The following is a 57,671-nucleotide window of genomic DNA, read 5'->3' on the forward strand; positions in this document are numbered from 1 at the left end:
CCAAACATACTGCTGCAAACTCAATCATTAAAGATCAACACGCCCTACTCAAATAAACAGCGAGGTGATTCTCGCTGTTTATTTTTATTGGGCGATTACTATTTATGGCTAAAAATTCGTGCTAATAAGTCTGTGTAAATGGCCTCAATTTTAAGTAAATCATCAACCGGAACATGCTCGTTTACCTGATGAATAGTACTATTTTTAACGCCGCACTCAATAACTTGGGTATGCTGGTTTGCAAAAAATCGGCCATCAGAAGTACCGCCACTGGTACTTAACATGGGGTAACTCCCTGTTTGCGCATAAATGGTGTGCTCTAACTGCTGCAATAAACTCCACCCGTTGGTTGGTGGCGTATAATAGGGCTCACACGCTCGCTCCCATTCAATCTCAAGGTGCTGAGCGTATTCACTCAGCGCCGCTGATATACAGTGCTTTATTGCATTGCTTGTATAACCATGGCTATATCGCACATTAAAGGTAATTTCGCATTCACTAGGCACTAAATTATCAACAACATTATTTATATTAATGCCGGTCACTTGCAAGGTGGTTTTAGAGCTTGGCTCATCGTCAGGCCATGTTAAATTACTTAAACAATTTACAATATTACCCGCAATATGCGCAGCGTTTATAGTGTTCTGTGGGTAGGCAACATGTCCGGCCTTGCCGTGAACTTTTATACGAGAAGAAATAGCGCCTCGGCGACCATTTTTAATTGTATCGCCTACGTGTGTAGAGCTTGTCGGCTCACCAACAATACAGCCATCAAGTTGTATATTATTTTTTGCTAAACGCGCGGCTATTACCTCTGAGCCAAATACGGCCTCTCCTTCCTCATCGGAGGTAATAAGCCAGTAAAAACGCCCTTTTTTACTTTTAGTATCTTTTAATAGTGCCTTAGTAGCACCAAGCATAGCCGCCACACCGCCTTTCATATCGGCAGCGCCGCGACCATACACGGCATTATTAATAATATTGCCGGCAAAAGGCGGGCTTAGCCAGTTGCCCGACTCGGCGGGCACAACATCAATATGCCCAGAAAACGCAACACATGGCCCTTCTTGCTCAAAACTAACGTAGGCAATTAAATTAGTAACGCCTTCACAAATAAACTGCTCACAGTTAAAACCAAGCGCAGTTAACTCATTGCTAAGCCAATCTATGGCACCGCCTTGATTAGGCGTTACAGACTCAAACCTAATAAGCGTTTGCGTATTTTTTACCACCGCGCTTAAAGGTTTACTTACACTGTTTTGCGATACTTTTGCAACAGACATAACAACACACTCAATAACCATAAGAAAGATTATTAAAGCGCGAGAATATGACCAAATAATGGCAAAGTTAATACAGTGCGATGACCGTTAAATACATAGCTGTGTCAATTAATTAAAATACTTTTTGCACTGACTTTAATCTAAATCAAGAAAAGGGTTCACATACTTCAAACATTTTTGAAACTTTGATCTAGAACAGGTTTTCAACGCTCGGAGATTGTAATAATAGCGTCAATCAAAAAGTAGTTATTGGAGCACAACATGAAAACCCAAATCAGCATTGCATTACTTACCTCTTTACTTGCTATTACCCCTGCGGCACACGCTAACCTTAGCGTTAATGTTGGCGCTATTAATGTAAATCCAGATAACAGCAGCTCGGCAATTAACGAAGCGCCAACCCTGGGTCTAAAAGGCGACTCTGACACGCAGCTAGGTATTACAATCGATTATGCATTTAACGATAAGTGGGTGGTAGAGCTTATTGCCGCTACGCCGTTTTCGCACGATGTAAATGGCGCGGGTGGGTTAGCTGGCAATAAAATTGCCGACATCAAACAGCTTCCGCCATCATTGGTTGCGCAATACCACTTTTTAGATACAAGTTACGCGCTACGCCCGTTTATTGGTGTAGGGTTAAATTACACCACCTTTTTTGACGAGCAGCCTTCTCAAGCGCTAAAAGCAACCCTAGGCACTGACGATGTTGAAGTAAAACTCGATGATTCGTTTGGCTTTATTGCACAAGTAGGCGCTAACTATAAAATCGATCAACATTGGGGGCTACATGCCATGGTGTCAATGATTGATATAGATACCGATGCCACAGTGTACGCAAACGGTGCAAAAGCCCTTACATCAACCGTTGAGCTTGACCCAGTCGTTGCCATGTTTGGTGTAAGGTACAGCTTTTAATTAAGTTTGCAGCGCCTATGTTCTATGTGTTTAAGGCCGAAAGGCCTTATTTTATGAAAATTATTTAGGAAGGTTATTCACCTTTTTTTGCTCAAGCATTTCTTTCCAGTGCATAATTTCGCTTGGCAAAATAGGCGCTACACCATCAAACTCGGCTACTTCAAGCATTTCTTCAATACTTACAATGCCTTTTTTGTTTTTAAACACACCGCGCACATACGCTATAGCGTGCAGGCCACGCGCAGAATGAAACTTTTGTTCAATGTAAAAATATTTATGATCCCACCCCACCAGCTTGGTACTAATGGTATAACGCTGCATAGGTTTAATATCGCGAATATAAGTAATGGCTGTAGCATTAACAATAGGAAACCAACGGCGCTTCATTACTTGTTTTAATAGACCAATTCGCTCAATCATCCAAGTGCGTGACAAGTCCATCATAGCCAAATAACGCGAGTTTGTTAGATGCAGGTTTATATCGCAGTCTGTTGGCAGCGCTTTGTAATCAATATCGACAGTATCAAGTAACTGTTGGTAGTCGCGGTTGCGCTTAATTTTAAAAAATAATAAAAGAAGTCTAATATATAAGTTCACGAGAAGGTCTTACCAGTATAAAGTTAACTCAGTGTAACATAGCCACTTGTTAAGGCGAATGTTCTGTTTTAATCTCAAATTATAAATATAAAAAAGTCATAGTATGAAATATAAATTAGCGACACTTTTCACAACCAGTTTATTATGCATTAGCACCAGCGCACTGGCCGATTTTACAATTAAAGGCCCAGGTACGGTAACTTACCCAACAGGTATAGAAAAAACCTTTAATTTTGGCTTTGCGTGGCAGCAGCAGCTTGGTAAATTTTCGATAGGTAGCAAAAGCTACGATATGTCGCAATTACCTAACTCATACTCGGTAGCAATCACTTTAGCTAAAGACGATAGCCAAGTGTGGGTACAAGAATTTAATAATGGCTTTATTGAAGCGTTTGATTGGCAAATAGGTAAACATACTGTCAGTTTAAAAAAGCAGCAATTTAAAGACCCCGTAAAAGGCAATTACGTGATTGAGCTGAATGGCCGCAGTTACTTTTTTACTCGTAATAACGCAAGCATAGTGATTAATTTTGATGAAAATGGCATAGAAACTATCGCCATTGATGGGGTTACTAAAAACATGGGCACTAAGAGCTAGTGCCCAGTAAAGCGGCTATTAAACTTTAACAGTTTTGCGATTAATACCGTAATCTCGTAGTTTATTTGCCACTGCAGTGTGGCTAAGCCCTAAACGCTTAGCTAATTGTCTTGAGCTTGGGTAAGCCGGATACAATTTGCGTAGCAAGGTTGCTTCAAAACGTTTTACAGCTTGATCTAACGACCCTTCAAAATCTGACTCTAAATAGCCTAAATCGTGGGTAAAGGTAGGCAATTGCAAATGCTCTACACGTAGCTCGCTATCATCAAGTAACGACACAGCCCGATAAATTGCATTTTCTAGCTGGCGCACATTACCTGGCCACGGGTACTCTTGTAGAAAGCGTAAGCACTCTTGTGATAAAAGCGGAATTGCGTGGCCGTTTTGCTGTGCGTACTTTTGAATAAAGTGCTCGGCTAATGGGCCCACATCAGCTTTACGGTCTCTCAGTGGTGCAATCTCTAATGTGAGTACATTAATTCGATAGTATAAGTCTTCTCTAAATACGCCCTCTTGCACCATCGCGGGTAAATCTTTTTGTGTGGCTGCAATAATACGCACGTTTACTTTTACTTCGTTTTCGTCGCCCACTTTTCTAAATGTGCCGTCTTGTAAAAAGCGCAGCAGCTTTGTTTGTAGCTGTGTAGACATTTCGCCAACTTCATCTAAAAACACAGTACCGCCATCGGCTTGCTCTAGTACTCCGCGTTTAGGTGCGGTGTTTTCTTCATATCCGGCGTAACCAAATAATTCAGATTCAGCCACATCATCTGGCAAAGATGCGCACGAAAGTGCAATAAACGGCTTAACCGAACGATTAGAGGCATAGTGGCACGCACGAGCAAGGAGCTCTTTACCTGTGCCAGTTTCTCCGGTTATTAAAATGGGTGCTTCTAGCTGCGACATTTTGCGTGCTTCGCGCACTACCCGGCGCATAGCAGTACTAAAGTTATGAATAGTTGCAAAGCTTTCTTGCCCGTAACGTCTAAAGGCACTGACCTGCTGACCAAGGCGGCTTTGCGATTTTATATTTATAACCGCACCAGCTAACACATCACCTTCACCACCTTGCGGGACGGCAATCGGTAAAATATCGGCAATAAAGTCTTCACCGGCAACATCTACCCGGGTTGTTTGTCCAAGTACTTCTTTGCCTTCTAACCAACGCGTAAAGTTAAACCCTTTTAGTAGGTTATTAATATTGGCCCCTACCACTTCTTTTTCGCTCAACTGTAGGTCTTTACAGGCAGCGTCGTTACACAAACGTACCCACCCTTTTGCGTCAATCGAGATAACGCCATCGGGAAGTGCACGCAGCAGTGTATTTAATTCGTTATGCTCTCGCTCAGAGGGTAAAAAGGCGGTTGTGCGAACATCATGTACGCCATCAATCAAACGAATAGAAGGCATAATTTTTTGAAATTGCTCAAATTCAATTTCAGGAAAGCTTACATACATACGGCAATTTACCGAATCAACCTCAATCCCTTTTAAGTCAACATCGTAGTTTACTAAAATATTTAGGATCTCTTGGGCAATACCTACACGGTCGGCACAATGAATATCTAGACGCATACATCCTCGAATAAGGAAAAACTATATTAGCCGAATAATACGCTAACTCCGTTATTCAATACAGTAAATTGTAAACAAATTTGGACAAACCACCGCCTTTATCGCTGTAAACTCACGCCTATAAACATCAAACTGTAATAACGTGCAGCTTAAAACTAAAAAACGCAGCGTGTAAGCTGCGTTTTAAAAGGGTCGTGCATATATGCTATTAATTTTGCGGGTATGGGGTCCAGTCTCCGCCATCTAATTGAATATAAGGGCGCTTATTAACATACATCATTATTGTATCGGCGTTTTCGGCTACTTTAGGTGCGCGAGGCAGCGTATCAACTAAGTCGGCAATATTGCCATTACCTGCAAAAAAGTTTGTGCTAAGCACGCCACTAATTAGCTCCGATAAACCAAAGTAACTTGTTGATTCGCTTACAAGCGTTTGTGAATAGCTTTGTACATTTTTACCAATAAACTTAATCGCCACCGGAACAGATACAATACTTGGGCTTGGTATCTCACGAAGCCCAGCAAACTGCACTTTATCGCCTTTTAATGCTGCGCCGTGTTCAGGTACTATAATCAGCATGACATTACGGCCACGTTTTTCTAGGTTTTTAATAAACCCGTTAATATCGTTAAATAAGTTTTTATGTCTAATTGGGTAACTTTCAAGGCTACTCATGCGGGCTTGATTCGCTAGTTGATTGCCATCATGCAAACTGGTGGTGTTGTAATACATAGCACATGGCGCGCAGTCTTCACCTTTATCATTTAACCATGAGTTTAGTACTGCCCCGTCTGAGTAAATAGGTTTGTTGTCAAACCCGTACTGTGCAACAGGTAAGTTAGTTATATCGTAAGGCTGCTCATCTATTTTACCAAACTTTTTCACCAAACCTTTAAACTCATCAAAGTGGCCGTCGTGGTTCATAACCACATTGCTTTTGTAACCTAAGTTTTCTAAATTTTTAAACAAATGACACTGCTCTGGCGCATTTTCAAATAAGGCAGTTTGGCTTGTTTGACCACAACTTGCTCGTAGAAGGCGAATTGCAGCAGGCCCAGAGTACGAAGTCGCCGAATTAAAATCAGAAAACACCACATCAAAATCGCTATATAAATCATCAAGGCTTACGCCAATAGCCTCTAGATCAGCCACGGCCATTGAGCAAATATTTAGTACTATGACATCAAATAACTCGCCATTATATTGCTGAGGGAATTGGCTTGCTAGCAAACTTTGCTGCTGATAAAACTCTTTTAATTGCTGATCGGGCGATTTTGCTTCTTGCGTTACCACTTGTGCTTGTGCACGGGGCGCCGCTGTTTGAACATTATTAGCCACCACTGGCTGTGAAATTAAATTATCCTCGTTGTTTGTCCCTTGCCAAGCTACAAACATAAGCCCAACAACTGTTACGGTGGAAAAGCGTATCCACTGTGAGCAATACCAAAAGCACACAGTAATAACAAACAGTGCCAATAACATATCAACATTAATAACACGCGCCATGAGCTCTAAAAAGTAGCCAAAGCTAAAGTCTTGCACGTTACCAGCTTGGCGTGTTAAACGGTCTATAGGAGGCAACCACGAATCTTTATAAAGTAAAACAATAGCCATTACCGCGCCTAACCAATGTTTGGCTTTATTTAGTAAAGAGTGCGTGTAAGAAATAGCAAAAAAAGCAGCCAGCGCTGCATTTGCTAATAAGCCAAAGTCGATTGCACCATAATAAAAAAGTGCAAACTTAACTAAAAAATAGAGGTTCCACACCCCTAAGCCTGATAATTTCACTATTTACCCTTCTTTATTCTATTTGGTTTGTAAGGTTCGAGTACTTCATGTTTAAACGTAAGCTGAGCATAATATTTTTTTATTTTTTTCAGTATCAACGACCCCGACATACATAAAAATACGCCAACTAGCATCGCTAAAATTGCTGTAATCAATAATTGATTAATACTCATACGTTACTCTTTATGGCCATTTTAAACGGCACAGCATCTGCGCGCTCGTTTTTAGTAAACTCTGGTGTTTCTAAATCAGCTGCAACACTTGCATCTATTTTTTGCGAAAATTTATAGCTTTCATTCTCTTTTAATTGGGCAGAGTAATCGGTTATATCTTGGCCCGCATAATAACGCCTAAGCTGTTTACATTCTTGCTGAATATAAAAATGATCGGAAATAATATTTTGCTGTGCAAAAAAATCGTTTGTTTCTAATTTAAACAAGTGCTTTATCGCATTGTTAACATCATTTTCGCGACACGCATGTAAATACAAATACACGGTGTTTTCTACCAAACTGAATACGTCACCTTCTCGCTTTATATGAAATAAATGCAAAGGGTGGATTGGGTCAATCCGAGGCAAAAGCTCTAATTTAACCAACACCCCGCTTACCCCTAAATTTACAGCTGAGTCGCTGTGAACTTCTACCTGTTTGGTAAATTCTATAAAAGGCAGGTAACCTTTAGAAAAGGTATTTTCGGTAAATTGAAGTACATGTTCAATAGAAGGCGGTAACGGTCTTGAAAATTGAAACCCTTGAATTGACTGCACCTGTGAGAGCAACCTAGAAGGCTCTGAAAAACTATACAAAATTAGATTAACACCTAAGGTCAAAAATAAGCATTCATCTTGATGGCGGATCACCCCATCAACGTTCTGAATCACTAATTTAAGCCAGCGACCACAGTTTTTTCTAAGCTCAAAACATTGCTTGGCAAGCAGGGCTAAATCGGTATAGCGAGATACTGCAAATACCAATGTTGCCGCCTCTAATTTAGGGCCTTTTGCAAAAAGCGCATTGTTGTCTTTTATTATTTTATATTTTGCAGGAAGCTTGGTCCCTTCAGGAATAGCTCCTTGTACAATCCACACGTCGTCTTCATCTGCAAATACACCCGATGTTGAGGTTTGTTTTTCCGTAATACTATTTTGCTGCACTTTAAAGCAGCCATTTTCAATCATTAATGGATACTGTACAGAGGCGATGATACCTGTACTGTGATGCCAATAATCGTACTCTAGTACGCGCACTGTTGAATCATTTTCAACATATACCAACCCGTCGAGGTCCGAATTTAACCGCCTTAATAAAAAGCGATAGTTAGTCACCTCAGGGCCAGAAACTAAAAATAAGACGGTCGCTCCTGATTGTGTACTAAATTTTTTATAGGTCTGAACACTTTGAATCAGTTGCTTTTGATCCAATGAGGCTAAATCAGTCGTACTAAAGTGAACAATGACTATTGCATTATTTAGCTGTTTATAAGCATTTAGCTCTTTTAGGGTGTTGTTAATTATTTGTTGCTTTGGCCAGTCGCGTGTATCTGCCGAAAACCTAAACGGATGCACTTTGTGTTGGTCAAATGCATGATTTAATGCATCGCTAAAAGGGCCTTCAAAAAATGTTTCTATTTGAGAAGAAACAATATAAATATCAGAGGCTGAGGGTTTATTAATTGCATGTAATGCCAGTTCAGTAGCAAAATTGTCTAAAGGGGCTAAAATTGCATATAACGATGCAGGTTTTAGCTCTGCAGCAGAGGGCTGCAAGCCTGAAATGTTAAAGTTTTGCACTGAATTTAGCCTATAAAAAATACTTTTTTACTAGTTTTACCCGCTATTCTATATATAATAGACAAATATTGTCCACTTTAAATAAAAATAATAAACTTCACCATAAAGGCAACAATGCGTAATTTAACGACAAAAAGCTCTGAAACCTTAACATCAAATGACATTGAGAACCTTGCACGACGTTTTGGCGGCAAAAGTGAAGATTACGTTGAAATTGTTAATAAACAAAAAAATAAACAAACAATAGAAAAATACGCATTACTGAACGAAATACACCGTGCAGTAAATGCGTAAGTAGTAATTGAAACGACAGGTAAACAACCCTTTGCAAAGAATTTTTCTAAAAGGCATTAAAGGCGGCACTGGCGCTACTTCTATGGTTGCCAACTTAGCCTGCGTATTAAAAAAATCAGGCTCTGACGTTATTGCTATAGATTTAGACTCTAAAAGCGATTTGGGCCTGCACTTTGGCCTGCCTTGGCAGTACAACCACGGCTGGAGTAACGAGCAGGACTTTGAACAAGCCCTTGAGCACTTTCATCAAGATAGTGATGGCATAGTGTTTTTACCTTTTGGCGATAAAAGTGTTAGTACCGCAGCGTTATTCGATTTTATAAACAATTGCAATAAACTGGATTATAACAATAATGCTTGGCTTCTTTTTGATTGCCCTGCACATATTGATATCACCCACTATCCGCTCGATAAGAACGACATAGTGATTGAAATAGTTAATTGTGATGCTATTTGCCACAGCTTAATTTATAAAAAACTACAAACGTTAAAACACACTGACAACCAGTGGAAACACTTCTTTTTAGTCAATCGTTATAACTCTGCATCAACACTTGAGTTTGACCTGTTTTCTTTGTGGCAATCTACCTTGCCGCTTATGGCGCCTTTTTTTATAAATAGTGATGAAGTAATTAAAGAGTCTACAGCCTATAGAAATGTAGCGCTTAATTGTGCGCCTTACAGTGTTGCTAACGATGACTTTGAAACACTTGCCGGCTGGCTTGTAAGTAAATCGGCCCTGTAGTTATGAGCTTTTCTTTATTTTATAAGCGCCCAATACACAGTACTTTGTATTTACTGTTAAGCATTATTTTTACTGAAAAACTTGTACGTTATATTTTATTTAAGTTTCATAGTTATTTTAACCAGCACAAAGTAAACGTAATAGAAGCCTTTTTAATGCCTTTTATTACGCTGATTAGTTCATTGTTTATCAATATAAAAGACCACAAAATTAACTTTGAACTTGTTTTGTATGATTACTACCCGCATCTTCGCTTGCCCTACCGCACGTTTATTTATTCAAATATTTTGCGCTTTATCATTCAAAGCGTTTATTTGTTATTTTTTAAATACAAACCTAAAAATAACTCTGTAAGGGAGCGGCTATCAAATCAGTTTTATAATGGGGTAAGTTATTCACTTAAACAGTTGCGTTGGTTTGACTTAAAGCTAGGTAGATTACTAAAGCGTTTGTTATCAAAAAACGTTAAGGGTTCTAAAGAAAGTGCTTTTAAAACCATGGCTGACGCTAAAATTTGGCAAAATAAACTAATAAAATATGTGGTTGTAGCCTTTATTTTGTTTTTACTGGCTATTTTTATAACCATTCCGTTTAGCCTAGAAGCGCAAGCCGTGTTTATTAGTTTTATTTTGATAGTGGCATACGGGCTCAAGCGCGTTAAAGGGCAAATGGCCACCATTGTAATGATCACCCTATCGGTAACCACTTCATCGCGTTATTTATGGTGGCGCTACACAGAAACCCTCAATTGGGATGACCCTGTTGCGCTTATATTAGGCGCAGGCTTGCTGCTGGCAGAAACCTATGCGTGGCTAGTGCTCATTTTAGGCTTTTTTCAAACTATAAACCCCCTTGAGCGTAAACCTGTTCCGTTGCCAGAAAACACTGACTTATGGCCAACAGTTGATGTATACATTCCTACTTATAATGAACCATTAAGTGTTGTACAACCTACCACGCTTGCGGCTATGAGCATTGATTGGCCTGCTGATAAGCTCAACGTGTATATTCTTGATGATGGCAAACGTCCTGAGTTTAAAGAATTTGCTCAAAAAGTGGGGGTGGGTTATTTAACACGACCCGATAATAACCACGCTAAAGCCGGTAATATGAATAGCGCCATGCGCTACACTAACGGCGACTACATTGCTATTTTTGACTGTGACCACGTACCTGCCCGCTCATTTTTACAAATGACCATGGGGCAATTTTTAAAAGACAGCAAAGTATGTTTAGTGCAAACACCGCATCACTTTTTCTCAGCAGATCCGTTTGAGCGTAATTTAAATAACCACAGCCAAATCCCTAATGAAAACATGCTTTTTTATGGGTTGATCCAAGATGGTAATGACATGTGGGATGCCACCTTCTTTTGTGGCTCATGCGCTGTTTTAAAACGTGAAGCACTTGATAATATTGGTGGCTTTGCATTTGAAACGGTAACCGAAGATGCCCACACTGCTCTGCGTATGCAACGTGCCGGTTATAAAACCGCTTATATAAATATCCCACAAGCTGCAGGCCTTGCCACCGACAGCCTCTCTGCACATATTGGCCAGCGTATTCGTTGGGCTCGGGGTATGGCGCAAATATTTAGGCTCGATAACCCAATTTTAGGTAAAGGGCTCGATATACCACAGCGCCTGTGTTACTTAAACGCCATGCTGCACTTTTTATCGGGCATTCCGCGTATTGTATTTTTAACCGCGCCACTGGCGCTCATATACTTTAATGCTTACATTATTTATGCGCCGTTTTTAGCTATTTTTATTTATGTAGTGCCTACACTCATACAAATAAAAGCGACCAACTCACGAATTCAGGGTAAATATCGCTACTCTTTTTGGGGGGAAGTGTATGAGTCTGTTCTTGCGTGGTACATATTAAAGCCTACAACCGTTGCGCTAATAAACCCTAATAAGGGTAAGTTTAACGTAACAGAAAAAGGCGGCTTAAATGATAAAGAGCATTACGATTGGGGTATATCTAAACCCTACTTGGTACTTTTACTCATAAACTTAGTTGGCATGCTTGTAGGTGTTTTACGCTTAGGCTTTGGCGATCCGAGCCAAGTGGGCGTTTTGTTAATCAGCATGGGCTGGGCAATTTATAATATTATTATTTTAGGCGCTGCGGTAGCCGTTGCTGCAGAAGCTAGGCAAGTAAGGCAGTCACACCGTATTAAGGCAAACTTTCCGGCTGGCGTGCGCTTAGCAAATGGGCATACGTTAAAAGTTAAAATAACCGATTACTCTGATAATGGGGTGGGCATTGAAACAGAGCACGCTCATTTATGCCGAGTAAACGACAAAATAGAGCTATTAATGAGCCGCGGAAATAAACAGTTTTCGTTTACAACGTATGTATGTAACACCCGAAACAAACAAATAGGCTTAACGTTAAAAGATCTCTCGCTCGAAAAGCAAAAAGCATTTATACAGTGCACCTTTTCAAGAGCGGATGCGTGGCTTGACTGGCAAAATAATTTTCGTCATGACCGCCCTTCATATAGCTTTAAAGAAGTACAAAAAACAAGTTTAAGAGGATTTAGTAATTTATTGTTTCATGCTCCTAAGCCATTACAACCCTTTGTAAAACTAATGACAAAAATTGTTGTATATATAAACTCTTTCACCCCTAAAAAACCAATAGTGCATTATAATTATGATTAAAAATTTGCTTAATACATTTCTAATACTGTTTTTAACATGCAGTGCTTACAAAGCATGTGCTATTGAGCCAATGCACGATAAATCTGTGTTTATAAATGGCTACCCAGAAAGCGCCAACGTGTCTAGTTTAAGATTAGACTTTGCTGCTTTAGGCTTTGATGGCTACAAGCTTGATGGCATAAACAACAACTCAAGAGTGGATTTTACCAACCGCATTGATAAATTAAGCACCGATTTACAGCTTAATTTTTCGTACACAAACTCGCCATCATTGATTGCGAACGTGTCGCATTTAAAAGTGTATTTTAATGAAAACTTAGTCACTGTACTGCCCATAAATGAGCAACTAAGTGTGGTTAAAAATACCGTTAACCATAGCCTAAAACTCAATGCTAAGTATGTACAAGACTACAACCAAGTACGGTTTGAGCTTGTTGGTTATTATGATTTACGTTGCCAAGATTACTTTAGCCGCTCTATTTGGACCGAAATTAATAAATCGAGCAATATCACGCTCAATCAAAAGCAACTGGCAATAGATAGCCGTTTAGAATATTTACCAGAGCCCTTTTTTGATGCCAAAGATTACAATAAGTTAAGCTTACCGTTTGTGTTTGCAAAAACACCTAACACCAAAACGATTGAAGCGGCTGCGACTCTTTCAAGCTGGTTTGGCGCGCAAGCTGACTGGCGTGGTGCTGATTTTCCGGTGGTGATTAATAAATCATTAGATACGCACAGCGTGGTTTTTATTACCAACGATTCAAAGCCTGACTTTTTAAAAGACTATCCCGATGTGGAAAAGCCAACCGTTGAGATTATTTCAAACCCACTACATAGATACAGCAAAATGTTGCTTATTTTAGGGCGTGATGAAGACGATTTAAAAACCGCCGTCACGGGATTGGCCTTTGGCCATAAAGTCATGACCGGCAGAACCGCTAGCATAGAAGCAATTAACCAACTTCCGCTTCGCAAGGCGTACGATGCCCCGCGCTGGTTACGCGCTGATAGAGCAGTACACTTTGACGAATTAATTGATTTTGACAATCAGCTACAAGCACAAGGGTTAAATAACGGACCCGTAAAATTAAACGTGCGCTTTGCTCCAGATTTATTTACTTGGCGCGAAAAAGGCATCCCCATTACATTGCAATATCGCAGCACACCCGAAAGCGAGTCTTTGGACTCTCGGTTAAATATGTTGATTAATCAAAAGTTTATTAGTGGATATTTGTTAGATAATGACGACTCTACACTTAATACTACAAAAACATTATTGCCACTTATTGCCAATACCGATACTACACAAAACGCAGAAAACTTTTCACTTAATGGCATAAACTTAGCCACTCGGAACGAGCTAAACTTTGATTTTAGATTTGGTGTGCTGAAAAAAGGTGAGTGTGCAATAGCACCACCTGGTGGTGAGTTTGGTGTTATTGATGGTAATTCTAATATTGATGTAAGTGGTTTTGATCATTACATTGCCCTGCCAGATTTGAATGTATTTGCGAACAGTGGCTTCCCGTACACCAAATATGCCGATTTACAGCAAACACTTGTACTAATTGACCCGCAGCCTTCTGCAAAAGCGTTAACTTTGCTGTTTAATCTTACCGGTCATTTTGGTGCAATAACGGGGTATCCAACCCACAGAATGACAGTGGCCCATTTAAATGAAAATGTTGATTTAGACGACAAAGATATTTTAGTTGTTGCAAAGCCTGGCAGCACAGCTCAGCAACTAGATGAAGATGCGCATACAAACGTACTTTTAACGAATAACCAACGTGAAATAAAGCAAGCTATTTACAACGGTGCATACGATGAGCAAGCCACAGATAAAATACAAGTAAGTGTAAAAAGTAGCGGAGATATGGCGGTAATTACAGCTTATCAATCTCCTTTTGATTCTGAGCGCTCTGTTGTATCACTTAATGCCACCACTGAAAAAGCATTTGGCTTAATTGATAAAACCCTTATGGACTCGCAAACATTAAGCCAATTAAAAGGCAGTGCTGCGGTTATAAACTCACAAGGCGTTAAAACAATAAAAACCGAAGAGCAATACTTTGTCGGTCATATTCCTGTACATACGCTGGTATGGTTCCATTTATCTGACCATCCATTTATTTTAGCTCTGCTTTCAATATTAACGCTGTTACTAATTTCATTCATTTTATGGCGATTACTACAAGCACTCACCCATAAGCGTTTAGCTGAAGGAGATGAATAATGACATTACTTAACCGAGCATTATTAGTAGCCGCTTTTTTAAGTTTTTCTGTGTCAGCGCAAACGCAGCAGTGCGAGCCTTGGCAGGGGTGGCAAGTATTTAAAAATCACTTTATTAGTGATGAAGGCCGCGTAATAGACCTAGGTTCAAAACAAAATATTACCACCTCAGAGGGGCAATCATACGCACTATTTTTTGCGCTAGTAGCAAACGATAAAGCCGCGTTTGATAGCATTTTAGATTGGACGCAAGACCATCTCTCTGAAGGCGATTTAAGTACACGTCTGCCTGCGTGGCAATGGGGTGAAACAGGCAATGATACCTATGGGATTATAGACTCAAACCCAGCATCAGATTCTGATTTATGGATAGCATATAGTTTATCGCAAGCAGCTATTTTATGGGATGACCGCCGCTATAGTATTTTAGCTGCTGTATTAGCGCAGCGTATTATGCGAGAAGAAACCGCCTATATTTCAGGGTTAGGGCTTACTTTATTACCCGCCCCTGCTGGGTTTGAATTTGAAAATAACACCTATAAACTCAACCCTAGTTATTCACCGTTATTTATTTATCAGCAATTTAGCAAATTATACCCGCACTCACCTTGGCAGCAATTACATGAAGCGTCTGCAAAGCTTATTTTGGATACCGCTAAAAACGGAGTGAGCCCTGACTGGGTGATGTATAGCCCAGCAAAAGGTTTTTATTACGATAAAAAAGCAACCGATTTAGGCAGCTTTAATGCCATTAGGGTTTACTTATGGGCCAGCATGATGGCGAACGATGCGCCATACAAAGCACAACTAAGCGAGCAGTTTACCCCTTTTGTAGAGGCTATAAACAGCCGTGGCTATGCCCCTTTAAATACCTATGCACGCTCTGGCAAAACCCAAAAGCGTGGCCCATTAGGCTTTAATGCTGCCCTACTGCCCATGCTAAAAGAAAATGGCGATGATTCTTTGGTTATGGCCATTCAACAAAAGTTAATGGTCGATAAGTCATTCACACAAACACGCTATTACGACAGTGTATTAAATCTGTTTGGTAGTAGTGCGCTTAATAAGCGCTTCTTAATAACAGCAGACGGGACGCTCAAGCCAAGGTGGAGCACTGAATGTCGTTAAAATGGGCTGTTGTTTGTACGTTAGCAGTCAGCGCAAGTGTGCATGCTAAAACAAATAATGACATTGATACACACTCTGTTGAGTGGCTTTTAAGCCAAATCAATATTGGTGAAGTGCAAGAAAATAAAGATTTAATTGCCGATAGCTTACAAAAGTTATTGGCTATTGCCCCTAATCGAATAGAAAGCCAGTGTGCGCTTGCTCGTTTTGAGTTTGCCAATGGTAAGGCTATACAAGCAAATCAAATTTTAAGAAAAATTGACGGTAACAACACACGTACCCACCCTTGTGTAGAACAGTTACGATTAATTGCTAGATTAGAAAACGAAGACAAAGCAGATATACAGCAAGCTAAATTACTTGCCCGTGCGGGACGTTACGAACAAGCGCGATTAATTTACAACAGGCTTTTTAAAAACACCTATCCAAGCTTAGCGTTTGAGCTCGAGCACTTAAGTTGGTATGCACAAGATCAAAGCCAATGGAAAAATGTAAAAAAAGGCTACGAAAGGCTACTACGCAGTTACGAGAACATCGGCGCGGTAGATATTGCATATGCGCGCCACTTAGTCAGAAATAACCCCACTGATAGCACCGCGCTAACTATTTTAAGTAAATATGGTGCCACCTCTCGCTACAGTAATGAAGTAGAAACAATCTGGTTAGGTGCTTTATCTAACATGCAATTAAATAGCGCTACAGAAAAACAATTTCAGCGCTACTTTAGCGTGTATCCGTTTAGCAGCAAAGGCGAATTACAGTATCAAGATTTCAAAAAAGATTTAAAAGCGCGACAAAAATTATTAGCTAACCCGGCCTACCAACTATGGCTTAAAGGTGAGGCGTTACTTGAAAAAAACAAGCTCGTTGCCGCAGAGCCGCTTTTACTAAAAGCGCTCAAAGAGCGCCCTAACGATGGCGCAATTATGCGCAGCCTTGGCACCCTTTATTTGCGTATGGGTAAAAATCAAACGTCTTATAATTATTTTACTAAGGCGTATTCGCATACCGCCGACTTTGCCGAGCGAGAAACGCTAAAAGACTTAGCCACCACGGCAAAGTTTTGGCTTTACATACGCCAAGCTAAAGAAGCCATTAATAATAGCCAGTTTAAAACGGCGTTGCTTAAATTAAATTTAGCCGACACACTTGAGCAAGACCCTGCTAGCGTTTTGTATAACCGCGGATTGTTACAATTTGCTCAAGGTAATTATTCACAAGCGGCCGCTATTTATCAAACCGTGTTAAAAAATGATCCGCTTAATAATGGCGCTCTAACAGGGTTATTAGAAATTGTTGAATTGGATAACAATGAGCAGTCGTTAATCAAGTTTTATAATGCTTTATCTCAGTCTCAAAAAGCTCAACTTAAACCTGTGTATGCGGCAACGTTAAGTAGCCAGCTTCGCGAAAAAGCACGCCAATATAGTGATGCAGGCGATACAGAGCTTGCTGAACAAACCTTAAAAGAGGCTATTGAACTGGCCCCTGAGCAGCCTTGGCTTTATTACGATTTAGCGTTTATTTATCAACAAAACGGGTTAACTCAAAAGGCAAAAACGTTATTTAATAATGTGCTTTGGCAGTTTCCGCTCAATCCACAGTTACGTTATAGCCATGCTTTATTTTTACGCTCAATTGATGATTATCAAGGCGCTTTAAACACCTTAGAGTATGTACCGGTTAATGATCGAAATGACGACATAATTTCTCTTGAGCAACAGCTTAGGCTCAACGAGTCTCTTCGACAAAGCGAGCGACACTTAAATACCAAAAATAGAACCACGGCTATTTTTCATTTAAGTAATTTAGAAGCGCAAAATTTAACTCCAGTAATGAAAGCCGAGCTATCGCGTAGCTGGTATCAAATAGATGAGAAAAAACACGCTCTAAAGTTAATTAATAATGCATTAAATACCGAGCCTACTTTATCACCTTATTGGCATATGCTTTACGCGCAGTGGCTATTAGAACAAAACGAGCGCCCTGCTGTAGAACAATGGTTTTCTCATTACAGCTTGCCTAATAATGCAAGTGCTGGCGAAGTAGAACAGTACGTCAATTTATACACCACGTATATTAATCAGTATTACGAAGGTGGCGAATTATTAGCAAAGCTTAACCAGCTTGATCAAAAGTACCAAAGTACACCCGCCATCACCACGGCATTAATAAATGCTAATTTAGCTCTGGGGCAGCAAGAATCAGCAATTATTGTTTATCAGCAAAAACTGAAAAACAATCAGCCAATTGAACCTCAAGCAATGCTTGCAATAGCAAAAGCTTACAGAGAATTAGGTAATGACTTTCAGGCAAAAGAAGTTACTGAGCGCGCAATAACGCAAACAGATGATCAGCAAGCCTACTTACAACGCCAAATAATGGCCTCGTTAAATGACTTTAATTACGCAGGTGATGCTTTAGTTTTAGCCAATCAATTAATTGCTAAATCACCCAATGATAAAGAGCTTAGTTATTTGGGCGCTGAAGTTGCTCGAAATTTTAATGAACAAGACCAAGCTAAGCAATGGTATTTAAAAACGCTATCAAGCGAGCAACGCCTAAACGATGAATCGTTTTACAAACAAATTGCTCGCATAGATGAAAATGATGCGTGGTATATTAATGGCGCTAAGCGCGAGCTTATTAATGAGCAAAACAAAAACCAAGCATACATTGCTATTGGGGTTAACTTTAGTGGCCAAACAAGCACCGAAAGCGAGGCGACTCTTGGCGCAGGCTTAGTACCTATTGAGGCCTACTTTCCACTTTGGCAAGGCCAAGGGTTTATTAAAATAGACCCAACCACTATTAGCGCACAAACAACTCGCTTTGATGAGCAATTTGCTGGTAGCCGCTACGGCCAAGGTGCACTTTGTATATTTACCTGTGCTATTGATGAAGTAAGCCCTGAGCAAGATGGGGTCGACATAGGTATTGGCTGGCAAAATGAAAATTGGCGTGTTGATGTAGGCACGACCCCACTTGGCTTTTTAATTGAAGACATAGTATGGGGTGTAAATTACGCCAACAGTATTGGCGACTTTGGTTATAGCCTAGAGCTCGAAAAACGCCCAGTAACAAGCTCCGTGCTCTCTTATGCTGGGCTTGAAGATGTAAATACCGGTGAAATTTGGGGCGGCGTGCGCTCAACAGGCCTTACCGCCAACCTATCTCATGACTTAGGTGGCGATTGGGGCTTTTGGTCAAGCGCCGACTTTACGCTCTATAAAGGGCAAAATGTTAAAGATAACCAACGCTATAGAGTAATGGGCGGGTCTTATTATCGCGTTATTAGTAATCAAGAACGCGAGTTTACCGTCGGCGCAAGTCTATTGCATTGGGCATATCAGTATAATTTAAGTGAAGAAACATGGGGCCACGGCGGTTACTATAGCCCACAAAACTACGTTGGGTTGTCGGTACCTTTAAGCTACGATGCGCGCTGGGGCGATGACTTTGTTTATCGCTTAAAAACAGGGATTTCATATTCGCAAACAAAAACCCAAGCCATTGATTTTTATCCTAACGACACTGACTTGCAGCTACAAGCCTACGATAGAGAAGCGATTACCGGGGTGGACCCTGTATTTGAGAGTGATGACAGCTCTGGCGTGTCATACAATCTTGAAGGAAGCTTTGAGTACCGTATAACGCCGCATTGGTTTTTTGGTGGTTATTTAGCCATCGATCGTGCTGACTTTTACGAACCAAACTTTGGCCAGCTCTATATTCGCTATTACTTCAACCCTGTGTACGGGACGTTAGAGTTTCCTGGCACCCCAATTATTCCCTATGCAGACTTTTAACGCAGTGCAAGGTGATATATCGCGAATGCTTCCCCTCGCACTAAGGTATATGTATACTTGAGCGCAATTGTAACTAGGATAAGGGTGTGTCTCTTACCTTGTGGTGTTACTACCATTTAGCAAATCATTATCTTAGCTACAAATAATATACAGATGGTCGAGCGTTTTAGTGCCCCATGGCACAAAACAGCTAAAGCAAAAAATTATAAGGCCATTACAACAATTCTTAAAGTTAGGAAGTAAATATGAGTTCAGCTCCAGATAGTGGTTGGTTTGGCCACCCTAAAGGACTTTCGACATTGTTCTTCACTGAGATGTGGGAACGAATGAGTTACTACGGCATGCGAGCGATGCTCGTATTGTTTATGACAGCAAGCCTACAAGAAGAAGGCCTTGCCTTTACGGTTGCATCAGCTGCTGCAATTTACGGTTTATACACAGGTGCCGTTTATTTCTTAGGCTTACCGGGTGGTTGGCTAGCGGATAGATTATTCGGTGGTCAAAAGGCCGTATGGTACGGCGGTATCATCATCATGTGTGGCCATATTATTTTGGCCGTGCCTCATGAGTATTCATTTTTTATTGGTTTGATCTTTGTTGCTACAGGTACTGGTTTGCTAAAACCAAATATCAGCGCAATGGTAGGCCAGTTATACAGCGATGCTGATGAGCGCCGTGATGGCGGTTACGCTATATACTACATGGGTATTAACTTAGGTTCTTTAATTGGTTACTACGTATGTGGTTACTTTATGGAAAACGTAGGTTGGCACTGGGCATTTGGTGCAGCTGCTGTGGGTATGGCTATTGGCTTAATTCAATATAAGCGCACGCTTAACAACCTACCAGAGCACAGTGCATTACCGGCTAACCCATTAAGCGCTAAAGGTACATCTCGTGCATGGTTTGGTATTGCTGCTTTTGTTGTTATTGCCGCTGGTGTGACCGCTGCAGCAATGACGGGCGCAATTATTATTAACCCAACTGTTGTAGCAGGCTACACAGCTGTTGTGTTTACTATTATATTCTTTATTTATTTCGGGGTTATTTACTTTACAGGTAAATTAACAGCGGGCGAAAAACAAAGAATGTGGGCACTATTTTTAGTGTGTGTTGCCTCTGCGTGTTTTTGGTCTGGCTTTGAGCAAGCGGGTTCATCACTTAACCTATTTGCCCGTGATTACACAGATCGCCTTATTGGCACTTTTGAAATTCCGACTACGTGGTTCCAATCTTTAAACTCACTATTTATTATTGCTTTATCGCCATTTTTTGCCGCGCTTTGGATTAACTTATCTAAAAAGATGGTATCGCCTACTTACAGCGTAAAATGTGCAATGGGCTTAATTATTATGGCTTCTGGCTTTTTAGTTATGTTTATGGCCGCTCACTACGCAGCTGAAGGCTTAAAAGTAGCGCCATACTGGCTAGTAACAACCTACTTTTTACATACAGTGGGTGAGCTTTGTTTAAGCCCTGTAGCATTAAGTGCGGTAAGTAAACTTTCGCCGCGTCGTTACACAGGCCAAATGATGGGTGTATTTGTATTAACTTATTCAATTGGTAACATTATTGCTGGCTTACTGGCTGGTAACTTTGATCCAAATAACGTTGAAGAAATCCCTAACTTATACTTACAAATTGCCTTATTTAGCATTGGCGTAGGTATTGTTTTAGTGCTTATGAGCTTTAAAGCGAAAGTATGGGAAAAACAAGGCCTAGAAGAAAAAGCTGCATAATATTGCACGTTTAATTACGCGTAATACTAATTATAATTTCCCCCATAGCCGCTATGGGGGAAATTTTCTCAAATTTCTATATCACCTCGCTGTAAACTGGTATCATCTGCTGATTAATTTTTAACTAGTCTCAGGGACGCAGTACATGCGCTTGTTAACTTTATCTCACACCCTATTTTTAACCTTAAGCATTGTTTTATTATCTGCCTGTGGTGGTTCAGACGATCAAGTTACAACTAACCCTAATGATCCCGTTGAGCCTGAGCCTAGCGAGTTAACCGTATCTACAACTACCGGTTTAGATATCAGCCTCGACGAAGGAAGCTTTTTACTGACTGTACCTGCCAATGCCGTCTCTCAAAACACTGAGCTTACACACGAAAAAACAGTATTAGATGATGCAAATGCACTACTAAATATTATCTCAGATATACACCTACTCACCCCAAGTACGCTTTCTTTTAGTGATCCAATTACTATCAGCATAAAAATACCTGATGATTACCAGTTAGGAGGCCAGCTATTTATTGCTAGACAATCTGGCGATAGCTGGGCAGTTATTGAGAACTCTTTTGTTGCAGATGGTTTTGTAAGTGCGCAAGTAACAACACTAGGAACCTTCGCTATTATGATGCAGCGCAATGAGGCCTTTGCAACTATAGGCCCAACGTGTGACGCCACAGCCACAGAGCAATCGGTTAGATTTGTTCATGTTGCCGACCTACACGCGCGATTCGGTTATGAGGAGCAATACTTTAGCCGCATAAAGGCCTACTACAATCAAGCACTTGCACAAACGCCGCATACCCTTTTTACCAACGGGGGGGATGACTACGAAAAAGGCACTGTTGCTGAGCAACTATCACAAGGTAGCGCTACAGAAGAAGCCATTAAGGCCATGCAGTTTGATTTACGTGTGGTAGGAAATCACGACTATGCATGGGGGCCAGAAAAATTATTAAGCTACTCGCAAGATGATAACGCCATAGTACTTGCCAGTAATACACGCTATGAAGGCGAACAATTACAAGATTTTGCCGCTGTAGGCTTTGCTAAAGTACAAGTAGGCTGTGTGACCTTAGGTGTATTTGGTATGACCTCAGTACCTTGGAACGAGCTAGACGAACCGATAGATGATGAGCCTATACCTGATTTTATCAAACAATTTAAAATGAGCTGGCAGTGGCAACAAATAGCACAAAGTATAGTAAACCAATACCAAGGCGATGTTGACTACATGGTAATGCTAAGCCATTTAGGTGAAGGCTTAGATATTGATATGGCAACCGATGTAAGCGGTATTGATTTAGTGTTAGGCGGTCATACTCATGGCGGTGAAAGTTATAATACGCTCGAGAACGGCGCTGTGGTTATTCAGCCAGATTTTTACGCCAAAGGCATCACCGATGTTACTCTTACGTTTAACTTGCAAGATAAAACATCGCCAACAATAGATTACAGCACCATTGAAACTGACAGCATCAGCGAACGTGATGAACCAACTAAACTGGCAATTGATGAAATTATGGGCCGCTATGCGCCTGATGCAAATACAGAAATTGCTATTTCTGAAAACTACCCAAGTAGTTTAGAACTTGCAGAAATAACGGCTTTAGCTGCAGCCCATGCAAGTGATATAACGGCGGCCCTGTTTAACCCAGAATTAGTACAAACGAGGTGGACACCAGGGACCTTAACGCAAGAAGACTTTCATAAAGCCTACTATGTTGAGCGCCAGCCCTCTAACACTCCGGGCTTTAATTCGTTATATAGCGTAACGGTTACAGGTAGCGATTTAAGCACCATGTTTGCCAGTCAGCCAGATTGGTTTTTACTCAAACCAGATGATATACAAGCTGCGAGCACTTATCAGGTTGCGTTGTTTAAAGGCGCAGCACTTAATCCTGAGCTATTTTTTAGCGGTGTTACCTTTTCAAACGTTGAAGCCATTGACGAAGCATGGTGGTTACTTGATCAATATGCGCGTTTTAGAACAAGCCAGTGCTTATACCTAGATACCGATAATCAACTCTTTTCATGTAATGAGCAAAGCAATGTCACAGTGTGGAATTTTGATGATGCAAATAGCCCTTTGGCAGCAGATTATGGCCCTTCAGTATTGAGCTATTTTGACCCAGAACAAACAAACTGGGGCCCTGAAGAAACGCAATATAATACAACTCAAGCACTTGGTATTGCTGATTTTGCTGATGGCAGCTCAGGTGTAATGGCGTTTTCACGCCACGCCCCTACCGAGGGGTTATTAATAACCTTAAATACACCTGCCAATGGTGATTATGCAAGTGAAGGAATGGTTTCTGATTACACCTTAGTAATGGACTTATATTGGCCAAAAGAAGGCAAAGATATTTATCGCGCTATCATGCAAGCAAACACACAAGATTACCTCACTGATGATGCCGATATGTTTATCGACCCAACCGGCGGTTATGGTAAATCAACCAGTGATAGTGGTTACTTTGGACAAACAGAGCCTGAAAACTGGCACCGAGTTGCATTTGTATTTTATACCGCCCCCAGTAATGGGGTATTTGAAGTGTACATAGACGGCGAGCTTGCTGGTGTTAAAGAAGACGGTGAAATAAATAACACCTGGGCATTAACGTCATCTGTTTTACTCTTTACAGATAACAACTTTGAAACAGTGCCCGGTTATTTAAACGCCCTTTTATATGCTGGGCGCGCCCTGACTCGAGATGAAATTAAAAGCATAGGCAGTGCACAATCAAAGCTGACATTTACCCCTACAACACGGGTATTAAACCAAGCTATTGAGCGCCATTACCAAGCAGCTCCAACCGTAAAACCTAACCTTTGGCTCGAGCAGCGCAACACGTTTTTTAACAATCGCACACAAAGTGTAAACAATTAAATACAAAAAACATTACGTAGCTACATTTTTAAAAGAGGTTTTATTTTTATAAAACTTCTTTTTTATTTATTTATATCAACACCTTAAACTTTAATAAACTAAAATAATCAAGCTAATACATGCTCGTTTACCCTAAAGCGTAAGGTATAAACCTATTGACTAAGTAAACGTCTTATTAAATTTACAGTTTGCTCAAATGCTAAATCTGCTCCCCCTCTTCCCCAAACTTAAAATCTAGTTGATTATCTAGCTCAACACGACAACAACACATAATCGCAGTAGCAATATTTATTGCAGGAGTAATAAAAATGAGTGAAGCAAATAATCCACTAGGTTTAGTTGGTATTGAGTTTACTGAATACGCAACACCTGATGCAGACTACATGGATAAAGTGTTTACTGATTTTGGTTTTTCAAAATTAAAAAAATTTAAAGGCAAGGATATTGTCTATTACAACCAAAACGACATTCACTTTTTACTAAATAACGAACGCGGTGGTTTTTCTGCTGAATTTGCAAAAAGTCATGGCCCAGCAATTTGCTCTATGGGTTGGCGTGTTGAGGATGCACAGCATGCATTTGAAACAGCTGTAGCACGTGGTGCAAAACCCGCAACCGACTCAACCCATAAAGACTTACCTTACCCCGCCATTTACGGTATTGGCGATAGCCTGATTTACTTTATTGAGCAATTTGGTGATAAAGGGTCTATTTATAAGTCTGACTTTGAAGATTTATCATCACCTAATGTAGTTGAAGATAAAGGCTTTATACGTATAGATCACTTAACTAATAACGTTTACAAAGGCACTATGGAAACATGGGCAAACTTTTACAAAGACGTGTTTGGTTTTACAGAAGTACGCTATTTCGATATTAAAGGTCAAAAAACAGCGCTGCTATCGTATGCATTAAAATCACCCTGTGGCACCTTCTCAATTCCTATTAATGAAGGTAAAGGCAATAACAACAACCAAATTGACGAGTATTTAGGCGAATATAATGGCCCTGGTGTACAACATCTCGCGTTTTTAACTGACGATTTAGTTAGCTCGCTTGATAAGCTTGATAAATCGACCATTGCTACTTTAGACATTATTCCTGAGTATTACGACACTATTTTTGACCGTGTACCGTGGGTTGCAGAAGATAAAGAAAAAATTCGCGAGCATCAAATATTAGTCGATAGCCAAAGTGAAAACTGCTACCTATTACAAATTTTCTCTAAAAACCTATTTGGACCTATTTTTATAGAAATGATCCAACGTGTAGATGATGGTGGTTTTGGTGAAGGTAATTTCCAAGCATTGTTTGAGTCAATTGAGCGAGACCAAGAGCGCCGCGGCGTTTTATAACTTTTTTGAGTAAATTAAAAGCAGCGATCTTCGCTGCTTTTTGTCGTTTTAATATTTAAAAAGTAGGGTGCAACATACAAGTATGCTTAAATAAATGCATGCACCCAACATCAAACCTAAAGGATAAGTAATGAGCCAAATTAACGAAACCCACGACATTAATTTAACTAGCTGGGTAGAGTCGGCCAATATTAAAGGCTGTGACTTCCCGATTCAAAATTTACCTTTTGCAGAATTTCGTACTAAAAACACAAATGAAAAATTTAGAGGCGGGGTTGCTATTGGCGATCAGGTTATTGATTTAGCAAAATTGAGCCACTTAAACATTTTTACCGGTGATGCTAAAACAGCCCTGGATGCAGCAAGCGAATCAACACTAAATACATTTATGGGTTTAGGGGAGCAATACTGGTCAGCACTGCGCTTAGCGCTTTCAAAAGCATTGCGTGAAGGCGCACAGCAACAAAAAGAAATGCAAAGTACCCTTATTGCTCAAGCTGATATAGAGTTTTCACTGCCGTGTCGTATTGGTGATTACACCGACTTTTATACCTCAATTTACCATGCAACAGCCGTTGGTAGCTTGTTTAGACCAGACAACCCGCTTTTACCAAACTATAAATGGGTGCCGATTGGCTATCATGGCCGCTCTTCATCTATTGATGTATCGGGGCAAACATTTCACCGCCCTAAAGGGCAAACTAAAGCGCCCGATGCAGATACCCCATCATTTGGCCCATGTAAACGCCTAGATTACGAGTTAGAGCTTGGTATTTACTTAGGCAAAGGCAATGCGCTGGGTGATGCTATCGCCATTGAAAACGCTGAAAACCATGTATTTGGTTTTTGTGTATTTAACGATTGGTCAGCACGAGATTTACAAGCATGGGAATACCAACCATTAGGCCCGTTTTTAGCTAAAAACTTTGCATCAACCGTATCGCCTTGGATTGTCACCACTGAAGCACTTGCACCTTTTAGAACTAGCTGGACACGTGATGAAAACGATCCACAACCAATGCCGTACCTAGAATCTGCCGCTAACCGCGAGCAAGGAGCATTTGATATTCAAATGGATGTTAAAATTCAGACTCAAAAAATGCGTGATGAAAACCACCAACCTACGCAGGTCTCAGCCTCAAGCTTTAAACATTCATATTGGACTGTGGCGCAAATGGTGACCCATCACACTGTAAATGGCTGTAACTTTATGCCAGGTGATATGCTCGGCTCTGGCACGCAGTCAGGCCCTACACATGAAGAAGCGGGTTCTTTATTAGAGCTTTCTCGTGGTGGTAAAGAAAAAATAACCCTGAGTAATGGTGAGCAGCGCAGCTTTTTAGAAGATGGCGATAACGTAATTATGCGCGGCTGGTGCGAAAAGCCAGGCTATGCCCGTATTGGCTTTGGTAGTGTAGAAAGCACAGTATTACCTGCTAAATAACTTATTGGTTATTGATATGTCCTAAATAAGCAAACACATTTGAGGACAACACATAGCAAATAAAAAAGCCACCTAGTTAAACTAGGTGGCTTTTTCGTATCTAAAGTACGGGTTTATTAAAGGTCTTTTTCAACCTCATCAAATAGCGCAGTAATATTTTGCGCTGGCTCTTTCGTCGCTAAGCTTACAACGACAATTGCAATACTTGCTAAAATAAAGCCTGGTACAATTTCGTACATGTAACTGCTTAAGCTTTGCCCATCAATCATAAATGGTGAGTAAATCCAAAACAGAACCGTACCAGCACCTACAACCATACCTGCTAGTGCGCCTTCAAAGTTCATGCGTTTCCAGTACAGGCTAAATAAAACCAGTGGGCCAAATGCCGCACCAAAACCTGCCCATGCATTACTTACTAAGCTTAATATTGAGCTATCTCTATCGTACGCTAAGTAAATAGCACATAGAGCAACTGCTGCTACACTAATACGTCCTACAGTAACAAGCTCTGTGTCGCTTGCTTCTTTGCGTAAAAACGTTTTGTAAAAATCTTCAGTTAACGAACTTGAGCTAACAAGTAACTGCGAAGAAATTGTACTCATGATTGCAGCTAAAATAGCCGCCAATAAGAAACCAGCAATTAATGGGTGGAATAATAACTCAGAAAGAATTAAGAAAATGGTTTCTGGGTCTTCAACAACAATGTTGTTTTCGTAAGTGTACGCGGCACCAAATAAACCAGTACCCACAGCACCAATGGCTGCAACTATCATCCATGTCATACCAATACGGCGAGCCGTTGGCATATCTTTTACGCTACGCACCGACATAAAACGTACAATAATATGAGGTTGACCAAAGTAGCCTAAGCCCCATGCCATTGCCGAAATAATCCCTAATGCAGAGCCTGCACCTATCCAATTAAGCATATCGGGGTTAACGCTATGAAGTGTTGACTCTAGCGGTTGATCTAATAAAGAGTAAGCAACGGTCGGTACCAGTATCAAGGCAATAAACATAATACAGCCTTGCACAAAGTCAGTTAAGCTAACGGCTAAGAAGCCACCAAATAAGGTATATAAAACAACAACACCAGTGGTGATGTATAAACCCATTTCGTAACTTAAGCCAAACGAGCTTTCAAACAATTTACCGCCTGCTACAACACCTGATGATGTATAAAGCGTAAAGAACACAATAATTACTACCGCAGAAACTACACGTAAAAGGTTTGATTTATCATTAAAACGATTAGAGAAGTAGTCTGGGATTGTGATTGAGTCGTTTGCTTTTTCAGTGTAAACACGCAAACGAGGCGCAACTAAAAAGTAGTTTAACCACGCACCAATAACCAAGCCTATTGCTATCCATGTGCTACTAAAGCCAGTAACGAACATAGCGCCAGGTAAGCCCATTAAAATCCAACCACTCATATCCGATGCGCCAGCAGATAATGCTGCAACACTTGGAGATAAGCTACGTCCACCTAGCATATAACCCGAAACATCACTTGTAGACTGTTTGTATGCATAAAGTCCAATGCCAAGCATGACTATAAAATACAATACCAGTGAAATAATCATTCCTGTTTCCAAATTCGCCTCCACAAAGTTGTATAAAACAGGCTTTTAATCCTAATAATGACTCTTAAAATATTATAATAAAGACACTATTGGGGTAAAAACCATCCGTCTTGACTATACCATGCTTAAAGGTGATAACTCCAACTTGTTACACTGAAGTGAACAAAAAACAGCCGTATTGACTATTTAACCCTCAAACACCCGATATACGGTAAATTTATTTACATATATAGCTAATATTTAATAACAATTCATTAAATCAATAATAATTACCTAATGCTATTTCGAACGTTTTGCCATATATTATAGCCATTGCTAATAATTATTATTTTGTACGGAACTATTTATGTATTTTTATGCTGCACGCCAACCTATTTTAGACCGCGAAAAGGAGCTTGTTGGATACGAGTTATTATTTCGTGATGGCGTTGATAATGTATTTCCAGACATAGACGGTGACGAAGCAACAACGAAGCTAATCGAAGGGAGTCAGTTTAATTTTGGCTTAGAAGATTTAACTGGCAACAAACCCGCCTATATTAACTTTACCCTAGAAACCTTACTTAAAGGTTACCCTACTATGTTAGGGAAAGAGACGGTCGTTGTAGAAATCCTTGAAACAGTGCAACCAGGTAAGCGCTTACTGGCTATTGTTAAAGATTTAAAAGAAAAAGGCTACACCCTAGCGCTTGATGATTACATTCACCAACCAGTATGGCGCCATTTTTACCCATTTATCGATATTATAAAAATAGACTTTTTAACCACTGATGAAAGTGCAATAAAAACCATAATTAACGATATTAAAGCCTATCCACACATCAAGCTTTTAGCTGAAAAAGTAGAAACCTATGAAGCTTATAATTTAGCTCTTGAGCTTGGGTTTGAATATTTTCAGGGGTTCTTTTTTTCAAAGCCTGAAATGGTACAAAGTAAAGCACTGCCGCCATCAGAAATGGCATTAGCAGAGCTGCTTTACGAAACCTCATCTGTTGAAATGGATCTTAAAAAGATAACCGATGTGTTTGAACGTGACGTAAATCTATCTTACAAGTTATTGCGTTATTCAAACTCAGCTGCGTTTGCGCGCAGAGCCGAAATAAACACAATCAAACAAGCACTCATCGTCCTTGGCGCTAACGAAATTAAAAAGCTGTTATCTTTGTTATTTGCAGCGCAAGTTTCTGCCGATAAACCTGTTGAGCTAATTAGGCTTTCGCTAACACGTGCACGATTTGGTGAACTACTTGCTATTTCACACGGGCAGTTTAAAGATACCGGTATGGCCTTTTTAACTGGCATGATGTCGCTTATGGACGCTATTTTAGATGAAACCATGGAAAGCGTTATGCAAAAGCTCCCGCTGTCTGCAGAGATAAAAGCTGCGCTATTGAATGACGAAGGCCTGCTTGCTCAGTATCTAAACTTGGTTAAGTTTTATGAGCACGCAGATTGGGAAGCCGCCAACGAGATTGCTAAACAATTAAATTTAGGCGAAGAAGTTGCCAATGCATACCATGACGCCTTAACGTGGGTTAATGAGCAAATGCAGCTGATGATTAAAGAATAATAAACATTAGGGCTTATTTATTTAAGCTCAAAATACGCATAAAAAATGCCAGCAATTGCTGGCATTTTTTATAGCTGTTATTTATAGGCTTTCTAAGAAGTCTTCATCAAAGTCTTCAGGCTCTTCTTTGATTGGAGGATTGCCGTCGTATAGCTCATAAAGCTGACGCTGAAAGTATATGTCTTTAACAAACAGATACGGGTCAAGAGAGTCATTAAGTAGGCCTTCTTGCGGGATAAGTGAAGCACGAGCTTCAACCGCTTTAAGCGCAAAAACTAAAATAGTTTGAGGCGTAGTCAGAGCGATTTCTGGTAACACAAAGTTATCAACTACATCGCCTGTTAAGTTACGTGCTGTAGTCGGCCCCATTGCTGGCAGCATAATATATGCGCCATCGCCAACGCCCCACACGCCCAATGTTTGGCCAAAGTCTTCATCTACCAGCTCAAGTCCAAGTGAACTTGCAACATCAAAAATACCAAATACACCTACCGTAGAGTTAACTAAAAAACGCGCTAAACTCACGCCTGCGTTGCCCGCTTTACCTTGTAGCCCTGCGTTTATCATATCAACAGGCGCACTAATATTATCGGTAAAGTTAACAATCCCATTGCGTACAGGCACAGGGGTCACTTCTACATACCCTACAGCCACAGGGCGTAAAATATAAGCATCAAGAATATCCATATTAAAGTCGTACAATGGACGGTTAATGCTTTGTAGCGGATCGCGCTCATCAACTTTGTTTTCTGGTACTTGTGCACATCCGGCTAGCACCAATAAACATAAAAAAGTAAAACTATGCTTTAACATCTAATGTCCTTAAGGTATTAATGTATCAATTTGAAGTTGGTAGTCACTTACGTTTTCACGTTGTAGTGTCTCAGAGTGACCCTCTAACTCACCACTACTTGGCATAACTGACTCATCGATTGAGATCCGCGCTGTGATCACAATATCTTTAGCACTTGATAAGTTTAACCCATCAACCATTGCATTAGCATCAGTGAGTTGCACCGTTAGCGGAAAGCTGTATTCATTTAGTTTAACAACCGCTAATGGCATAGGAGAGCCTTGAGCAGCCTTGGCAAAAATAAATAAAGTCCCCTGCTGTGGCTGCTTATCGAAAAGCTCATTCGCTAAGCTCACAGTAACACTAATAGCACTATTAGCAGAGACCGGCATTACAGAGCCCTCATTTTGCATTTGTTGCTCTATATCGGAAATACGCTGCGCTATCATTGAGTAGCGCGTATCGCTTTTATCCATGCTTGCCAGTAATACTTCAAACGCCGCTTTGGCTTGCGGCCAGTCCTTGCGCTCATAGGCAATAAGCGCTAATAAAGAAATAGCATCAAGGTTTGTTGGTTCAACCTTTAGCACTTTAGATAGCATACCCGCTGCACGCGTCATGTTCTCTTCACTGCCTTCAAGCAGTAAAACTTGGCTGTAGCTAATGAGTACTTGCATGTTGTCTGGGTTCATTCGAAGGGCTTTATCAAACGATTGCTGCGCCATATCAAATTCGTTTAACGACATAGCTACACGTCCAAGCAGCATCCACGCAACTTCGTCATCGCCTGATTCACTAAGCTTAGTGCGCAGCGCTAAAGCAAACGCTTGCAGCTCGTTTTGAGTAAGAGGCTCACCTTTTTGCATTACCGCACGCTCGCCATAATCTGCAAGGTTATCCATTGCATCATACCACGCTGCTATTTGCTGCTGGCTCCCTGTAAAGGTGTAAAAAACACCGGTGAGGGCTAATAAAAATGCTGCGCCTGTTAAAGCAAAAATACGGTTATTACCTTTGCTATTAAGCGATTTTTCTGGCGATAGCTCGTTCAATAAACGACGTTTTAGCTCAATAACCGATTCACTGTGGCTTTGTGCATCAATACGTTGATTGTCTAAGTCGTTTTGCAGCTCAACTAAACGCTGCTCGTAAATGCTGATCAATTCTGCATTAGCATTGTGAGTAATGGTTTGCACGCGCTCTTTTTTTAAAAAAGGCAACATAATAAAAGCCAGTGCAATTAGTGTGAGTAAAGTAAAACACGCCCACATTAAAATCATTAATTTTGCTCCTGACGTTTATTTTCTGCAATTAACTTAGCAAGTTTTGCTTCATCATCGCTGTTCCAGATTTGCTTAACTGACGCCTTACGCTGGCGAATTACAATAAAACCAAAACCCAAAATAACAATAAGTACAGGTAAAACCCAAAGTACTAATGTGGCTGGTGTTACAGGCGGATCGTAATGAACAAAATAACCGTATCTGTCTATCATGTAATCGATTACTTCGTCTTTTGTTTTACCTTCTTTTACCAGCGCGAGTACCTTGTCGCGTAAATCTTTTGCAACAATGGCATCTGAGTCTGCAATATTTTGGTTTTGACATTTAGGGCACCTGAGCTCTTTGGTTAACTCTTCAAAGCGCACAGCTTGTTGGTTATTGTCAAACTGGTAGCGATCTTGCTCGGCATACACTGCCATACTTATAAAAAAGCTCAGGGTTAATAAAAACACTCGCATTAATTTAGCTCCTGCATAACAGGGGCAAATTTAGCACGCCATACGCGCGGGTTTAGATCCCCTGTATGGTGTAATAAAATTTTACCCGTTTTATCCACTAAAAATGTTTCAGGGGCACCCGATACACCTAAATCAAGTGATAAGGTACGGTGCAAGTCTAAAATATTAAATTGGTATGGGTCGCCAGCACGGCTGAGCATATCGCTCACATCTGTGCGCAAAGCCTGCATATCAAATGGGCCATCAAAATCGGCATCATAGCCTTGTACATAGTACAAGCCAATAATTTTTACGCCTTGCTCGCGCAGCTTAGTTAAATACCCAAGTTCAACTAAACATGTAGGGCACCAAGTCCCCCATACATTAAGTAAATAAACTTCGCCTTTTAGGCTTTCATCTGTCCAGCGCTTATCATCTTGCATTAAATCAGGCAGGTTAAACGCAGGCATCGTTTGGCCTAGTCGTCCGGTTTGAATTTCACGCGGGTTGGCAAACAAACCTTGATACAAAAATACACATAAAAATATGAATATTAATAACGGTGCTAAAGCTAAAATTTTACGGTTCATTACGCATTCTCCAACGCTTTTTTGCGTGTACTTGCTGATGTACGGTAGCGTTTATCAAATAAAATCATAAACCCTGCAAGCGATATAAGTACACCGCCTATCCACATCCAACGCACGAACGGTTTGTGATAAATACGCAGTGACCATGCCCCTTTACTTAATTGCTCACCGAGCGCTAAATATAGGTCGCGAGTAAAGCCGGCATCAATTGCCGCTTCGGTCATAAATTGCATACCAATATCGTATTTGCGTTTTTCTGCATGTAACTCAGTCACTAGTTTATCGTTATTGAATACCGACACTACACCAGCATGCCCACTGTAGTTAGGGCCGCGTATTGATTTAACGCCATCAAATCGGTATTCGTATTGGTTAAGCGTGACAATATCGCCTTGCTTCATAGAAACATCACGCTCCACCGAGTACGCCGAAGTAAGTGTTACGCCAGCAATAACAAATGCTAAACCAACGTGACCTAGCACCATAGCCCAGTAGCTAATGCCTAAACGTTTAATGCCTTCTTTTAGCGTCCCGTGAACCGACGCCTTGGCGTATAAATCTATGGCAGTAGATACAGCAACCCATACACCTAATGTGGTTGCTAATAATGTAAGTGGTTTTACGACATCGTAGCTTGAGAACAACCACGCACAGGTAATAACAACACTTATTAACACACCTATTAATACTTTATTTTGTAGTACAGCCCACTTGTTTTGTTTCCAACGAAGAAAAGGCCCTATTCCCATTAATATGGCAAATGGTACTAATAAAATGGCAAACATTTTATTAAAGAACGGTTCGCCAATAGAAATACTGCCTAGGCCCATTTCTTTATGCACCATAGGTAACAAAGTACCTAAAAGAACAATTAATGTGGCTACCACTAAAAAGATGTTGTTAAGCCATAAGGCCACTTCGCGTGATACAAACTTGTAACGGCCTTCGCTTTTAACTTGTGATACGCGAAGCGCATACAACGATAAACCGCCGCCAACAACAATGCCTAAAAAGGCTAGAATGAATAAACCTCTATCGGGGTCAGTGGCAAATGCATGCACCGATACAATAATGCCTGAGCGAACAATAAATGTGCCTAATAAGCTTAGGGAGAATGCAGCGATGGCAAGCAGCACAGTCCACGATTTAAATACACCGCGCTTTTCTGTCACGCTCAAAGAGTGCAATAAAGCCGTAGCGACTAGCCAGGGCATAAGCGATGCGTTTTCTACCGGATCCCAAAACCACCAGCCACCCCAGCCAAGCTCAGAGTAAGCCCACCAGCTGCCTATGGTTATTCCTAAACTTAAAAAGCCCCAAGCAGTCATCGTCCATGGGCGAGACCATTTAGCCCAGGTGTTATCAAGTTTACCTGTTAAAAGTGCTGCAATAGCAAATGAAAACGCAACCGATAACCCTACATATCCCATATACAGTAATGGCGGATGAATGATCATACCGGGGTCTTGTAGTAGCGGATTTAAATCACGCCCTTCAACAGGGAAATACGGCAGTAAGCGTTCAAATGGGCTTGAAAGCAGTAGTGTGTACATCATAAAACCGACACCTAAAAAGCCAAGCACACCTAAAACACGTGCACGCAACACCCAAGGTAGCGATTTAGAACGTATAGCAACCACGGCGGTCCACCCTGCTTGCATTACAAGCCACAGTAAAATAGCGCCTTCGTGCCCACCCCACGTAGAGGTAATTTTATAATACCAAGGCAACGTACTACTTGAATGATACGCCACATAAGATACCGTAAAGTCATCTGTTAAGCTGGCATAGATAAGCGCAGCAAACGAGAGAAGTACAAAAGCAAACTGCCCAACGGCTAAAGACGGGGCCGCACGCATTAAACGAAGATTACCGGTATGCGCGCCCCATAGCGGAAAAATACACAGTAAAACGCTTAGCACCATGGCAAGCGTTAAAGAAAAATAACCAAGTTCTGGGATCATATTAGCTACCGCTATCTAGGTTGTATTTTGGTTTTTCGTGTTTAATTCCTTTTACGGCTTCTGCAACTTCTGCTGGCATGTATTCTTCATCATGCTTAGCCAGTACTTCAAAAGCTTCAATCACGTTTGGTTCTACAAGCACACCTTGCGCTACAATACCTTGGCCTTCGCGAAATAAGTCAGGCAAAATGCCTTGGTATTTAATTGTTACCAATGGCCCGGTATCAATCAATTTAAAGCTGACTTGTAAACTTTGTTCATTACGAATGACAGAACCCGGCACAACCATACCGCCAATACGCAACTTTTGCCCTATTTGCGGTTTTTCTTTATCTGGGCCTTTGCCGTCTATTAGCTCGCTTGGTGTATAAAATAAGTTTATGTTTTCTTGAAGTGCATAAAGCACTAGGCCTACAGAGGCACCAATACCAAACAGTACTGCAATAATTACCAATAGGCGTTTTTTACGTCTTGGGTTCATGAGATTTGTTCCTGCTTCGCTTTTTTAATTCGCGCTTCACGCGCAACTTGCTGCTCTACTGAGGCCATAATACGTTTTGTATCACGTAAAGAGCTAAATAAAATGCCCAACAAAATTAAGGCGCATGTACCAAATGAAAGCCACACGTAAAACCCGTAGCCTCCCATTGCAATAAAATCAGAAAAAGAGTCAAGCTGCATAATTTACCCCTTACTTAACAAGGCTCGAACCCAAGGTCGATGCTTTTCACGTTGTAATATTTCATTTTTAAGGCGAATTAACGTTACAGTGCCCACAAACGCTGCAAATGCTAAAATATTTACCATAAGCGGCCAAAACATACTTGGGTCAATGGCTTTTGTATCAAGCTTTGTGATTGTTGCGCCTTGGTGCAGAGTGTTCCACCACTCTACGGAGTAGTGAATAACAGGTAAATTAATTACCCCTACAATGGCTAAAATAGACGCTGCGCGCCCTGCTGATTTTTTATCTTCAAAGGCATGGTAAAGCGACAGCACGCCTAAATATAAAAACAATAAAATAAGTTCAGAGGTTAAACGTGCATCCCATACCCACCAAGCACCCCACATAGGTTTACCCCATGCAGCGCCGGTAATTAAGGCAATAGCTGTAACACATGCTCCCACCGGGGCAATAGCAATCACAGCAAGTTCAGCGTTACGTAATTGCCACACTAAAGCGACAATAGCTGCTATAGCCATAGAAGAGTATGCGCCCATAGACAAAATAGCCGATGGAACATGAATGAAAATAATACGGTAGCTGTCTTTTTGTTGATAATCAGCTGGTGCAAAACCTAAGCCCCAAATCCAACCAACAAGCATACTTATAACCGTAACAACGGCAAAATAAGGCAGTAACGTATTACATAATTGATATGCGCGCTCTGCTTTTGCGTAGGGATGTAACCACTTCCACATATTAACTTACACTCACTTTTAATGCTGACGATATGGCGATGGGTGCGCACATAATAGCAACTACTAACATGGCCCCAAGAATGGCAAGCTGCCCGCTATAATCCAGCGACATAGTACTGGTATCAATGGCTGACGTTGCAAAAATTAAAACAGGAATATACAAAGGCAACACTAATAGGCTCATTAAAATGCCGCCTTTTTGTAATCCCACAGTAAGGCCAGCCCCAATTGCACCAATAAAGCTTAATAATGGCGTGCCTAATAATAATGTTAATACGGTCGCTAACAGCGCAGAGCTCTCTAAATTAAGCAATAAAGCAAATAACGGTGTCATTAATACTAATGGTAAACCGGTAACAACCCAATGCGCTGCGACTTTAGCCAACACGGTGAGTGATAGCGGGTACGATGAAGCAATTAACTGCTCTAACGAGCCATCGTTATAGTCGTCTCTGAATAATTTATCGAGTCCAAGCATGGTAGAGAGCAAAGCTGCTACCCAAATAATACCTGGCGCCATTCTGTTTAATAGACCGGGCTCTGGGCCAATTGCTAACGGAAATAAAGAAATAACAATGAGAAAAAACAAGATAGGATTGATAATTTCAGCACGCTGACGAAACGCAAGCTTTACATCTTTACTAAATACCGCACTAAACAGCAGCCAATATGAATGTTGACGAGTCATCAGTAACGATACTCCAAGGTCACCGTTTGTAGGTTTTCAAACTGTGTTGTTAAATCTTGATGGGTTGTTAGTAAAATAGCGCCACCACTTTTTAAATGCTCAGAAAAACGTTGTTGTAAAAATGCAACGCCATTTTTATCAAGTGCAGTAAAGGGTTCATCAAGCACCCATAGTTTTGCATCGCTTAACCATAATCGCACTAAAGCGACACGACGCTGCTGCCCTGCAGAGAGCATTCTTACCGGCACATCTTCAAGGCCCACTAAGCCAAGCTTAGCTAAAATTGGATATAAGTCGGGCTCATTTGTATAGCCGTTAATGTGCAACCAATGGCGTACGTTTTCCAGTGCGCTGAGCTGCACATTGACACCGGTTTTATGGCCTATAAATAGCAGGTCTGTGGCGTACTCTTCATAATGCTTGGCAATAGCTTGCTGGTTATAAAAAATAGCGCCTTCATCAGGCACACTAAAGCCTGCGACAATACGCAATAATGATGTTTTGCCAGCCCCGTTAGGACCCGCTAATTGCATGATTTGACCGCTATTTAGGCTAAAATTAAGATCCGCAAACAAACAACGTTCTTGCTTGATGCAGGTGACGGACTTAATGTGTAACAAGATGACGTTTCTCTATGCCAAAAATTAGGCGTTAGTCTACCATAATGATAGGGTAATACGAATATTGCTTTAAAACCGATTCACGAAAATTAGCGAAAACTTGATTTAAAATAATGAATAATCCAACGCAAATCACATTATCTAATTCATTGGTTAATAACCAAAGCGCCCCGAGCACTTCGCACGAATTAGTACAATTACCCGAGCAGGTACTTGCGGCTAAAAATATTCAGTTTTCAAAAGGCTCAATTACACTCGATGTTTTGATTGATAAACACTGGCAAACACTGCGCTTAGGCATAACGCATGCCCCACAAAATACAGACAAAATAGCAAGTGCTAACATACAGCTCAGCGCTGATGGAAAGCAGCTAAGTATTACTCCCAACAATACCAATATTACACTTAGCAACGCATCACAACTGCAGCGTTTTTTAAATTATGTTAGTACCGGTAGTGAAATACAAAGTAAACCTTTGCCAGTCAATGTACAGCTTTCGCCGTCACCGCAGCTTTTGATACCTAGCCTTAATGCCAGTATTGCAATTAACAAAGAAACCGCACAGCTGTTAAATACCGAGCAGCCATTACAGGTACTTATTAATACAACCAATAAAGGCGCACAAATAAATGTTATTAACCGCTTTGCTGACACCGTTCATACTCAAACTCTCAGCCAACATAAAATTTCGCAGCTATTAACTAACTTACTGCCCAGCGCGCAACTACAAGCAACGCCTAATTTAGCTATTATTTCGCACCCTCAGCATAGCGGCTCGTTCACAACCCCGATAACCAATAAACAGCTTAGTGAATTGCCTAGCAAGCCCGTGGCAGTAAATATTACCAATCAAGCAGATAAGCTGCTCATTAAAACTAACTTACCTAAAATGCAGGTCGCACTTAATAACTCATTTAGTAAACCCTTTACCGACTTGGTTTTATCACAGCAGCAAAATGCAGCCAGACCCCCCGCTGATAAAACAAGCCCGCAGTTAAATGCACAAAGCCCTATAAAGTCATGGTTACAAAGCAGCTTTAGTGATTTAAAAACGCGAATTAACGATGCCGTTAAATACTTTGAAAACAAACCCTTTGCGAGTAAAACGTCACCTTTGCAGGCTCAACAAGCTAAGCTTGATGTAAATAAAACGCCGACACAAATAAACACGCTAACAAACCCTAATTTAAGCAAGTTAAATATAACCGCAGAAGTGGCTAATCATTCTTTTACCCCTAACAGCCCTTTAGCTAAACACTTTGCGCAGCTTCCTCCTTTAGTGCAAATAACCCAGCAATTAAAAGCGAGTGTGTCGTTATGGCAATCAGCAAACAATACAGCTCAGCCCCAAGCAGTGAGCGCCCAACCAACAAATGTAAGTACGCAAGGCAACGCTTCTGTGCCGCTGAGTTTAAAAACACTACATGCCACAACTTCACAGGTAAATACTCCCAATCAACCCAGTTTGTCTCACTCGCTTTTTAACACAGCTGTAAGTCAGCAGTTACAACCAACAGAAGCTAAACTTTTAACCTCGCTTTTAAATTTGCCAACAGAGAGTGAGCGCCCAAATAGTGCTTCCAACCCTAAGACATTGTTGAGTAGCCAAATTACTGACATAGCAAGTAAAGCTACACAAAATACACCTGATCTAACGCGTTTAGTAAATCAAGCTTTTAATAGAATGGTCTCCAGTACTAATGTGCACCCAGCCACCATACAGCGAGAGCTTTTAAGTACCTTACAGCCGCTTACTACGCCAAACGACACACTACAAAGTAGCTTTACAAAAGGGCTTGAGCAACTTGCGGTTACTATTTTAGCGGCGCCAATAATAAGCCAACCAAGTACTTCGCTAACGTTTAATAACCACACAGGCGTGGATGCCCTACTTAATGTGCTTTTACCTACTTTTAAAGTAGGTAATGGCGCGGATAAACTATTAGAGCAACTTCAACAAACACAAATACAAGAGCTTGCCCCAGAGCTGCTACAAGTTAAAAATACCCTTAGCCAAGTACAAGTAACTGCGCCAAACCAACAAAGCGACACAAACCCGCTAGCACAGTTTTTATTTCCGATGAAACTTCCGCCTGAAGCGGGACAAACAGAGATAACCTTAGGGCAATATAAAAAAGCCAGTGTAGATAAAACCGAAAAAAACGTGTGGTTTGTTAGATTAAATTTTGATTATGCACAGCAAGGGCAACTACAAATAGTGGCTGAGCTTATGGACAAAGCGCTCGATTGCCAGCTGCTTGCCTCTAGCCAAGAAGTAAGTGCAATTGCACACCCTCATTTAGATAGCCTAAGGGCTAAATTAGCTCAGCATGGCTTGCAAGTAGGCGAGCTAAACTTAAAACGCGCAGATGCTAGTCATCAAGCGTTTTATCAATCGCATGCCATTATAAATATTAAGGTTTAACATGACTGACACCTCTAATTTAGCAGCAAATAATAAATCCGCGATTGGCCTGTTGTATGAAGCAGGAAGCACCCCCGCGGTAAGTGTAAAAGGGTTTGGCGAGTTGGCCGATGAAATAATCGCAGCAGCGAAACAAAAAGGCATTATGATCCACCAAGATGAAGCACTTGCTAAAACACTCTCACACTTAGAATTGGGAGAGGAAATACCTAAAGAGCTTTATTATGTTATTGCTGAATTGATTGCTTTTTCGTACGTGCTTCGTGGGCAGTTCCCACCTGGCTGGCAAGACTTTCAAGGTAAGCTAAATGTAAAGGCATAACTAGGTGGATAAATTATATCTCCCCCTTTATTAAGTATTACTGCACATTGGTATTGTGTAGTTAAAAGCAAAAAAGACGCTAGGCGTCTTTTTGTTTATGTAACGAAAATAATAGTTCAGCCTCAGCCCTAGGAAGCTCGCACTCGCGTATCACCTCATCTAAATCTGCGCCAAGCTCAACCATTTTAACAGCACGAGAATATATTTTTGCGTCTGGGTCATCATATTTTTGGGCAGCTTGTTGTTGCATCAACTCTTGATTTTGTTGCTCAACTTCAAGTACGCGCTTACCAATACTTAAAAGCCCTGTTCTGAGCTCAGACACTTCACTGCGTAATATATGTGTTTGCTCTGAGGTATCTTTTAATTGCTGTGATACCGCATTAAGCTCCGCCGACTGTTTATTTTTTAATGCAACAATTAGCGCCAGCGATATTAAACCTATCCCTAGCGCTGCTATTGCGATACTGAGTAACAACATAATTTTAGTGGTAAAGCTTAAATATCGCTTAACTCATCCCATTCGTCATCGCTAAGTAATTTATTTAAATCGACTAAAATAAGTAATTCGTTATCGCGGTTACATACACCTTGGATAAACTTAGCGCTTTCTTCGGTACCAACATTTGGCGCGCTGTCTATTTCAGAGCTGCGTAAATACACAACTTCAGAAACACTATCAGCTAAAATACCAATTACTTGCTCTTCTGCTTCAATAATTAAAATGCGAGAGTTATCAGTTGCATCCGCAGCAGGCAAACCAAAGCGAGCACGAGTATCAATAACAGTGACTACGTTACCACGTAAATTTATAATGCCAATAACGTATGAAGGTGCTCCAGGTACTGGGGCAATTTCGGTATAACGTAAAATTTCTTGCACCTGCATTACGTTTACGCCATACGTTTCTTCTTCAAGCTTAAACGTTACCCACTGTAAAATTTCATCGTTGTTATCTGCGTTTTTATTCGCTGATAATAGTCTATCTTCGCTCATGCTGTTACCCCGTAATGGTCGTTACTACTGACGGCTATCTAAGCCTTTTTCTAATAGTGCATTTAAATTATCTACATCTATTAAAGCACACATTTTTTCTTTAATAACACCGGCAAGCCAAGGGCGTTTGCCACTGTTTTTTCGCCATTTTACATCTTCTTTACTCAATGTAATGTTATTTATTAACTTTTCGGCCAATAAACCCCAGTTGCTATCGCCTAGGGTTATTAAATACTGATAATTAAGAGAGGCCTCTAACTTTTCATCGTACTTTTCAGGCATTACCCAACGGGCAGTATCAACTACGTTTAGCTTTTCATCTCTATTAAGCATAACGCCTTTAAACCACTTTGGCTTACCAAATAAATGATTTACTTCACCTAATTGATGAATTCCTCCAAGCGCTTTCAAAGGAACAGCCAATGTTAAACCAGCCACTTCAAAAAACAGAGCCTGAAATTCACCTTCAAAGTAATCTTCTTGGCTATGTAATAAAGGAGCAGGTTCTGTACTTAACTGGGTTTGCACCTCAGGTGTCTCTACTGGCTCAGGCTCAATAGGTGCTGGTGGCGAAATAGTGGCATCAGCCTCGCTATTACTCTCTTTTACTTGCTCAGAATAAAGCTGCTCGGTTACTTTTAATTGCGCTTTAGGCTTTAAAAGTACTTCGTCGTTTTGTAAGGCACTAGGTACTTGCTCAAGTAGCTTTGCTACAGGCTCAAGGTTTTCCTCAGGTTCGTCTTCGCATAATAGCGCCCCTAAGTATTGAGTCATTACTTTTTCATTAGCAAATAATTGCTTACTCATTCATTAACCTTGTCCAATTAAATAATCTAATAACGCTTTATAAGCGTAAACCCCACGTGAACGTGGGCAAAACTCTATGGGCACCTTTTGTGCAAGGCTTGCATCTCTAAACTTTGTATCAACGGGGATCACCCCTGGCCATACTTTATCTTTATATGTATTTTGTAACGTTTTGTAGGCTTCAAGCGACGCTTTTGTGCGCTTATCATACATAGTAGGGATTATAGTATATTGGTACTGTTTCGCTTGAGAGCTTTGCATTAATTCCATAGTGCGCATCATTCTATCAAGCCCTTTGAGCGCCAAAAACTCAGTTTGCACAGGCACTAAAATACGTTCGCTGGCGGCTAATGCGTTCACCATTAAAACACCTAAAACGGGCGGGCAATCAAGCAGCGCATAATCGTAATGTTCACTAATTTTTGCAAGTGTTTTTTTTAAAATTAAGCCCATCCCCGTTTTATTACCCATACTTCTATCGAGGGTTGCTATAGCCATCGTCGCGGGCAATATATCTAGGTTTTCCATCGTAGAGGGGCACAATGCTTGAAGTATTTCTTCACTTTGCATTGAGGTGCCGCGAGCAAAAATATCGTACACACTGACTTCTAAATCTTCAGAATCAATACCAAAATAGTACGTTAGTGAGGCGTGAGGGTCGGTATCAATGAGTAATACGCGTTTACCTTGCAAGGCCAAAATACCAGCAAGACTGACAGCCGTTGTGGTTTTACCTACACCGCCCTTTTGATTTGCTACTGTCCAAATCTTCACATTAAGTCCTAATTACTGTTCATTGCGCGTGGTGATTCTGATGCCACCATGAGGTAAACGAATTATTTTAATAGAGTTATCGTCAGAGGGAAGTTCTACCTCTGGCTCAGGCGCAGCTTGTTGCACTTGCTCATCAGGCTCAGCTTCATTTTCGGTGGTTTGTTGTACTAAGCCATACTTAGAAAGCGCAATAACAACTTTACGATTCTCTGCTCGACCCGCTGCGGTGTCGTTATCAGCAAAAGGTGAGTATTGCCCATACCCTTCGATTGCCATTCTAGCTGGGTTAATTCCTAACGTTTCTAATTCAACTAAAATAGAGGTCGCCCGTGCAACTGACAACTCCCAGTTAGAGCGAAACATTTCATTGCGAATACTTTCGTTATCTGTGTAACCTCTTACCCTTATGTAGTTATCTACTGGGGCAATAATATCTTTTACAATTTTTACGACTTGTTTTGCTCGCGCGTGGGCCACAGAGCTACCACTTGAGAACAGCATTCCTGAACTTAGCTCAATAATAAGCCAATCTTGGTTGAGCTCTAAACTGGCTTCTCCATCACGAATTTCATCAATAAGTGCTGAATGTAATTTAGTTAACAAACTATCGAGTGGTTTACCTAAATGTTTTTGTTTTATATTGCTGGTATCACTATGTCCATCTAGCAGCTCTGGGCCAGACTCCTGTTTTTGAATGCTCTCACCGTACAATAACTCTTGCTCTGGGGTAACACGGTCAGTAAGTAGCCCTTCACCAGTAACGCCCTCACCTTGTTGCGATTGCTGCCTTGCTGATTTGTCAAAAACCTGTTCTAGGGAGTCTGAGAGGATTTGAAAACTTTCTTCTTTATTTATGGCAATGGCATACATAACCACAAAAAAGGCAAACATAATGGTCATGTAATCAGCATAAGAGACTAACCAACGTTCTGTATGTTGATTTTTTTCAGCTGATTGACGTAAGCGCCTGCGTAACATAAAAGTTACTCTACCACGACATTAGGGCGCTCTGTGCGATAAGCTTCAAGCTTTAATTCTATGTTTATAGGACTTTCGCCAAGGCTTATAGCAATCACCCCTTCGGCCATCATTTCATGGTAAAGCATTTTTTGATCTACTCGCTGCTTAAGCTTATTGGCCATAGGTAAAAATAATAAGTTAGCTAAACCCACCCCATATATTGTTGCAATAAATGCGGTGGCGACCCCTGCACCTAGCTTTTGAGGGTCGGTAATAAATGACATTGCTTGAATAAGGCCAAGTACAGCCCCTAAAATACCTATAGTTGGGCTATATCCGCCCATGGCTTCGTACACTTTACTTGCTTCAAGTAAGCGGTCTCGTTCAAGCATTAAATCTATTTCTAAGGTGTCGCGTAACTTTTGCTCCGAACACCCATCTACGAGTAAACTAAGCCCTTTTGCTGCATAAGGATCTGGGTGACTAAGTGCCTCTTTTTCAAGCGCTAAGTACCCTTCCTGGCGAGCTTTATGCGACCACGTTTTAATTTGCTCTATGGCTTGCTCAATATTGTACTGGGGTGAAAAAAATACCCAATGGCTCATGCTTAGCGTTTTTTTAAAGGTGCTTGTCGCCGTTTGCAACATAACAGCCCCTAAGGTGCCGCCAAGTACAATAATAAGTGCAGGGCCATTAAATAACGCCGTGACAACGCCACCCTCTAAAGAGTAACCAATCGCTATAGCGCACAGCGCAATGATTAACCCTAAAACAGAGAGCTTATCCACAACCAGTCTCTCTTTTTATTCTTGCTGCTACGTCGTTTAACGCTAAATGCTCAGAGGCAAGCCCAGCGTTGGCAATAGCTTGAGGCATACCGTATACCACACAGCTTTTTTCATCTTGCGCCCAAATGGTTGCGCCAGATTGCTTAAGTATTCGCGCGCCATCACGTCCATCAGCGCCCATGCCGGTTAAAACAATAGCAAGTACATCTCCTTGGTAACTTTTGGCAACACTTGCAAAAGTCACATCAACGCTTGGTTTGTAGCTTATACGTTCACTATTATCTTCAAATACACGCAGCGTTTTGTTACCACTTCGCCCCTCTACCATCATTTGCTGTCCACCAGGTGCTAAGTAGGCTGTGCCGGCTTCTAGCCTGTCACCTTGTTGCGCTTCTTTAACGCGTATTTTGCAAAGGCTATTTAAACGTGCCGCAAACGCTGGCGTAAATGCTGCCGGCATGTGCTGAATTAACAAAATAGGGTGAGCAAAGTGAGCAGGTAAATGGGTTAATATAGTTTGTAAAGCAACTGGCCCGCCAGTTGAAGTGCCAATAGCCACTATTTGATAGTGTTTACCGCTGGCACGCGTGGGCATACTGGGTGTAGTTGTTGTCTGCACTGGGGCAGCACGTTGAAAGCTTCTATCAGGTTGTTTAAGCGATGAGCTTGTTGTGGCAAGTTTGCTTGCAGGTGGAGCAGTAGTCTTACTTGATGTTAATGGCCTAACAGGGCGCGGTGCACGCCTGCGACCAATTTCCTTCACTTTGGCTTGCAATAACTTGATTGCATCTTCGTTATTTCGTGCAATGTCTTCAAACTTTTTCGGTAAAAAGTCCATAGCTCCGGCATCAAGTGCATCTAAAGTTGCGGTTGCACCGTCGCGGGTTAATGAAGAAAACATAAGTATTGGCGTTGGGTTACTCGCCATAATTTCTTTTACTGCGCTAATACCATCAAGCACAGGCATTTCTACATCCATGGTGATCATATCTGGACGTAACTGCGCTGTTTTTTCTACGGCTTCTCTACCGTTAACAGCAAAACCTATTACTTCAATACCGCTGTCTTGTTCAAGAATTTCGCTTACTCGACGGCGAAAAAAACTGGAATCGTCAACAACTAAAACTTTTACGGCCATTGCGCTCTCTTATTAAATTTATGTGTAGGCATACACAGGTATGCCTACATTTTATCCTGCGTAATGCTTAAGCATATTAGGTACATCCAGAATCAGCGCAATGCCACCGTCAGATGTAATTGTTGCACCAGCCATTCCAGGCGTACCTTGTAATAACGCATCAAGAGGCTTAATAACAACTTCTTCTTGGCCAATTAATGAATCAACCACAAAGCCAACTTGCTGAGTACCTATTTGTACAATTACCACATGACCTTGCGCTTTTCGCTGAGAACAATCAGCACCTTTGACTAGCCAATGCTCTAAGTAAAATAGCGGTATCGCTTTTTTACGAACAATAATTGTAAGCTGACCATCTACCACATTGGTTTTGGTTAAATCTAAGTGGAATATTTCACTCACACCAGCAAGTGGTAACGCAAACGTTTGCTCACCAACAATAACCATCAGCGTAGGTAAAATAGCCAGTGTTAATGGTACTTTTATCTCTAAAATAGTCCCTACGCCCAACTCTGACTGTATACTCACAGAGCCATTAAGCTGCGTAATTTTAGTTTTTACTACATCCATGCCTACGCCACGGCCAGAAATATCAGATATCTCTTCTTTGGTCGAAAAGCCTGGTGCAAATATTAAGTTATACGCTTCTGTATCTGATAAGCGACTTGCCTGATCATGGTCAATAACGCCTTTACTGATCGCTATTTTTTTCAGTTTTTCCGCATCCATACCTGCACCATCATCTTTAATGGTTAACAAAATATGGTCGCCTTCTTGCGAAGCCGATAATGTAACGTTACCGGTTCTAGGCTTACCCGCAGCTTCACGCGCTGCTGGCATTTCAATACCGTGGTCAACTGAGTTTCGTACTAAATGCACCAACGGATCGGCCAGTGCCTCAACTAAGTTTTTATCTAAATCGGTTTCTTCACCTACAAGCTGTAAATCAATTTCTTTATTTAAGCTACGGGCTAAGTCACGTACTACGCGAGGGAATCGGCCAAACACTTTTTTGATAGGCTGCATTCGCGTTTGCATTACTGCACCTTGAATATCAGCAGTAACCACATCAAGATTTGATATCGCCTTACCCATCGCTTCACTGTCTGTATTGGTCGCTAAACTGACCAACCTATTTCGTACTAATACCAACTCGCCAACCATATTCATTATTTGATCTAAACGCTTTGTATCAACACGTACTGTGGTTTCAGCAGGTGGAGGCGTAGCTTTTTTAGGTGCAGCGCTACTCGCTGGTTTTTCAGCCACTTTAGGTGTAGGCGCAGCGGCTTTAGCCGCCGGAGCTTGTTTTGCTGCAGGTGCTGGCGTAGGCTTTTCTGGCGTAGGTTTTGCTGGCGTTTGTGCTACAGGTGCAGCCTTAGGTGGCTGCGGTGCAGGTGTGTCAGCTTCTTTTGATTCTGGTGCGGCGCCTTTACCATGCAGTTCATCAAGCAGTGCTTCAAATTCATCATCGCTGATTTCATCATCACCGCTATCATTTGTAACAGCCGCTGGTGGTACTGTGTGTTTTACTTCTGGCTCACTACTTGAAGTATCTCCTGCAACCGGACCAAAACTACCTACACCGTGTAATTCATCTAATAAACTGTCAAATTCATCATCGGTAATATCTGAACTTGAATCTGGCTCTGCACTTGCACTTGGTTGCGACACCGGGCTTTGGCCTTTGCCGTGTAGCTCATCGAGTAAGCTTTCAAATTCATCTTCTGTAATTTCATCAATTTGCGTGCTATCTGCTGAAGGGCTTGAACCTGCCGCATCAAATAGTTCATCAAATGCAAATGGGTCTTCATCATCTGTTGCGCTAACGGGAGCTGCGGGTTCTTGTTCAACAACTTCGGGGGCTGTTTCAGTAAGCTCGTCATCCGTAGGCGGTTGGCCAAGTTTATGAAGGGTTTCTAGTAATTGAGGGTCTGCTGGGTCTGGCTGTTCGCGGTTTTGAATAGTGGCAAACATTTCATTAATGGTATCTAGTGCTTGTAAAATCACATCCATTAATTCTGAATTAACGGTTCTAACCCCTTGGCGTAAGAGATCAAATACGTTTTCAGCACCATGACAGGCATCAACAAGCTCAGTCATAGCTAAAAAGCCTGCTCCCCCTTTTACGGTATGAAAGCCCCTAAAAATAGCATTTAGTAACTCAGTATCTTCTGGGTTATTTTCTAGCTCAACTAACTGTTCAGATAAAAGCTCTAGGATTTCTCCGGCCTCTACAAGAAAGTCTTGTAAAATATCTTCATCGACTTCAAAGCTCATGCAGTTACTCTCCTCTTAGAAGCCCAAACTTGATAATAGGTCATCGACCTCGTCTTGGTCAGATACAACATCATTTCGCGACTCTTTATCAATAATAGGGCCTTCAGGACCTGCTAATGTTTGTGCGGCAACCAGTTCTTCTGTTTCTTGTTGTTCTTTACTTTCAGCTATGCTGTCATCTTGTGCAGCAAATGCTGTTAAAAGGTGGATTAAACTTTCTTCTACTTCTCTGACTAATTCAATTACACGGCGGATAACCTGGCCGGTTAAATCTTGAAAATCCTGCGCCATTAGTACATTGGTCATTAAAGTTTGCAACTCATCGGTTTTATGATGAGAGCTGTTCATAAACTTGTCGATGCTGTGGCATAAGGTTTTAAACTCGCCCAGCTCTATTTCGCGGTTCATAAGCCTATCCCAAGTAGGCTTAATATGTGCAATTTCATCTGCTAGCTGCTGCGCAATAGGGAGGCTTGCTTCGACCGCATCCATTGTCTTATTAGCTGCATTTTCTGTCATTTCCATGACATAGTTTAAGCGCTTTTTCGCATCCGGAATTGCATCAGTGGTTAAATCGGTTAAACGCGTATCAAGTTCAAAGCTTTTAAGGGCTTCGTGTAATTGGCGTGTTAACTTACCTACTTCAGCAAAAAGCTGCGATTGCTCTTGAGAGGCAGTATCTAAAATTAATTGATCAGCTTTATCTTGCTCACCATTTTCTAAAAAAACGACGAGCTGACGAGCTTGTTCTAAAGTAATTTGAGGCGCAGCTGGTGCTGACATAAGCCTCTCCTCTCATTAACCTAAGCGTTCAAACACTTTTTCTAATTTAGTTTTCAAAGTACCAGCAGTAAATGGCTTAACAATATAGCCATTAACACCTGCTTGCGCTGCCGCTATTATTTGTTCTTTTTTAGCTTCTGCCGTCACCATTAAAACCGGAATATGTTTTAATTTTTCGTCAGCTCTAATGGCTCTTAGCAAGTCAATACCCTGCATGCCTGGCATGTTCCAATCGGTTACAACAAAGTCAAAAACCTGATTTTGCAACATAGGTAATGCTGTAGAACCATCGTCAGCTTCTTGAACATTCGTGAACCCTAGGTCACGCAACAGATTTTTTATAATACGTCTCATTGTAGAGAAATCATCAACAACAAGAATTTTCATGTTTTTATCCAAAACATCCTCCGGTGAGGTCTTAACCTATAATTTACTTACTACTAGTTTATCCAGTCATTGATTTTTGCTTTGAGCTTAATCATCGCCTGACCATGTATCTGACTTACACGCGATTCACTTACATCGAGTATATGCCCAATTTCTTTTAAATTCATTTCATCGTTGTAATACAAAGAAAGCACCATTGCATCTCGCTCTGGTAAAGACTTTATTGCCTCTAACAATGAATTATTAAACCGTTCATTTTTAACATTATTAAATGGTTTGTCTAGCGCTAAATCTTGACCTGCAGGGCTAATAACATCTTCATCTACCCCTAGGTCTTCTATACCAAGCACTTTACTGGAATTAACATCATTTAAAATATGATGGTATTCTTCTAGCGAAATATCAAGTTTTTCAGCTACTTCAGTATCTTTTGGTTCTCTATTTAAGCTATTTTCTAATTCTGTGATGGTTTCGGCTACTAATCGGCTTTTGCGGTGCACCGAACGTGGAGCCCAATCCCCTCTGCGCATTTCATCAAGCATAGCGCCGCGAATACGAATACCAGCAAACGTTTCAAAGCTTGCCCCTTTACTGGCGTCAAAGTTTTTTGAGGCCTCGATAAGGCCAATCATTCCCGATTGAATTAAGTCATCAAGCTGAACACTAGGAGGAAGACGAGCTATTAAATGGCACGCCACTTTTTTGACAAGCGACGCGTGCTTTTCAACAATCACATTTAAATTTTGTGTTGATTGATATCCCATAGCTCTTTTCACCGATGTTGTCATAATCAGCCGTTTACTAGCTTCTCAATGAAAAACTCTAAATGTCCTGAAGGTTGATTAGGTATAGGCCATTTTACTGCTTTTGTCGCTAATGTTTTAAACGCAACTGCTGCTGGTGAATTAGGGAAAAGATCGACAATTACTTTTTGTTTACGCGTAGATTTACGCATATTTTCATCATATGGAATAGTCGCAACAAGCTCCATAGACACATCTAAAAAGCGGTCTGTTACTTTAGAGAGCTTTGCAAAAAGCTCTTGGCCCTCGCGCATACTGCGCACCATGTTTGCAACAATTTTAAATTTATAAACGCCATGCTCGCGGCTAAGTACTTTAATAAGCGCGTAGGCATCAGTAATAGAGGTCGGCTCGTCACACACCACCACCATGACATCTTGCGCTGCACGAGAAAAACTCAGCACCATGTCAGAAATACCAGCGGCGGTATCTACAATTAAAATATCAAATTCGGTATTAAGCTCACTAAAGGCACGAATTAACCCAGCATGCTCAGATGGGGTTAGCTCCACCATACTTTGCGAGCCTGATGTAGCAGGCACGATTTTAATACCGCCTGGGCCTTCAACTAAAATCTCGTCAAGTTCGCACTCGCCTGAAAGGACATGAGATAAGTTTTTTTCAACACGTAGTCCTAGCATTACATCACAATTAGCTAGGCCTAAATCGGCATCTAATACTAATACACGATTACCCTGCTGCCCTAAAGCAATAGCAGTATTTAAAGAGACGTTGGTTTTACCCACCCCTCCTTTACCGCCGGTGACAGCGATAACTTTTACGCCGTTGTTGTTGTTTTGACTCATTTTGCGCAGGCCGCTTGCTTGATCTAATACTGTGTTAATCATACATCCCTACTGTGCTTGGCGCCACTGCTTGGTGCCTTGAATGTTGTGCTTTTGCTCTTTTTAAATACAATTGCTCAGCTTTTTTTACTAGTTTTTCAGCATTTGCAACGCGAATATCTTCTGGTACACGCTGACCATTAGTAAGATACCCTATTGGAAGGCGATTTTGAATCGCTATACTAATAATCTCACCTAAACTTAATGATTCATCTAACTTAGTGAAAATACAACCGCTTAGCTGAACCTTTTTAAAATGTCTTACGGTTTCTTGCAGTACATTTATTTGTGCTGTGGCACTTAATACTAAATAACTACGTATATCTACTCGCTGGTTGCGCATTAACGTATTTAATTGCTCTGTAAGGCGTAAATCACGTTGGCTCATACCCGCTGTATCAATTAATACTAGACGCTTATTGCGTAAATGATATAAAACTTCAGCTAATTCATTAGCATCTTTTACTTGTCTAACACCACAACCAATAATACGACCATATGTTGCAAGCTGCTCATAAGCACCAATTCTGTATGTATCAGTGGTGATTAGGGCAACTTTGTCGGCGCCATACTTTTGTGCGCCTAATGCGGCAAGTTTAGCTACTGTGGTTGTTTTACCTACACCAGTAGGCCCAACAAGGGCGTACACACCTCCTTGGCGAAGAATTTCGTTATTGGTGGTTTGCATTTGATCTTCAACCATTTGCAATAATGCTTTCCAACCTTGCTGACGCGATACGTCATCTGGGATAAAACACGCCATTTGCTCTGCAACGTCTTTATCTATTCCCATGCCAACTAAACGGTCAATCATGCATGCACGTGTAGGGTCGCGACGTGCCATATCTTGCTGCATTAAACCCGATACTTGGTGTTCTAGTAACTGGCGAATTGCGTTCATTTCATCACGCATCGCGCTCATTTGGGCACTTTCGTTGTTATTAGTTTGGCTACGTGGTGCAACCGGCGCATCTAACTCGTCAAAGTCTTGATCTAAGTCATCAAAGCCTAGGCTGTCTGCTTGGGTTTGCATGCGTTTTGGCGCTTCATTTTCGCGAGCAAACATATTTGTCGTACGTGGCTGTGCTGGCTCTTGGTAATGCTCAGACGTATCAATACCTGATTGCGAAAACATAGAGGCTAGCTCAGGAGAGCGAGGGCGTGGCGACTGACGCTCTAATAAAGCTTGTAAGCTATCAGCTACTTTTGCTTGTGGCTCAGGTTGCGCACGCTTAGGCTCTGGCTTTACAAAGTTATGAGTAGGCTGTTGCACGGCTCTTTGCGGAGCAGGCGCTGCCTGTGGTTGTGCTGCGGCTTTAGGGGCTGCTTTGTCGTAATCTACTGCGGCAACAATTTCTACACCATTAGCGAGTTTTTTGTTCGACATAATAACGGCATCAACACCTAGCTCATCTTTAACTTCTTTCAGTGCGGTGCGCATATCTTTGGCAAAAAAACGTTTAATCTTCATGGTTCAACCCCTGTTAAAATCTTTATTGTTGGCCTACTGAGCTGACAATCTTGATCTGTCTTTCATCTGGTACCTCTTGATAAGACATCACCCTTAAACCCGGTATGGTGTACTTAACAAAACGAGATAACACAGTGCGTAACATTCCTGACGTTAGCAATATTGAAGGTTCTCCGGCCATTTCTTGATTCTGATGCGCTTCGTTTAATGATGTTTGAAGTCGCTCAGCAAGGCTTGGTTCTATTCCGGCACCTTCGTCGCCTGCATTTTGTAATGACTGATGCAACATCTGTTCCAACTCAGGCGCCAAGGTTATGACAGGGATTTCTGATGACATTCCCACAGCGTCTTGAACTATTAAACGGCGCAGCGAAATACGCACTGCAGCTGTTAAAACATCGGCATCTTGGCTACGTGGGCCGTACTCTACAAGGGTTTGAACAATAGAGCGCATATCACGAATAGCCACACCTTCGTTTAATAAATTTTGCAGTACTTTTACAACGGTTGTCAGTGGTAGTACTTCTGGCACTAACCCTTCGACTAAACGTGGATGGCTTTTAGCTAACATATCAAGCAGGTTTTGAACCTCCTCATGCCCTAGTAATAATGCGGCACTGTTAGTTAATAACTGGCTAATGTGGGTGGCTACCACAGTGGCTGAGTCAACCACGGTGTAACCTAGTGACTGTGCTTCGTCTTTTTGATCAGGCTTTATCCACACCGCATCTAGGCCAAATGCTGGGTCTTTGGTTTCAACCCCTTTAATAGGGCCAAATACTTGCCCTGGGTTGATGGCCAGTTCATCGCCATGTTTGAGCTCGCCTTCACCACTTGAAACACCCATCATGGTAATACGGTACGCATTAGGGTCTAACTCTAAGTTATCGCGAATATGTACAGGCGGTACTAAAAAGCCAAGCTCCTGAGATAACTTTTTACGCACCCCTTTAATTCGGTTGAGCAGCTCACCACCTTGAGATTGGTCAACAAGCGGAATAAGCCTGTAGCCAACTTCTAAGCCAATAACGTCAATTTGTTGTACATCGTCCCATCCTAGCTCTTTTTGCTCTTGCTTGTTTGCAACGCCAGTACCGGCAACGGTACCACTTTCAGCCTCTTGGGCTGCTAGAGCAGCGGCTTTTAATTTTTGCTGCTGAGTAAAGTAAGCTAAGTAGCCAAGTAGTGCGCCTAAACTTAAAAAAGCAATATGAGGCATACCCGGAACTAACCCCATAATGATTAAAATACCTGAGGCGATAAATAATGATTTTTCGTTCCCTAATTGGGCTTTAAATTGCTCACCCATGTTATGTGATTCGTTTTGGCGAGTAACAACAATAGCAGTACCAATAGAGAGTAATAATGAAGGAAGCTGCGCCACAAGGCCGTCACCAATGGTAAGTAAAGTATATACTTCCATTGCGCGGCTAAAGCTCAAGTCGTGTTGGATCATGCCCACAAATAAGCCGCCAACAATATTAATAATTAATATCACGATACCGGCAATGGCATCGCCTTTTACAAACTTACTCGCCCCATCCATAGAGCCGTAAAAGTCAGCTTCGCGGGTTACTTCACTGCGGCGCTCACGTGCTTGCTCTGCACTAATAAAGCCAGCGTTTAAGTCGGCATCTATCGCCATTTGCTTACCCGGCATAGCATCTAACGTGAAACGAGCCGATACTTCAGAAATACGCCCAGCACCTTTGGTTATTACTACAAAGTTTATGATGATCAAAATTAAAAAAACCACTAAACCTACCGCGTAGTTTCCGCCAATAACCACTGAGCCAAACGCTTCAATTACCTTACCAGCCGCATCGCCCCCGTTGTGACCCTCAAGGAGAACCACGCGTGTACTGGCAACATTGAGGGCTAAACGCATAATTGTAGCGATTAACAGTACCGCCGGAAACATGCCAAATTCGAGAGGTTTCATGGTGTAAACAGTCACAAGTAAAACAACTAAGGCAAGGGCAATATTAAATGAAAATAATATATCAAGAAGAAATGGCGGCAGCGGTAAAATAACCATACCCAGCGCTGCAAGTACTAATAGCGGTGTGCCAACACCTTTGGCATACTCTTTTTTATCTTTGTTAAGTTGTTGTAATACCGCTTTAAAATCCATAACTCTACAATTCAATAAATTGACACTAGCCTGAAACTGCAATAACTATTCCAAGTATAGAGTCAGCAATAGATTCATTGAGTATTGATGCAAAATTTAAAGCTGGTTAGAGACAAGAGCGTATGGGCTTTATGGTTTGAATTTGCAGCCCCGTATTGGTATTTAGGCAAGGCGCCCCTGTAAAGTGTGGTTAGCTCAGCTTACCCTAATCGTATTTAAAATCATCCGGAATAGGAAGTTTAGACTTAAGAGGGATGGGGCGCTTTCCGCGGCCTTTTTTAAACCGTTTAAGCTGAAATACATAAGCTAAAACTTGTGCGACAGCGGTAAATAGCTGATCTGGGATCTGTTGGCCTATTTCGGCGGTATGATAAAGCGCGCGCGTAAGCATAGGAGATTCTACAATCGGCACTTCGTTACCTTTGGCTATTTTACGAATTTGCATAGCCATTTCATCTATCCCTTTGGCAAGTACAATCGGTGCACCTGCTCGCTCAGTATCGTATTTTAGCGCCACAGAATAGTGAGTAGGATTGGTTACAATTACGTCGGCATCGGGGACATCTTGCATCATTCTTCGCTGCGACATTTGTCTTTGTGTTTGCCTAATGCGCGCTTTAATTTGCGGATCACCCTCTGAGTTTTTGTACTCGTCTTTGATCTCCTGCATAGTCATTTTAAGTTGTTTGTTGTGGTTATAACTTTGATAAGGCGCATCTATTGCGGCAATAATCACCAAAGTGCACGACAACCCTAAAAACATCCACGAGAGTATTTCAAGGGCATGAATTATATTACTAGGTGCGCTTTCAATACTTAAATGCAAAATTTCATCAAAAAAAGTTTGAATCAAAAACACCGCAAAAATAGCCACCAGCGCAAACTTCAATATAGATTTTACAAGCTCTATCGCTGCTTGTGGGCCAAACATGCGTTTAAAACCCTTCATTGGCGACATTTTACTGGGTTTAGGTGCCGCGGCTTCCCAACTAAAGTTAAAGCCGCCGAGTAAGGTATTTCCTATAAATGCTGCAATAACAATAATTAAAACAAACATCGCCATAGGAAACAGCAACGCACTGGCCACCTCACTCCACACCGCAAACATTTTAGTGGTGTCGTAGGTTTCGCTGCGATTTAAAGACAGCATCCTGCCCATAATATTGTATAAGCCTTTGCCTATTTCGGGCCCATATAACAGCAACGAAATTGCAGAAAAAATAAGTACAAACATAGTACCTAATTCTTTTGAGCGTGCTATTTGGCCTTTCTTTTTAGCATCTTCGAGCTTTTTGGAGGTGGGTTCTTCTGTTTTTTCTTGTCCTGAATCTTCAGCCATTGCCCCTCCTACACCGTACAGCCAACAAGGCTACACATTAGCTCAATCATTTTTAACCACTGAAATTCAAATTGGGTTACAAAATTACCCAAGGTGGCCCAAATAATCATTAAACCGGCAACTAATGTAAACGGAAAACCTATTGAGAAAATGTTTAATTGCGGTGCTGCGCGGGTCATAATACCAAATGAAATATTAATAATGAGCATGGCCGTTAGGGGGGCTAAAGCCAATACCAATGCAGTGGTAAACATCCAGCTGCCCCACGTTACTATGTCCCAGTAATGATCAACAGCCCACCACTGGCCGTTTATAGGCAACACCGAAAAACTATGCACCACCATTTGAATCATCATTAAATGGCCATTAAAAACAAAAAATAACAAGGTCGCTAAAATTAAGTAAAACTGGCCAACTGCAGGCACACTTGCACCATTTGAAGGGTCTATAACAGAGGCAAAGCCCAAACCGGTTTGCATTGCCAGTATTTGCCCAGCAAGCACAAAGGTATTTAGCATTAGCGTAGAGGCAAAACCTATCGCAACACCTATCAACATTTGCTGTATAACCACCAGCACCATTTCAAAAGAAAATAAATTAGTAAATGTTGCAGGAGGCAGCGCTGGCACCACTAAAAACGTTACCACTACCGCCAATCCCATTTTAATGCGTGTAGGTACGTTTTTTGCGCCTAAGCCCGCCATAATCATGATCATAGAGCTGATGCGAACTAAAGGCAGTAAAAAATCACTTAACCATTGAATAACAACAGAAAAAGGAAATTCCACAATTAGCCTGCAATTTCAGGAATGAGTAACACTAGGCGGGTAAAAAAATCCATTAGCTCTTGAGTAAGCCAATGCCCACCTACAATAAGTGCTCCAATGGTAATTAATAAGCGCGGTAAAAAACTTAGGGTTTGTTCATTAATTGAGGTTGCCGCTTGGAACACCGCCACCACTAAACCAACAAGTAAACCAGGTACCACAATAGCTGATACCAGCTTAATAACTAAAAACAGTGCATCGCTAAGAATATCAACAAAAATTTCTGGTTCCATGTTGTACTCCTAATGTTTAAAAGTGCGAATGTAAAACATGGTTTATGTCCCTAAGCCAAAGCTTTTGGCTAACGTGCCCATTACTAGGCTCCAGCCATCGACCAGTACAAATAACATTATTTTAAAAGGCAAGGACACTATCATGGGCGAGAGCATCATCATACCCATGGCCATTAATACCGAGGCAACCACTAAATCCACAATTAAAAACGGTATAAAAAACATAAAACCAATGATAAACGCGGTTTGTAGTTCACTGGTCACAAATGCAGGTATTAACACAATAAGCGGTGTGGCCTCTGGCGAGTCAAGCTGGTCATAACCTGCTATTTTGGCAAACGTTTCTAAATCTTTTAATCGTACCTGCGAGAGCATAAAGGCCTTCATGGGCTCCTTTGCAAGCTCTAATGCTTGTACCGATGTAACTTGTTCATTTAAATAGGGTTCTATCGCGCGCTCGTTAACTTGCTGATAAATAGGCGCCATAATAAAAATACTTAAAAAAAGCGACATCCCTAATAAAACTTGGTTTGAAGGTGTTG

General features: G+C 41.2%; 49 protein-coding genes (1 of these 49 running past the window's edge). 15 read left to right on the forward strand and 34 right to left on the reverse strand.

Annotation, left to right across the window (positions count from 1 at the left end; all coding sequences use genetic code 11):
* Positions 1-98 precede the first annotated feature (98 nt).
* Positions 99-1,283 carry a succinyl-diaminopimelate desuccinylase gene (gene dapE / locus PAT01_RS08520; protein WP_154945333.1) on the reverse strand — a complete coding sequence of 395 codons (1,185 nt, stop codon included), beginning with the start codon at positions 1,281-1,283 and terminating at the stop codon, positions 99-101.
* 261 nt (positions 1,284-1,544) lie between these two features.
* On the opposite strand from dapE, the gene PAT01_RS08525 reads away from it, so the two are divergent.
* Positions 1,545-2,198 (forward strand): OmpW/AlkL family protein, encoded by a 654-nt coding sequence (locus PAT01_RS08525; RefSeq protein ID WP_004588347.1) that lies wholly within the window; start codon positions 1,545-1,547, stop codon positions 2,196-2,198.
* 60 nt (positions 2,199-2,258) lie between these two features.
* On the opposite strand, the gene PAT01_RS08530 is transcribed toward PAT01_RS08525, so the two are convergent.
* Positions 2,259-2,795: a thioesterase family protein gene (locus PAT01_RS08530; RefSeq protein ID WP_004588346.1), complete on the reverse strand. Its 537-nt coding sequence runs from the start codon at positions 2,793-2,795 to the stop codon at positions 2,259-2,261.
* A 103-nt stretch (positions 2,796-2,898) separates the two neighbouring features.
* Here PAT01_RS08530 and PAT01_RS08535 point away from each other — a divergent pair, with 103 nt between their 5' ends.
* The gene (locus tag PAT01_RS08535; protein WP_024032286.1) at positions 2,899-3,393 is read left to right on the forward strand and encodes a hypothetical protein; all 495 of its coding nucleotides are present in this window, start codon (positions 2,899-2,901) and stop codon (positions 3,391-3,393) included.
* Between the two features lie 18 nt (positions 3,394-3,411).
* Here PAT01_RS08535 and tyrR read toward each other — a convergent pair whose 3' ends face one another.
* From tyrR to bcsE, 3 genes are all read right to left on the reverse strand, one after another.
* Positions 3,412-4,968, reverse strand: a complete 1,557-nt coding sequence (tyrR, locus tag PAT01_RS08540) for a transcriptional regulator TyrR (RefSeq protein WP_004588344.1) — start codon at positions 4,966-4,968, stop codon at positions 3,412-3,414.
* Positions 4,969-5,176: 208 nt separating this feature from the next.
* On the reverse strand, positions 5,177-6,757 hold the full coding sequence (bcsG, locus tag PAT01_RS08545; protein WP_154945334.1) for a cellulose biosynthesis protein BcsG: 1,581 nt from the start codon (positions 6,755-6,757) through the stop codon (positions 5,177-5,179).
* Between the two features lie 169 nt (positions 6,758-6,926).
* Positions 6,927-8,549, reverse strand: coding sequence for a cellulose biosynthesis protein BcsE (bcsE, locus tag PAT01_RS08550; RefSeq protein ID WP_154945335.1), 1,623 nt, complete (start codon positions 8,547-8,549; stop codon positions 6,927-6,929).
* 114 nt (positions 8,550-8,663) lie between these two features.
* Here bcsE and bcsR point away from each other — a divergent pair, with 114 nt between their 5' ends.
* The 10 genes from bcsR (at position 8,664) to fahA (ending at position 26,866) form a co-directional block, all read left to right on the forward strand.
* Entirely contained in the window at positions 8,664-8,843 is a 180-nt protein-coding gene (gene bcsR / locus PAT01_RS08555; RefSeq protein ID WP_004588341.1) for a BcsR/BcsP family cellulose biosynthesis protein, read from the forward strand.
* Between the two features lie 31 nt (positions 8,844-8,874).
* A complete protein-coding gene (gene bcsQ / locus PAT01_RS08560) occupies positions 8,875-9,588 on the forward strand; it encodes a cellulose biosynthesis protein BcsQ (protein WP_004588340.1) in 714 nt (237 codons plus the stop codon).
* A 2-nt stretch (positions 9,589-9,590) separates the two neighbouring features.
* Positions 9,591-12,260: a UDP-forming cellulose synthase catalytic subunit gene (gene bcsA, locus PAT01_RS08565; protein WP_154945336.1), complete on the forward strand. Its 2,670-nt coding sequence runs from the start codon at positions 9,591-9,593 to the stop codon at positions 12,258-12,260.
* A complete protein-coding gene (gene bcsB / locus PAT01_RS08570) occupies positions 12,253-14,499 on the forward strand; it encodes a cellulose biosynthesis cyclic di-GMP-binding regulatory protein BcsB (protein WP_154945337.1) in 2,247 nt (748 codons plus the stop codon). The genes bcsA and bcsB overlap by 8 nt, the downstream gene beginning before the upstream one ends.
* Positions 14,499-15,626, forward strand: coding sequence for a cellulose synthase complex periplasmic endoglucanase BcsZ (gene bcsZ / locus PAT01_RS08575; RefSeq protein WP_154945338.1), 1,128 nt, complete (start codon positions 14,499-14,501; stop codon positions 15,624-15,626). Before bcsB ends, bcsZ begins: the two co-directional genes overlap by 1 nt.
* Positions 15,617-19,435, forward strand: a complete 3,819-nt coding sequence (locus PAT01_RS08580) for a cellulose synthase subunit BcsC-related outer membrane protein (protein WP_154945339.1) — start codon at positions 15,617-15,619, stop codon at positions 19,433-19,435. The genes bcsZ and PAT01_RS08580 overlap by 10 nt, the downstream gene beginning before the upstream one ends.
* Before the next feature lie 245 nt (positions 19,436-19,680).
* A complete protein-coding gene (locus PAT01_RS08585; protein ID WP_138579263.1) occupies positions 19,681-21,174 on the forward strand; it encodes a peptide MFS transporter in 1,494 nt (497 codons plus the stop codon).
* A 145-nt stretch (positions 21,175-21,319) separates the two neighbouring features.
* On the forward strand, positions 21,320-24,067 hold the full coding sequence (locus PAT01_RS08590) for a metallophosphoesterase (protein WP_154945340.1): 2,748 nt from the start codon (positions 21,320-21,322) through the stop codon (positions 24,065-24,067).
* 308 nt (positions 24,068-24,375) lie between these two features.
* Positions 24,376-25,422 carry a 4-hydroxyphenylpyruvate dioxygenase gene (hppD, locus tag PAT01_RS08595; protein ID WP_154945341.1) on the forward strand — a complete coding sequence of 349 codons (1,047 nt, stop codon included), beginning with the start codon at positions 24,376-24,378 and terminating at the stop codon, positions 25,420-25,422.
* Positions 25,423-25,552: 130 nt separating this feature from the next.
* Entirely contained in the window at positions 25,553-26,866 is a 1,314-nt protein-coding gene (gene fahA / locus PAT01_RS08600) for a fumarylacetoacetase (RefSeq protein ID WP_154945342.1), read from the forward strand.
* Between the two features lie 116 nt (positions 26,867-26,982).
* Here fahA and putP read toward each other — a convergent pair whose 3' ends face one another.
* Complete coding sequence (gene putP / locus PAT01_RS08605; protein ID WP_054983014.1) at positions 26,983-28,461, reverse strand: sodium/proline symporter PutP; 1,479 nt, start codon at positions 28,459-28,461, stop codon at positions 26,983-26,985.
* Positions 28,462-28,795: 334 nt separating this feature from the next.
* Here putP and PAT01_RS08610 point away from each other — a divergent pair, with 334 nt between their 5' ends.
* Positions 28,796-30,019: an EAL and HDOD domain-containing protein gene (locus tag PAT01_RS08610; protein ID WP_154945343.1), complete on the forward strand. Its 1,224-nt coding sequence runs from the start codon at positions 28,796-28,798 to the stop codon at positions 30,017-30,019.
* 81 nt (positions 30,020-30,100) lie between these two features.
* Here PAT01_RS08610 and PAT01_RS08615 read toward each other — a convergent pair whose 3' ends face one another.
* The 10 genes from PAT01_RS08615 to ccmA are packed head-to-tail and all read right to left on the reverse strand — an operon-like array spanning position 30,101 to position 37,816.
* Positions 30,101-30,832 (reverse strand): MlaA family lipoprotein, encoded by a 732-nt coding sequence (locus PAT01_RS08615; protein ID WP_004588329.1) that lies wholly within the window; start codon positions 30,830-30,832, stop codon positions 30,101-30,103.
* Between the two features lie 9 nt (positions 30,833-30,841).
* The gene (gene ccmI / locus PAT01_RS08620; protein ID WP_064386510.1) at positions 30,842-32,092 is read right to left on the reverse strand and encodes a c-type cytochrome biogenesis protein CcmI; all 1,251 of its coding nucleotides are present in this window, start codon (positions 32,090-32,092) and stop codon (positions 30,842-30,844) included.
* Positions 32,092-32,553, reverse strand: a complete 462-nt coding sequence (locus PAT01_RS08625) for a cytochrome c-type biogenesis protein (RefSeq protein ID WP_154945344.1) — start codon at positions 32,551-32,553, stop codon at positions 32,092-32,094. The genes ccmI and PAT01_RS08625 overlap by 1 nt, the downstream gene beginning before the upstream one ends.
* Positions 32,553-33,122 (reverse strand): redoxin family protein, encoded by a 570-nt coding sequence (locus PAT01_RS08630; protein WP_029773820.1) that lies wholly within the window; start codon positions 33,120-33,122, stop codon positions 32,553-32,555. Before PAT01_RS08630 ends, PAT01_RS08625 begins: the two co-directional genes overlap by 1 nt.
* Entirely contained in the window at positions 33,122-35,086 is a 1,965-nt protein-coding gene (locus PAT01_RS08635; protein ID WP_154945345.1) for a heme lyase CcmF/NrfE family subunit, read from the reverse strand. Before PAT01_RS08635 ends, PAT01_RS08630 begins: the two co-directional genes overlap by 1 nt.
* A 1-nt stretch (position 35,087) precedes the next feature.
* Positions 35,088-35,567 (reverse strand): cytochrome c maturation protein CcmE, encoded by a 480-nt coding sequence (gene ccmE / locus PAT01_RS08640; protein WP_004588324.1) that lies wholly within the window; start codon positions 35,565-35,567, stop codon positions 35,088-35,090.
* Positions 35,564-35,767: a heme exporter protein CcmD gene (gene ccmD, locus PAT01_RS08645; protein WP_154945346.1), complete on the reverse strand. Its 204-nt coding sequence runs from the start codon at positions 35,765-35,767 to the stop codon at positions 35,564-35,566. The genes ccmE and ccmD overlap by 4 nt, the downstream gene beginning before the upstream one ends.
* A 3-nt stretch (positions 35,768-35,770) precedes the next feature.
* The gene (locus tag PAT01_RS08650; RefSeq protein WP_004588322.1) at positions 35,771-36,508 is read right to left on the reverse strand and encodes a heme ABC transporter permease; all 738 of its coding nucleotides are present in this window, start codon (positions 36,506-36,508) and stop codon (positions 35,771-35,773) included.
* A 1-nt stretch (position 36,509) separates the two neighbouring features.
* Entirely contained in the window at positions 36,510-37,196 is a 687-nt protein-coding gene (ccmB, locus tag PAT01_RS08655) for a heme exporter protein CcmB (RefSeq protein ID WP_004588321.1), read from the reverse strand.
* Positions 37,196-37,816 carry a cytochrome c biogenesis heme-transporting ATPase CcmA gene (ccmA, locus tag PAT01_RS08660; protein ID WP_095206646.1) on the reverse strand — a complete coding sequence of 207 codons (621 nt, stop codon included), beginning with the start codon at positions 37,814-37,816 and terminating at the stop codon, positions 37,196-37,198. The genes ccmB and ccmA overlap by 1 nt, the downstream gene beginning before the upstream one ends.
* 113 nt (positions 37,817-37,929) lie before the next feature.
* Here ccmA and fliK point away from each other — a divergent pair, with 113 nt between their 5' ends.
* Both fliK and PAT01_RS08670 read left to right on the forward strand, forming a co-directional pair.
* A complete protein-coding gene (fliK, locus tag PAT01_RS08665; RefSeq protein WP_154945347.1) occupies positions 37,930-40,242 on the forward strand; it encodes a flagellar hook-length control protein FliK in 2,313 nt (770 codons plus the stop codon).
* A gap of 1 nt (position 40,243) precedes the next feature.
* The gene (locus PAT01_RS08670) at positions 40,244-40,564 is read left to right on the forward strand and encodes an EscU/YscU/HrcU family type III secretion system export apparatus switch protein (RefSeq protein WP_004588318.1); all 321 of its coding nucleotides are present in this window, start codon (positions 40,244-40,246) and stop codon (positions 40,562-40,564) included.
* A 79-nt stretch (positions 40,565-40,643) separates the two neighbouring features.
* On the opposite strand, the gene PAT01_RS08675 is transcribed toward PAT01_RS08670, so the two are convergent.
* The 18 genes from PAT01_RS08675 to fliP form a co-directional block, all read right to left on the reverse strand.
* Positions 40,644-41,045 (reverse strand): DUF2802 domain-containing protein, encoded by a 402-nt coding sequence (locus PAT01_RS08675; RefSeq protein ID WP_004588317.1) that lies wholly within the window; start codon positions 41,043-41,045, stop codon positions 40,644-40,646.
* 17 nt (positions 41,046-41,062) lie between these two features.
* Positions 41,063-41,560, reverse strand: a complete 498-nt coding sequence (locus PAT01_RS08680; RefSeq protein ID WP_004588316.1) for a chemotaxis protein CheW — start codon at positions 41,558-41,560, stop codon at positions 41,063-41,065.
* 24 nt (positions 41,561-41,584) lie between these two features.
* The gene (locus PAT01_RS08685) at positions 41,585-42,367 is read right to left on the reverse strand and encodes a chemotaxis protein CheW (RefSeq protein WP_029773816.1); all 783 of its coding nucleotides are present in this window, start codon (positions 42,365-42,367) and stop codon (positions 41,585-41,587) included.
* Positions 42,368-42,370: 3 nt separating this feature from the next.
* Positions 42,371-43,141 carry a ParA family protein gene (locus PAT01_RS08690; RefSeq protein WP_004588314.1) on the reverse strand — a complete coding sequence of 257 codons (771 nt, stop codon included), beginning with the start codon at positions 43,139-43,141 and terminating at the stop codon, positions 42,371-42,373.
* 12 nt (positions 43,142-43,153) lie between these two features.
* Entirely contained in the window at positions 43,154-44,119 is a 966-nt protein-coding gene (locus PAT01_RS08695) for a flagellar motor protein MotB (RefSeq protein WP_054983007.1), read from the reverse strand.
* A 5-nt stretch (positions 44,120-44,124) separates the two neighbouring features.
* Positions 44,125-44,889, reverse strand: coding sequence for a flagellar motor protein (locus PAT01_RS08700; RefSeq protein WP_154945348.1), 765 nt, complete (start codon positions 44,887-44,889; stop codon positions 44,125-44,127).
* Positions 44,882-46,027: a protein-glutamate methylesterase/protein-glutamine glutaminase gene (locus tag PAT01_RS08705; protein ID WP_154945349.1), complete on the reverse strand. Its 1,146-nt coding sequence runs from the start codon at positions 46,025-46,027 to the stop codon at positions 44,882-44,884. Before PAT01_RS08705 ends, PAT01_RS08700 begins: the two co-directional genes overlap by 8 nt.
* A gap of 51 nt (positions 46,028-46,078) precedes the next feature.
* On the reverse strand, positions 46,079-48,307 hold the full coding sequence (locus tag PAT01_RS08710) for a chemotaxis protein CheA (RefSeq protein ID WP_154945350.1): 2,229 nt from the start codon (positions 48,305-48,307) through the stop codon (positions 46,079-46,081).
* A 15-nt stretch (positions 48,308-48,322) separates the two neighbouring features.
* On the reverse strand, positions 48,323-49,090 hold the full coding sequence (locus PAT01_RS08715; RefSeq protein WP_004588309.1) for a protein phosphatase CheZ: 768 nt from the start codon (positions 49,088-49,090) through the stop codon (positions 48,323-48,325).
* Between the two features lie 15 nt (positions 49,091-49,105).
* On the reverse strand, positions 49,106-49,489 hold the full coding sequence (cheY, locus tag PAT01_RS08720) for a chemotaxis response regulator CheY (RefSeq protein WP_004588308.1): 384 nt from the start codon (positions 49,487-49,489) through the stop codon (positions 49,106-49,108).
* 41 nt (positions 49,490-49,530) lie between these two features.
* A complete protein-coding gene (locus tag PAT01_RS08725; RefSeq protein WP_024032309.1) occupies positions 49,531-50,241 on the reverse strand; it encodes an RNA polymerase sigma factor FliA in 711 nt (236 codons plus the stop codon).
* 26 nt (positions 50,242-50,267) lie between these two features.
* The gene (locus PAT01_RS08730) at positions 50,268-51,128 is read right to left on the reverse strand and encodes a MinD/ParA family ATP-binding protein (protein WP_054983003.1); all 861 of its coding nucleotides are present in this window, start codon (positions 51,126-51,128) and stop codon (positions 50,268-50,270) included.
* The gene (gene flhF / locus PAT01_RS08735; RefSeq protein WP_154945351.1) at positions 51,121-52,596 is read right to left on the reverse strand and encodes a flagellar biosynthesis GTPase FlhF; all 1,476 of its coding nucleotides are present in this window, start codon (positions 52,594-52,596) and stop codon (positions 51,121-51,123) included. Before flhF ends, PAT01_RS08730 begins: the two co-directional genes overlap by 8 nt.
* 22 nt (positions 52,597-52,618) lie before the next feature.
* The gene (gene flhA, locus PAT01_RS08740; protein ID WP_004588304.1) at positions 52,619-54,730 is read right to left on the reverse strand and encodes a flagellar biosynthesis protein FlhA; all 2,112 of its coding nucleotides are present in this window, start codon (positions 54,728-54,730) and stop codon (positions 52,619-52,621) included.
* 205 nt (positions 54,731-54,935) lie between these two features.
* The gene (gene flhB / locus PAT01_RS08745) at positions 54,936-56,069 is read right to left on the reverse strand and encodes a flagellar biosynthesis protein FlhB (RefSeq protein WP_054983002.1); all 1,134 of its coding nucleotides are present in this window, start codon (positions 56,067-56,069) and stop codon (positions 54,936-54,938) included.
* An 8-nt stretch (positions 56,070-56,077) separates the two neighbouring features.
* Entirely contained in the window at positions 56,078-56,857 is a 780-nt protein-coding gene (gene fliR, locus PAT01_RS08750) for a flagellar biosynthetic protein FliR (RefSeq protein WP_096739258.1), read from the reverse strand.
* A gap of 2 nt (positions 56,858-56,859) precedes the next feature.
* Positions 56,860-57,129, reverse strand: coding sequence for a flagellar biosynthesis protein FliQ (fliQ, locus tag PAT01_RS08755; RefSeq protein WP_004588301.1), 270 nt, complete (start codon positions 57,127-57,129; stop codon positions 56,860-56,862).
* 42 nt (positions 57,130-57,171) lie between these two features.
* Positions 57,172-57,671 carry the 3' portion of a flagellar type III secretion system pore protein FliP gene (gene fliP / locus PAT01_RS08760; protein WP_024032315.1) on the reverse strand. The gene runs 244 nt beyond the window's last position, so only the last 500 of its 744 coding nucleotides appear in the window; its start codon lies off the right edge, out of view; its stop codon occupies positions 57,172-57,174.

The sequence above is a fragment of the Pseudoalteromonas atlantica genome (genome assembly GCA_007988745.1).
GTDB lineage: Bacteria > Pseudomonadota > Gammaproteobacteria > Enterobacterales > Alteromonadaceae > Pseudoalteromonas > Pseudoalteromonas atlantica.

Coding starts and splice junctions, on each gene's coding strand:
- PAT01_RS08680 (WP_004588316.1), bottom strand. CDS start 41,560: ATGAGCGAAGATAGACTATTATCAGCGAATAAAAACGCAGATAACAAC.
- PAT01_RS08630 (WP_029773820.1), bottom strand. CDS start 33,122: ATGAACCGTAAAATTTTAGCTTTAGCACCGTTATTAATATTCATATTT.
- fliQ (WP_004588301.1), bottom strand. CDS start 57,129: ATGGAACCAGAAATTTTTGTTGATATTCTTAGCGATGCACTGTTTTTA.
- hppD (WP_154945341.1), top strand. CDS start 24,376: ATGAGTGAAGCAAATAATCCACTAGGTTTAGTTGGTATTGAGTTTACT.
- flhA (WP_004588304.1), bottom strand. CDS start 54,730: ATGGATTTTAAAGCGGTATTACAACAACTTAACAAAGATAAAAAAGAG.
- bcsR (WP_004588341.1), top strand. CDS start 8,664: ATGCGTAATTTAACGACAAAAAGCTCTGAAACCTTAACATCAAATGAC.
- PAT01_RS08580 (WP_154945339.1), top strand. CDS start 15,617: ATGTCGTTAAAATGGGCTGTTGTTTGTACGTTAGCAGTCAGCGCAAGT.
- PAT01_RS08590 (WP_154945340.1), top strand. CDS start 21,320: ATGCGCTTGTTAACTTTATCTCACACCCTATTTTTAACCTTAAGCATT.
- PAT01_RS08535 (WP_024032286.1), top strand. CDS start 2,899: ATGAAATATAAATTAGCGACACTTTTCACAACCAGTTTATTATGCATT.
- PAT01_RS08610 (WP_154945343.1), top strand. CDS start 28,796: ATGTATTTTTATGCTGCACGCCAACCTATTTTAGACCGCGAAAAGGAG.
- PAT01_RS08730 (WP_054983003.1), bottom strand. CDS start 51,128: ATGATTAACACAGTATTAGATCAAGCAAGCGGCCTGCGCAAAATGAGT.
- PAT01_RS08625 (WP_154945344.1), bottom strand. CDS start 32,553: ATGCGAGTGTTTTTATTAACCCTGAGCTTTTTTATAAGTATGGCAGTG.
- ccmE (WP_004588324.1), bottom strand. CDS start 35,567: ATGAACCCAAGACGTAAAAAACGCCTATTGGTAATTATTGCAGTACTG.
- ccmI (WP_064386510.1), bottom strand. CDS start 32,092: ATGATTTTAATGTGGGCGTGTTTTACTTTACTCACACTAATTGCACTG.
- PAT01_RS08710 (WP_154945350.1), bottom strand. CDS start 48,307: ATGAGCTTTGAAGTCGATGAAGATATTTTACAAGACTTTCTTGTAGAG.
- ccmD (WP_154945346.1), bottom strand. CDS start 35,767: ATGCAGCTTGACTCTTTTTCTGATTTTATTGCAATGGGAGGCTACGGG.
- PAT01_RS08705 (WP_154945349.1), bottom strand. CDS start 46,027: ATGGCCGTAAAAGTTTTAGTTGTTGACGATTCCAGTTTTTTTCGCCGT.
- PAT01_RS08675 (WP_004588317.1), bottom strand. CDS start 41,045: ATGTTGTTACTCAGTATCGCAATAGCAGCGCTAGGGATAGGTTTAATA.
- PAT01_RS08635 (WP_154945345.1), bottom strand. CDS start 35,086: ATGATCCCAGAACTTGGTTATTTTTCTTTAACGCTTGCCATGGTGCTA.
- flhF (WP_154945351.1), bottom strand. CDS start 52,596: ATGAAGATTAAACGTTTTTTTGCCAAAGATATGCGCACCGCACTGAAA.
- PAT01_RS08695 (WP_054983007.1), bottom strand. CDS start 44,119: ATGTTACGCAGGCGCTTACGTCAATCAGCTGAAAAAAATCAACATACA.
- fahA (WP_154945342.1), top strand. CDS start 25,553: ATGAGCCAAATTAACGAAACCCACGACATTAATTTAACTAGCTGGGTA.
- bcsZ (WP_154945338.1), top strand. CDS start 14,499: ATGACATTACTTAACCGAGCATTATTAGTAGCCGCTTTTTTAAGTTTT.
- flhB (WP_054983002.1), bottom strand. CDS start 56,069: ATGGCTGAAGATTCAGGACAAGAAAAAACAGAAGAACCCACCTCCAAA.
- fliK (WP_154945347.1), top strand. CDS start 37,930: ATGAATAATCCAACGCAAATCACATTATCTAATTCATTGGTTAATAAC.
- PAT01_RS08525 (WP_004588347.1), top strand. CDS start 1,545: ATGAAAACCCAAATCAGCATTGCATTACTTACCTCTTTACTTGCTATT.
- tyrR (WP_004588344.1), bottom strand. CDS start 4,968: ATGCGTCTAGATATTCATTGTGCCGACCGTGTAGGTATTGCCCAAGAG.
- PAT01_RS08670 (WP_004588318.1), top strand. CDS start 40,244: ATGACTGACACCTCTAATTTAGCAGCAAATAATAAATCCGCGATTGGC.
- PAT01_RS08725 (WP_024032309.1), bottom strand. CDS start 50,241: ATGGGATATCAATCAACACAAAATTTAAATGTGATTGTTGAAAAGCAC.
- PAT01_RS08685 (WP_029773816.1), bottom strand. CDS start 42,367: ATGAGTAAGCAATTATTTGCTAATGAAAAAGTAATGACTCAATACTTA.
- PAT01_RS08650 (WP_004588322.1), bottom strand. CDS start 36,508: ATGTGGAAGTGGTTACATCCCTACGCAAAAGCAGAGCGCGCATATCAA.
- bcsA (WP_154945336.1), top strand. CDS start 9,591: ATGAGCTTTTCTTTATTTTATAAGCGCCCAATACACAGTACTTTGTAT.
- PAT01_RS08715 (WP_004588309.1), bottom strand. CDS start 49,090: ATGTCAGCACCAGCTGCGCCTCAAATTACTTTAGAACAAGCTCGTCAG.
- bcsB (WP_154945337.1), top strand. CDS start 12,253: ATGATTAAAAATTTGCTTAATACATTTCTAATACTGTTTTTAACATGC.
- dapE (WP_154945333.1), bottom strand. CDS start 1,283: ATGTCTGTTGCAAAAGTATCGCAAAACAGTGTAAGTAAACCTTTAAGC.
- PAT01_RS08585 (WP_138579263.1), top strand. CDS start 19,681: ATGAGTTCAGCTCCAGATAGTGGTTGGTTTGGCCACCCTAAAGGACTT.
- PAT01_RS08615 (WP_004588329.1), bottom strand. CDS start 30,832: ATGTTAAAGCATAGTTTTACTTTTTTATGTTTATTGGTGCTAGCCGGA.
- ccmB (WP_004588321.1), bottom strand. CDS start 37,196: ATGACTCGTCAACATTCATATTGGCTGCTGTTTAGTGCGGTATTTAGT.